The sequence below is a fragment of the Streptomyces johnsoniae genome, from assembly GCF_031845565.1.
GTDB lineage: Bacteria > Actinomycetota > Actinomycetes > Streptomycetales > Streptomycetaceae > Streptomyces > Streptomyces johnsoniae.
The window spans coordinates 113,753-170,980 of record NZ_JAVREV010000010.1 but is presented as its reverse complement, the minus strand read 5'-3'; the positions used below and the strand labels follow the sequence as shown (position 1 = coordinate 170,980).

The window sequence follows — 57,228 nt, the reverse complement described above, 5'->3', positions numbered from 1 at the left end:
AGAACACCCATTCGCCGCCGTTCTCCCGCTGGAGTCCCGCCAGCCGGCCGACGATCCCCTCGGCCCGCGCCCGCAGCTCCGCGTCCCCTGTGGTGGCCACGATCCTGGCCGCCGCGGACAGCCAGTGGCCGAGAAAGTGGCCCCGCAGCTGCGAGCCCAGCGCCTCCCAGCCGCCGAACCCGGCCCCTGGCTCGGGCGGGGCGCCGGGCGTGAAGACGCCCGCCTCGTGGACGAAGCCGCGCAGCAGCTGCCCGGCGCCGAGGCTCATCAGGTAGGTGCGTACCAGGCCGAGACGGCGCTGGAACGGGTTGGGCAGCTCGGTGTAGTCGATGCGGCCAAGGCTGGCCGGCAGGCGGACGCGGTCGGGGGGAAACGCCGTGAGCGCGGGAAACGGTCGCATCGCATCAGGAAGACGGCCGCGACCGTCAGCTGTCAATACCTTTTCAGCTGTTTTCAGCCGTTATCTGTATTTCATGGGGAGTTGTGATGCCGTCGTACTTCGAGGACCTCACCCCCGGTACGGGGCTGCGCCGGCCCCGCGCCGCGTTCACCTCCGACGCCGGGCGGCTGAGCCTCACCGGGACGTGGCTCTTCCGGCTCTCCGCGACCGCGGAGGGCGCGCCGCTGGACTTCCTCGGGCCCGAGCCGCCGCCCGGCGGCTTCACCGAACTGCCGGTCCCCTCCCACTGGGTGCTGCACGGCCACGGCGTCCCGCGGTACACCAACACGGCCTACCCCTTCCCGATCGACCCGCCGCACGTGCCGGACGACAACCCCACCGGCGACCACCGGCTCGCGTTCGACCTGCCCGCCGGCTGGCGGACGGCGGACAGCGTGCTGCGCTTCGAGGGCGTCGACTCCTGCTTCCGCGTCTGGCTCAACGGGCAGTGCCTCGGCACCGCCAAGGGCAGCCGGCTGCCGGCCGAGTTCGACGCGGGACCGGCGTTGCGCCCCGGCCCCAACGTGCTCGCCGTGCGCGTGCACCGCTGGTCGTCCGGCAGCTACCTGGAGGACCAGGACATGTGGTGGCTGCCGGGCATCTTCCGCGAAGTCGCCCTGCTGGAGCGCCCGGTGGGCGGCGTCGACGACTTCTTCGTGCACGCCGGCTACGACCACGTGACCGGCCGGGGCACGCTCACCGTGGACACCGGGGCGCCCGCCCTGATCTCGGTGCCCGAACTGGGCATCGAGGACCTGCCCGCCGGGCGGGAGGCGACCGGCCTGGCCGTGGAGCCGTGGACGGCGGAGACACCGCGGCTGTACGACGGCCACCTCACGACCCACGGGGAACGGGTCCCGCTGCGCCTCGGCTTCCGCACCGTCGCGATCACCGGCGGCCTGCTCACCGTCAACGGCACACCGCTGCTGCTGCGCGGCGTCAACCGGCACGAGCACGACCCCGACCACGGCAGGGCACTGTCCGTCGCGACCATGCGCGCGGACCTGCTGCTGATGAAGCGGCACAACGTGAACGCGGTCCGCACCGCCCACTATCCGCCGCACCCGGCCTTCCTCGACCTCTGCGACGAGCTGGGGATGTGGGTCGTCGACGAGTGCGATATCGAGACCCACGGCTTCATCCACGCGGACTGGCGCGGCAACCCCGCCGACGACCCCCGCTGGGAGCCGATGCTGCTCGACCGGATGCGGCGGATGGTCGAGCGGGACAAGAACCACCCGAGCGTCGTCGTCTGGTCGCTGGGCAACGAGAGCCACCACGGCCGCAATTTCGGTGTCCTGGCCGACTGGACCCGCTCGCGCGACCCCGGCCGGCCGCTGCACTACGAGCGCGACCGCAGCTACCGCCACTCCGACTTCTACAGCCTCATGTACACCCCCGTGGACGAGGTCGAGCGCATCGGGCGGCGCGAGGAGGCCGTCCCGCCCGAGACGGCGGACGACCCGGAGCTGGAGGCCCGGCGCCGCGCGCTGCCGTTCCTGCTGTGCGAGTACGCCCACGCCATGGGGAACGGCCCCGGCTCGCTGGCCGCGTACCAGCGGGTCTTCGAGCGGTACCCGCGCTGCCAGGGCGGCTTCGTCTGGGAGTGGATCGACCACGGCTTCCGCCGCCGCACCGCCGACGGCCGGGAGTACTTCGGCTACGGCGGCGACTTCGGCGACCACCCCCACGGCGGCACCTTCTGCATCGACGGACTGGTCTTCCCCGACCGCACCCCGTCCCCGGGACTGGCCGAGCTGAAGAAGGTGTTCCAGCCGGTCACCGTCGAACTCGCCGGTGCGCGACTGCGCGTGGCCAACCGCCACGCGTTCCGCGACCTGTCGCACCTGCGGTTCACCTGGACCCTGGAGGACGACGGGCGGCGGGTCGCCGCCGGCGAGCTGCCGGTCCCGCGCGTACCCGCCGGCCAGGCGGCCGAGCTGCCGGTCCCGCGGCTGCCGGCCGCCGCCGGGGAGGGATGGCTCACGGTGCGGGCCGAGCTGGCCGGTGACGAACCGTGGGCCGCGGCCGGGCACGAGGTCGCCTGGGCCCAGTTCGCCGTTTCCGCCCCGGCCGCGCGACCGGTCGGCCCCGGCCGGGCCGCCCGGCGCCGGGGTGACGTTATCGCCCTGGGCGCGGGGCTGTTCGACGCCCGCACCGGGGTGCTCGGCCGGCTCGGCCCGCTCGCCCTGGACGGACCGCGCCTCGACATCTGGCGCGCGCCGACCGACAACGACCGTGGCATGGGCGCGAACTCGGTCGCGCGGGAGTGGCACCGCGCCGGTCTCGACCGGATGGAGCACCGCACCGTCTCCGTCGCCCCGCGCGAGGACCGGCTGGTGGTGGAGGCCCGGGTCGCCGCCGCCGGCACCGAGCGGGCCCTGCGCGTCCGTTACACCTGGACCGCGGCCGGGCCGGACCTGCGGCTGGAGGTACACGTCGTCCCGGAGGGCCCCTGGGACGACCTGCCCCTTCCGCGCCTGGGCGTACGGCTGACGCTGCCGGCGGACTGCGACGCCGTCCGGTGGTTCGGCAGGGGACCGGGGGAGGCGTACCCGGACAGCCGCGAGGCCGCCCGCGTGGGGCTGTTCGCCACCACGGTCGCCGGCCTCCAGACGCCCTATGTCGTGCCGCAGGAGAACGGGCACCGCGCGGAGGTCAGGTGGGCGGAGCTGGGCGGCCCGCGCCACCGGCTGCGGATCGAGGGGGCGCCGCACTTCGGCCTCACCGCCCGGCGCTGGACCACCGGCGACCTGGCGGCGGCCCGGCACCCCACGGACCTGGTCGAACGGGACCGGGTGTACGTGAACCTGGACCTGGCCCACCACGGCCTGGGCAGCGCCTCCTGCGGCCCGGGGCCGCTGCCCGAACACCGGCTGATACCCACGGAGACCGCCTTCGCCCTCCTCTTCCGCGCCCTGCCCTAGGCATACTCTCCGGCCGGGCCGGTGACGCGGTGGGTGCCGGAGGACACCTCGACCGGCGGGGCGCCGGGCAGTTCGATCACCGCCGTCGCGCCCGCCGGCACCACCGCCTCCACCTCCAGCCGCCCCGCTTCGATGCGCCACCCGGCCTCCGCCGGCCCGTACGGGGTGAGGTGCCGGGCCCGCGCGTGTGTGAGCCCGCCGCCGGGCCGGGGCGCGACGCGCAGACGCCGGTAGCCGGGCGCGGCGGGGGCGAGCCCGGCGACGGTGCGGTGCAGCCAGTCGGCGACCGCGCCGAGCGCGTAGTGGTTGAACGACGTCATCTCGCCGGGATTGACCGTGCCGTCGGGCAGCATGCTGTCCCAGCGCTCCCAGACCGTGGTCGCGCCCCGGGTGACGGGGTAGAGCCAGGAGGGGCATTCGCGCTGGAGCAGCAGCCGGTACGCCGTGGTCAGTTCGCCGCCGTCGGCGAGGGCGTCGCACACCACGGGCGTGCCGGCGAAGCCGGTGCCGATGCGGTGATCCGCGTCGGCGACGAGCCGAGCCAGCCGCGCCGCCGCCCCCCGCCGCGCGGCCGCAGGCAGCAGGCCGAAGCGGAGCGCCAGCGCGTACGCGGTCTGCGTATCGGAGGTGAGGCGGCCCGCGGGGGTCAGGTAGGCGGCGGTGAACGCGGCGCGCAGCGCCGCCGCCATCGCCCCGTACCGGCGCACGTCGCGTTCCTCGCCCAGGACCCGGGCGGTGTCCGCCAGCCGCCCCGCCGACGCGGCGGCGTACGCGGAGGCCACCAGGTCCGGGTCGGTCAGGGCGCGGCCCGGGTCGTCCGGTGGTGCGGCCGGGTCAAGCCAGTCGCCGAGCTGCCGGTCGTGCCGCCACAGCCCGTCCCCGTCGAGCCGGGAGGCCACCAGGTCCACCCAGGCCCGGGCGCTGGGGTACTGCGCGCGCAGTACCCCGGCGTCGCCGAAGCGTTCGTACAGCGTCCAGGGGGTCAGCACGGCCACATCGCCCCAGACGGCCGCGGGCCAGGACGGCGACCAGTCCGGCCGCCACGCCTCGGCCTCCAGCGTGGGCACGAAGAACGGCACGGTGCCGTCGTCGTACTGCTCGGCGGCCAGGTCCGCCAGCCACGAGGTCAGCATGCCGGCACAGTCGTAGAGGAAGCAGGCCGTGGGCGCGAAGACCTGGAGGTCGCCGGTCCAGCCCAGCCGCTCGTCGCGCTGCGGGCAGTCGGTCGGCACGTCGAGGAAATTGCCACGCATGCTCCACACGACGTTCTCGTGCAGCTGGTTGAGCAGCGGCTCCGAGCACTCGAACCAGCCGGTGCGGCGCAGGTCGGTGTGGAGGACCTGCGCGGTGACGTCGCCGGGCCGTAGCTCGCCGGGCCAGCCGGTGACCTCGGCGTAGCGGAACCCGTGGAAGGTGAACCGCGGCTCCCACTCCTCGGCCCCGCCGCCGCGCAGCGTGTACCGGTCGGTGGCCTCGGCGTCCCGCAGCGGCCGGGTGCACAGCTCACCGTCCTGGAGGACCTCGGCGTGGCGCAGGGTCACGGTGGTGCCGGCGGGGCCGTCCGGCCTGATGCGCAGCCGGCCGACGAGGTTCTGGCCGAAGTCGAGGATCGTGCGGCCGGCGGGCGAGGCGAGGACCCGGGCGGGCGAACGCTCCTCGGTGCGGCGCACGGGCGGCCCGGTGGGGGCGACGAGCGTGGCCGCGTCGCGCGCGACCGCCAGGACCGGATGCCAGCCGGAGTCATCCAAGCCCGGCAGGGACCAGCCCGGCGAGAAGAAGCCCGACGGCGTCAGCCGGGCGTCGTAGGACTCGCCGTCGTACAGGCCGGCGGCAAGCAGCGGACCGTAAGTGCAGCGCCAGTCCCGCTCGCTGGTGCAGAAGCGCACCTCGGTGCCGTCCGCGCAGACGACCTCCAACTGGGCGAGCAGTGCCAGATCGTCGCCGTAGTAGGCGCGCACGCCGCCCTGGAACCCGATGCGCCCCCGGTACCAGCCGTCGGCGAGCCAGGCGCCGAGCGCGTTGGGGCCGGACCGCAGCAGACCGGTGACGTCGTACGTCGCGTAGCGCAGCCGGTGGTGGTAGCTGGTCCAGCCTGGGGCCAGTACCTGGTCGCCGACCCGGACGCCGTTGAGCTCCAGCTCGTGGACGCCGTGCGCGGTCGCGTACAGGCGGGCCCGCGAAGGCGCGGCCGGCAGCGCGAACTCGCCCCGCAGCAGCACCGGGCGTTCCGGCTCCCGCTCGGCAACGGGAACGGCGGGGGCGACCATGGCGGCCGTGACGTCCCCCGGGGTCAGCAGCCCGGCCTCGACGGTCAGCGCCGGGCTCCAGCCCGAGGCGGCGCCGTCCTCGCCCCACACCCGGACCCGCACCTCGCGCCGTTCCCTGGAGGCGAGCGCGGGCGCCCCGGCGGGCCAGGGCACCAGCACGGAGTCGGCTCCTGGGAGTCGGCCGGTGCGCCACGCCGTTCCGTCGGCGGCGGCGGGGGCGCGCAGTTCGATCTCGTGGGCCGCCTGCCGCCAGCCGGGCCGCCCGGCGTGGACCGTCCACGACAGCCGGGGCCTGGGCTCGCCGATACCGAAGGGCTCGCGGTGGTGCTCGGCGACCGGCGTGCCGACGCGGAGGTGGGCGGGGTCTGGCTGGGAGGTGGACAACACGGCGGATCTCCTCGCTCGTCGCGATACCGGGTCGGGCGCGCTGTTCCTCAGGGCCGGGTCAGGCGTTCCGCGGTGAACCGGTCGGTGATCAGGACGTTGACCAGGCCGCCGCGCAGTGCGCCGCGCACCGCCTCGGTCTTGCGCCGCCCGCCGGCCACGGCGACGCACCGGGGCACCGCGCGCAGCCCGTCGGGCGTGATGCCGATGACGCGCTCGGCGGTGCCGGCGTCCACCGGCGTGCCCGCGGCGTCGAAGAAGTTGAGGCACACGTCGCCCACCGCACCGGCGGCGCGCAGCTGTTCGATCTCGGCCGCGGAGAAGACGTTGCCGCTGCTGGCCAGCACCCGCGAGGGTTCGAGCGACCCGATGCCGACCAGCGCCACCGTGATGCCGTCGAACAGGGCGAGACCGGCGGCGACGAAGGGGTCCTCGCGCAGCGCCTTCGCGCTGGCGGCGGAGCCCGCGACCCCGGGGGAGGGCAGGTGGACGGCGTCACCGTGCAGCACCCGGGCCATCCGGTCGGTCAGCCGGGTGGCGTGCTCGGCGGCGGCCGGATCGCCCACGCCGCCCAGGACCTGCACCACCCGGACCCCGGCCAGTCCCGGCGCGGGGTGGAGGTGGTCCACCAGGGCCAGCAGGGAGGCGCTCCAGGAGGAGATACCGATGACGTCGCCGGAGCGCAGCGTGGCTTCCAGGTAGTACGCGGCGGCGGCGCCGAGCTCCGGCAGGATGCGCTGTTCTTCGTCCTCGCCGACCTCCACCACGAGCGCCAGCCGGAGCCCGTAACGTTCCTGCAGGGCGCCCTCCAGCTCCGGGTGGGTGCCGGCCGGCGGGGACACCGTGATCCGCACGATCCCGTGCTGCTCCGCCTTGCTCAGCAGCCGCGACACCCGGGCCTGGGACAGCCCCAGGCGCCGCGCTATCTGCGGCTGGCGCACGCCCTCGGTGTAGTACATGCGCGCCACCCGCGTCATGAGGCGCAGTTCCTCGGGCGATGCCATCGCTCGTTCCTCCTCGCGAAGTCCCGTGGCCGCCGGTGCGGTTGCCACCTTGACGGGTCTCCGACAGAAGGTTAGCTTATGGTGAATCAACATTCATAGCTGAATGGATATTCAGATGACCCTGTTGACGTGGTGTCGTCGATGACACTGAGGCCCGTTCCGGGCAGCGCGCGCCAACTGCGCGAGCTGCGCCGGTCGTTGATCGAGGCCCCCGTGGCGGAGCGCAGAACCCGGCTCGCCGGTATCGCCGCGGCGATCCGCAGGCGAGACCTGGAGATGATCCTCCGCGCGGGCATGGGCCACGTGGGCGGCGACTTCTCCGCCGTCGACATCCTGACCGTCCTCTACCTGCTGGTCCTCGACTGCGACCCGGAGCGCCCGCGGCTGCCGGAGCGCGACCGTTTCATCCAGAGCAAGGGCCACGGTTCGGGCGCCCTTTATGCCACGCTCTCGTACGCTGGCTTCTTCGCCGACGCCGATCTTGACACCTACATGGCGCCGCTCTCCCCGCTCAACGGCCATCCGGACTGCCGCAAGATCCCCGGCGTGGAGACCAACACCGGGCCGCTGGGCCACGGCCTGCCCTTCGCCGTCGGCTCGGCCATCGCCGCCCGGCTCGACGGCAGCCCGCGCCGCACGTTCGTCCTCACCGGCGACGGTGAGCTGCAGGAGGGCAGCAACTGGGAAGCGGCGCTGACCGCCGCCCAGCACGGCCTCGACAACCTGACGGTCGTCGTCGACCGGAACGGACTGCAGCAGGGTGCCCGCACCGAGGAGACCTCGGCTCTCGAGCCGCTGCCCGCCAAGTGGGAGGCGTTCGGCTTCACCGTCCGCACCGTGGACGGCCACGACCACGAGGCCCTGCGCCGCGAGTTGGGCGCACCCGCGCCGCCCGGACGGCCCCGCTGCCTCATCGCGGTGACGCAGAAGGGCCGCGGGGTGTCCTTCATGGCCGACCGGGTCGAGTGGCACCACCGGGTACCGAACGCCGACGAAGCCCGGCGCGCCATGGAGGAGTTGCAGGGATGACCGCCGCCCCCGCCTCGGAGCCCGCCGAGGCCACCGCGAGCCCGCCGGCGTACGACTGCCGGGTGGCGTTCGCCGACACGCTGCTCGAACTGGCCGCCGCCGACCCGCGGGTGGTGGCCGTGTGCAACGACTCCGTCGGCTCCAGCAACCTGAAGGAGTTCGCCGCCCGCCACCCGGACCGGCTCGTCAACGTCGGCATCGCCGAGCAGACCATGGTCGGGGTGGGCGCCGGTCTGGCGGGCGGCGGACGGATTCCCTTCGTCTGCGCCGCCTCCCCGTTCCTCACCGGCCGGGCGCTGGAGCAGATCAAGGCCGATGTGGCGTACTCGCGGGCCAACGTGAAGCTGTGCGGCATGAGCCCCGGCCTCGCCTACGGCCAGCTGGGCCCCACCCACCACAGCATCGAGGACCTGGCCTGGCTGCGCGCCCTCGCGGACCTCACCGTCGTGGTCCCGGCCGACCCGGCCGAGACCGCCGAGGCGGTGCGCTGGGCGCACGCCCACGACGGGCCCGTCTTCCTGCGCATCGGCCGCACCCCGGTGCCCGCGCTCACCCCCCATGTCCCGTTCGAGCCCGGCCGCGCAGCCGTGCTGCGCCGGGGCGACGACGTGACGCTGGTGGGCCTGGGCACCACGGTCTCCCTCCTGACCCAGGCGGCCGACCGGCTCGCCCTGCGGGGCGTCTCCGCCCGCGTGCTCAACATGTCCACCGTCAGCCCGCTGGACGAACGGGCCGTGCGCGACGCCGCCGAGCACACCGGCGGCATCGTCACCATGGAGGAGCACACCGTGCGCGGCGGGCTCGGCGGCGCGATCGCGGAAACCGTGGTCACCCACCTGCCCGTGCCCATGCGCATCCTCGGCGTGCCCGGCGTGTTCGCCCCCACCGGCGACGCGCGCTTCCTCCACGAGCACTTCCACATCACCGCCGCCGCGGCCGAACGGGCCGCACTCGACCTCCTCGGGCGCGGCCCGTGAAGTCGCCCGCCGTCCTCGCCCTCGACCAGGGGACGTCCAGCACCAAGGCGGTGCTGGTGGACGCGGACGGCGTCGTGCGCGCCACCGCCGCGCGCCCGCTGGCGCTGGCCCACCCGGGCCCGGGGCGGGTGGAGCAGGACCCGGCGGAGATCTGGGCGAGCGTGGTGGCGGCCGCGGGCGAGGCACTCACGGCACTCGCCGGGCGGCCGGGCACGGAGCTCGCGGCCGTCGCGCTCAGCACCCAGCGCGAATCGGTGCTCGCCTGGCGGGCGGACACCGGCGAGCCGCTCGGCCCGCTGGTCAGCTGGCAGGACCGCAGGGGCGCGGCGCGCTGCGCGCGGCTGGCGGCGGGGGCCGAGGGCCGGGAGATCACCGCGAGGACCGGCCTGCCCGTTGACCCGATGTTCTCCGCCACCAAGGCCGCCGCCCTGCTGGACGAGCTGGACCCCGGCCGCCGCGCGGCCCGTTCCGGCCGCATCCGGGTGGGCACGGTGGACGCCTGGCTGCTGCGCCGCATCACAGGCCGCGACGTGATGGAGATCGGCAACGCCTCCAGAACACAGCTGCTCGACCTGGCCACCGGCGCCTGGGACCCCCACCTGCTCGACGTGTTCGGCGTGGAACGGGCCGCGCTGCCGGAACCGGTCCCGTCCACCGGGCCGTTCGGGAGCGCCGACGGGTTGCCCGGCGTGCGTCCCGGCACGCCGCTCGCCGCCGTGCTCGCCGACTCGCACGCCGCCCTGTTCGCGCACGGCGCCGGCCGCCCCGGCCTGGTCAAGGCCACCTACGGCAGCGGCTCCTCGCTGATGGCCCTGGCCCCCGCCGGAACGGATTCCGGGCCCGTACCCGAGGGACTGGCCCGAACGGTCGCCTGGCAGCTGCCCGGCACCGGCCCCGCCCTCGCGTTCGAGGCCAACATCGCCGCCGCCGGCACCGCCGTGCGCTGGGCCGCGCGACTGCTGGGCACCGACGAACGCGGGCTCGCCGCGCTGGCCGAGGAGGCCGGGGAGACCACGGCCGTTCTGGTGCCGGCCTTCGAGGGCCTGGGCGCCCCCTACTGGGACCGCCGGGCCACGGCGGTGTTCACCGGCTTCACCCAGGCCACCACCCGGGCCGACTTCGCGCGGGCCGCGCTCGACTCGACGGCGTTCCAGGTCGCGGAGACCCTCCGCCTGTTCGAACGCGCCCTCGGCCCGCAGCGCGTCCTGCACGCCGACGGCGGAGCGAGCGCGAACGCCGCGCTCATGCGGCTCCAGGCCGACCTCTGCGGCTGCCAGGTACGGGTCAGCGCGCATCCCGAGAACTCGGCGCTCGGCGCCGCCCGCCTCGCCGGAGTCGCGCTCGGCCTGTGGACGGACGCGGACGTGCGGCGCCACGCGGAGCGGGACACGACCCTCGCCCGGCCCCGGCGGGACGCCGCCTGGCGCGCCGCACACCTCGCGCGCTGGCGCGACGCCGTCCGCCGCGCACGGCTGCCGAGCGACGTGCCCTAGACACCCCCACCCACCCACACAGTCAGGAGCACACCATGGCGAACCTCGTCTTCGGAGCGGGAATCTGGGCGTTCGGCCGGATCGTCGACCGGTACGCCACCGACGGCTACGGGCCGGAGCGCTCGACCAGGGCCATGCTCGAACTGGCCGCCCAGGTGGACGGCCTGGACCACCTCGACATCAACCACCCCTTCGACGAACCGGATCTCTCCGCCGCTTCGGTGGCCGCCCTGCTCGACGGGCTCGGCCTGCGGGCCCGCGCGGTGACCCCGCACCTCTACACCCGCGAGTTCACCCGCGGCGCCTTCACCAACCCCGACCCCGCCGTGCGCCGCGCCGCGCGCGACCGGGTGCACGCCGCCGTCGGGGTCGCCGCGGAACTGGGCGCCGGATACGTGAAGTTCTGGCCGGGCCAGGACGGCTTCGACATGCCGGGGCAGGCCGACTACGCCCGGCTGTGGGAGCTGACCGTGGACGCGATCCGCGAACTGGCCACCGCCCACCCGGAGACGCAGTTCGCCATCGAGTACAAGCCCAAGGAGCCCCGGGTCCGCATCACTCTCGGCAACGCGGCCACGACCCTGCTGGCCATCCAGGACGCCGGAGTCGACAACGTCGGTATCGTGCTGGACTTCGGCCACTCGCTGATGGCCGGGGAGACCCCCGCCGAGGCCCTGCAACTCGTCCACCGGCAGGGCCGCCTGGTCTCCGCCGAGCTCAACGACAACTGGCGGGGCTGGGACGACGACCTGCCCGTCGCGTCCGTGCACCTCTTCGAGACCCTGGAGTTCCTCCTCGCCCTGCGCCGCGTCGGCTGGGACCAGCCCGTGCTGCTCGACCAGTTCCCCTTCCGCGAGGACCCCGTCGCCGCCCTGTCCCACAGCATCGAGACCATCCGCCGGCTGGACGCGGCGTGCGAACGGATCGACGTCGACGCGCTGCGCGACGCGCAGGAACGGCAGGACGCGATCGCGGCCCAGAAGCTGCTGTGGGCGGCGGTCGGGTGAACCGTTCGCGGCACGCGCACAGCACGGGACAGGCGACGGAAGGGACACCATGAGCACCACCGCCCGCTCCGGCCCGTACGAGGCCAACTGGCCCTCGCTGCGCGGCCACCGCGTCCCCGAGTGGTTCGCGGACGCCAAGTTCGGCATCTGGTCGCACTGGGGCCCGCAGTCGGTCGCCATGGCCGGCGACTGGTACGCCCGCCACCTGTACGGGCCCTACGAGGGCACCGAAGGCTTCGAGCAGAAGCGCTCCCGCCGCCAGGCCGCGCACCACCGCGCCCACTTCGGCCACCCCGCCCGGTTCGGGCACAAGGACCTGTGCCGGCTGTGGCGCGCCGAGAGGTTCGACCCCGAGGCGCTGATGGACCGCTTCCGGCGCGCCGGGGCGCGCTACTTCGTCTCGCTGGCCGCGCACTGCGACAACTTCGACCTGTGGGACTCCACCCACCAGCCGTGGAACGCGGTCAACGTCGGCCCGCGCAGCGACATCGTGGGCCGGTGGGCGGCGGCGGCCCGCGGCGCCGGGCTGCGCTTCGGGCTGAGCATGCACGCCGGCTCGTGGACCTGGCGCTGGCTGGACGCCGCGTTCGCCGCCGACGCCGAGGGGCCGCGGGCGGGCGAACCGTACGACGGGCACCTCACCGCCGAGGACGGCCGGGGCACCTGGTGGGACGGCCTCGATCCGCGGGCGCTCTACGGCCCGCCGCGCCGCCCCGGCGACCCGCCGCGCGCGGACTTCGTCGACAACTACTACGCCCGGCTGCGCGAGGTCACCGAGCGGTACGCGCCCGAGCTGGTCTATCTCGACGACGCCCGGCTGCCGTTCGACGAGGGCAGCGTCTGCCCCGCGGTGCCGCCGAGCCCGCGCGGCCTGGAGTTCCTCGCCGCCTACTACAACGCCGTGCCCGAGGGCGCGGTGAGCGTCAAGACCGTCCCTGACGAGGACCGGGGCGCGGTGCTCCTGGACGTCGAGCGGCACCAGCTCGGCGAGACCGACCCGGCGCCCTGGCAGTACGACACCAGCATCGGCGACTGGTTCTACAGCGCCGGCGAACGCTACAAGACCGCAGGCGAGATCGTGCACCTGCTCGTCGACACGGTCAGCAAGAACGGCTGCCTGCTGCTCAACGTGCCGCAGCTGCCCGACGGGACCGTCGACGAGGAGACGGGGGCCGTGCTGGACGGCATCGGTGGCTGGACGGACGTCTGCGGCGAAGCCGTCTTCGGCACCCGGCCCTGGCACGTGCACGGTGAGGGCCCCACCCGCGTGGACGGTGCCAAGGCCCGCGAACGGTCGCTGCCCTACACCCCGCGGGACGTGCGCTTCACCCGCCGGGGCGAGACGCTGTACGCGTTCCTCATGGCCTGGCCCGCGGACGGTACGGCCCTGCTCACCAGCCTCGGCACGGACGCGGGGCACCTGCCGCGCCCGCCGCGGCGGATCGCGCTGCTCGGCGGCGGGCCGCTCCCGTTCGACCTGCGCGCCGACGGGCTGCGGGTCACGCTGCCGCCCGAGCCGCCGACCCCGTACGTCCAGGTCCTGCGGATCGAATGAGGGCCCGGGGCGCCACGCACGAGCGCGACGCCCCGCCGCGCTCAGCCCGCGGCGAAGACCGCGCCGTTCGCTATCAGCCCCTCCACCGCCTCCTCGCTCAGGCCGAGGTCGCGCAGGACCTCCCGGGAGTGCTGGCCGTTCACCGGCGCCGGGCGCGCCACCGACTGCGGGCTCGCGCTCAGGTCGAAGGGGAAGCCCGGCGTGGTCACCTGCCCCTCCGTGGGGTGCTCGTAGCTGACGAACGATCCGTTGTGCACCACCTGGGGATCGGTGAGCAGGTCCTCGTAGGAGTGGACCGGCCCGCACCACACCCCCGCCCCGCCGAGCACCTCAAGCCAGTGCCCGGTGGTCTCGCGCCCCAAGTGCTCCTCGACCAGGGCGGAGATCTCCTCGCGCCGGGTGAACCCGTCGCGCTCCGCCTCGAAAGGGGCGAGCCGCGGCTCGCCGAACAGCTCGGCCAGCACGGCCGGTTCGGCGAACGACAGCGCCAGGTAGCCGTCCGCGGTCGGGTAGATGCCGTAGGGGGCGCGGATGTAGCTGTGCGCGTGGATGCCCTCGCCCCGGGTCTGCGGCACGCCGCCGACCGTGCGGACCGTGATCTCCTGCATCTGCGCGCAGATGATCGCGTCCAGCATGTTGACCCGCACGAGCTGCCCCTCACCCGTGCGCTGCCGGTGGAACAGCGCGGCGAGCGCACCCTCGAACGCGGAGTAGGCGGCGAACGCGTCCACCAGGAAGTACGGCGCGGCGGTGGGCGCCCGGCCGGGCGCGCCGGCGCTGAAGAGGGCACCGCTCATCGCCTGGAGCAGCAGGTCCTGGCCGGGACGTGCGGCGTACGGCCCGCTCTCGCCGTACCCGGAGATCGACACGTACACCAGATCGGGCCGCAGCTCCCGCAGGGTCTCGTAGTCAACGCCGAGCCGCCGCGCCACCCCGGGCCGGTAGTTCTGCAGGAAGACGTCCGCGGTCTTCACCAGCTCGCGCAGGGCGGCGAGCCCGCCGGGCGATTTGAGGTCAACGGACAGGCTGCGCTTGTTGCGGTTCAGCGACAGGAACGAGGCGTTGACCTCCCGGCCGCGCGCGCCGCCCGCCGCGGCGCGTCGCTGCCACTCGCCGCCGACGGGCTCGACCTTGATCACGTCCGCTCCCAGATCGGCGAGCTTCATCGCCGCGAACGGGCCGGACATCGCGATGGACAGGTCCAGGACGCGGATGCCGTCGAGCACTCCCATGCCACACCTCACACCATTTGGGGCCTGTGGAGAGCGATGATAGCGCTAACGGCAGCGCTAACATAGAGGGCGGCCGTCCGCCCGACGGGCCGTCGGCTGCGTACAGTTGCCCCGGCCGCGCGGTGCGGCACGGCAGACGGGGAGGCAGGGCGGATGGGAAGCGGTCCAGCGGCGGGGCCCCGGCGGGCCTCGACGCGTTCGGTCACCCTGCGGGACGTGGCCGCGCGCGCCGGCGTCTCCTCGCAGACGGTCTCCCGCGTGCTGCGGATTCCCGACGAGGTCGCGCCGCACACCCGGGAGCGGGTGGAGGCCGCGATCCGGGAGAGCGGGTACGTACCCAACCTCGCCGCCCGCAACCTGGCCTCCAACCGCAGCAAGATCGTCGCCACGGTCATCCCCGCGCTGGGCAGCGAGCTGTTCTCCGAAACCCTGACCGGGCTCTCCGCGGTGCTCTCCCCGGAGGGCTACCAACTGCTGCTCGGCTACACCGACTACGACGACGAGCGGGAGGAAGACCTCATCCGCTCGCTGCTCGGCAGGCGCCCGGACGGCATCTGCCTGACGGGAACGGTGCATCGGCGCAGCACGGTGGCGATGCTCCGCACGGCCGGGGTGCCCGTGGTGGAGACCTGGGACTGGACGGACAGTCCGGTGGACACGCTCGTCGGCTTCTCCAACGAGCGGGCCATGCACGCGATGGTGTCCTCCCTGCACGAGTCCGGGTACCGCGAGCCGTGCTTCGTGGGCTCGCTGCTGGCGGGCGACCACCGCTCGCTGCGCCGGCTGGCGGGGTTCCGGCGGGCGGTGGACGCGTTCCGGCCGGGACGCGAGCCCCGCGTCGTGGACGCCTCCGAGTACCCGCTCACCCTGGAGTCGGGAGCGCGGCTGCTCGACGCCGCCCGCCGGGCGCACCCGGCGGCGGACGTGCTGGTCTTCTCCACGGACGTGCTCGCCTGCGGCGCCCTGCTCGCGGCCGGGAGCGCCGGCGTGCGGGTGCCGGAGGACGTGGCCGTCACCGGCTTCGGCGACTTCGAACTCTCCCGCGTGGTCCGCCCCGGGCTGACCACGGTGTCCCTGCCGAACGCCAGGATCGGCCGGGAGGCCGCGGCACTGCTGCTGCAACGGATGCGCGGCGAGTCCCCCGCCGTCCCCGCCCTGGACCTGGGCTTCGAGATCCGGCGTCGGCAGAGCACGTAGCCACGAGCTGAGGCGAGTCGACTAGGTCCTGTCCTGTCGATCTTGTCGGATCAGCCCGCGGCTCCCCCAGACTCCGTCCGGGAGGTGCCCCCAGATGCGGTGCATCGCAAGGCACCGGATCGCAGCTCATACTTGGCCGTATTCGCGCGATTCGGTAACGCAGCGAGGTGCCGTAGCTGGCGTCGTGGGCCCGGCAAGATCGGCAGGACAGGGCCTAGCGCCCCATCGGCCACTGCGGGCGGCTCGCCCAGCAACGCCGTCAGCTCGACGCCCAGACCGGCGGCAAGAGCATGGAGGGTCGGCAGGCGGGCTGATGTCTTCCGCCCTTGTTCCAGCTTCTTGACGACATCAACGGACACGCCGGCACGGTCGGCCAAGGTCTCCTGTGTGAGTCCCGCAAGGCGGCGCAGCCGACGGAGATCAGCACCGAGGCCCATGCTGCCAAGGGTAGGCGAGCAGAAGCCCAGGCAACGGCCGACGGACCGGCCGAGGCGGAGGCGTTATCTGCGGTGGAAGTGCGGGGGGCGCTTTGCCAGGAAGGCGGCGCGGCCTTCCGCGGCGTCCTCGGTGGCGAAGCAGACGGCCTGGAGGTCGCGTTCGCGCTCCAGCGCCTGGTCGAGGGGGACGCTGGCCGCCGCGTGCAGGTTGGCCTTGGCGGTCTCGGCGGCGATGGGGGCGCGGGCGGCGATGGTCGAGGCGATCTCCAGGGCGCGGTCGAGGAGTTCGGACGGTTCGGTCACCTCGCTGACCAGCAGCCGGCGCTCGGCCGTCGCGGCGTCGATCGGGTCGCCGGTCAGCAGCATGAGGGCGGCGTTGCTCGCCCCGATCGAGGCCCGCAGCTGCGCGGAGACGCCGCCGCCGCCGATCCAGCCCAGCTTGATCTCCGGGGCGCCGAACCGGGCGGTGGCGGAGGCGATCCTGATATCGCAGGCGAGGGCGGTCTCCAGACCGCCGCCGAGCGCGAGCCCGTTGACCGCGGCGATGACGGGCTTGCGCAGGCGGCGCAACGAGTCGCAGTAGTCGGAACGGTTGCGGAAGTCCCAGGGGGTGGCGTAGGCGTCGAGTTCGCCGATGTCGGAGCCGGCGCAGAAGGCGCGTTCGCCGGCCCCGGTGAGCACCACGGCCCGCACCTCGTCGGCGGCGTTGCACCGGTCGGCGAGCCGGGTCAGCTCGGCGGACATGGCGGCGGTGACCGCGTTCAGCTTCTCGGGCCTGTTGAGGGTGATGAGCGCGACGCGGTCGTGCAGCGTCAGGCGGATCTCCTCGACTGTGCTCTCCATGGCGGGGGGCTCCTCGGACGGGGATGCGGGGATGCGGGGGTGCGGGGATATGGGTCAGAGGGTCAGGGCGCGGTGCAGCCGGACGGTCTCGGCGAACGCGTCCGCCGGTGACGAGGCGCCGGTCGCCGCCGCCCGCAGTACGGCGGAGGCGGCGGTCTGGAAGGCCGGGTAGCCGGCGTGGCGGGGCCTGACCCAGGCGCCCTCGGTGGTGGCGAGGGTGCCGGAGTAGAAACCGGAGAACGCCGCGTCGAGCGCCGGGTCCCGCCACGCCTCCCGGCGCGAGGGCTGCGCCAACCGCTCGGGCAGGTAGGTGCGTTGCGCCCCGGCCGACAGCAGCCAGCTCAGGTGGCGGGCGAGCGCGGGGGAGACCTCGGTGCGGCGGGTCACGGCGAGCCCGGTACCGCCGAGCGTGGAGCCGAGCGGCCCGCCGGGTGCCAGCCGCGGCACGTCGCCGAAGCGTACCGGCGCGCCCGCCGCGCGTGCCGCGTAGCTGGCGTACCCGTAGACGAACGGGCAGTAGGCCGCGCGGCCCGCGGCGAGCAGGCCGAGCAGGCCGATGGGGTTGAGGCCGAACGTCGCGGGGTCGGCGCGGCGGGTCAGGTCCCGCATCAGCTCCAGCGCCGCGAGCGCGGTGTCGCGCGGGACCAGGCCGGAGGCGGGCGCGGGGTCGGGCGGCTCGCCGAGTGCGCAGCAGAGCGAGAAGAAGGTGAGCAGCGCGTGCGGACCGGCGAGCGAGAGCACGACGGGCCGCTCGGCGGCGAGCGCGGTCACCTGCTCCCAGGTGGTGGGCAGTTCCGGCACCGTCGCCCGGTGTGCCGCGGCCACCTGCGTGGCCGTGTCGAGCGGGAGCGCCCACAGTTCGCCGGCGGCGGTGTAGGAGTCAGCCGAGGCGCCGACCGTGGTCGCGCGCCACTCGGCGATGACCTCGGGGCCGAACAGCGCGGACAGTGGCGTGAGCGCCCCGCCCGCCAGGGCGTCGCCGAGGTGCGGATGGTCCAGGACGACGAGGTCGTAGCGGGCGCAGAGGTCGGTGATCGGGTGCGATTCGAAGCCTTCGAGGGGCTGCGCGTCCCAGGTGAGGGTGTCCCCGTGGCGTGCGGCGGGCGAGGGCGGCGCGGAGAAGCCGGCCGCGGCCCGCCGCAGCGCCTCGGTGCCCCGCGGGTGGTCCCAGGTCAGTCCGCGGTAGGCCGTCATCGCTCCGCCGCCCCGCCCGCCTGGCCGTTCACAGCTCGCCGATCCGGAAGACGGTGTGGTAGCGGCGCTCCTCGCCGGGGGCCAGGAAGGTCATGGACCCGTCGGCGCGGGCCGCCTCCTCGCCCGCGACGTGGTGCGTGGAGGGCTCCATCCCGACGGCGTAGGCGCCCTCGCGCAGGTGCAGCCACTGGAAGAACGCGGGGAACTCACGGGTGTCGTAGTCGAGTTCGAAGAACAGCCCCAGCCGCTCGTTGACCAGCCTCGGCTGTGCGCGACCCGCGCCGTCTGGGACGAGTTCGTGCTCGTAGACCTGCTCGACGAACCCCGGCAGCGGCGCGGGCATGACCAGGTGCGAGACGCCCTGCTCCGCGACGCTGTCGGAACGCCACAGGGTACGGGCCGCGGGCAGCTCCCAGCGCGCGCCCTCGTCCAGCAGGGGCCAGCCGACGTTGATGTGGTAGAGGTACATGTGCGGCGTCGGGTCGAATCCGGCGTTGCGCACGGTGTCGGTCAGCCGGATCTCGCTGCCGCCGAGGTCGGCCTCGATCCGCCGGGTCAGCCGCAGGTGTTCGGCGAAGACGGCCGCCTGCCGCACCTCGCCCTCCGCCCACAGCACGCACCGGCCGTCGTCGGTCCACCGTTCGCCGTAGCCGTGCAGCCGGGCGGGGGTGTGGGCGACGCGGCCGTGGAGCCCGTTCCACACGGTGGCGCGGTGCGGGTAGCGGTACTGCGAGGCGTCCACCTCGGCGGTGAACAGGGTGTGGTCGAGGCCCGCGGTGACCAGCAGCCCGGAGAAGCTGCGCATGAGCGAGAGGCCGTTCTCGTCGCCGTACTCGTGCAGGCCCGGGTGGCGGAAGCCGGTGGCCGAGCGCCAGCCGAAGCCGTGCCCCCGGTACTCGGCGGTGCCCAGATCCATGGCCCGGTCCACGAGAACGTCGAAGGCCAGTCCGCCGCCGGTTCTGAACTCCAGTGCGCGGATGCCGCGTTCGGCACCGTCGTCGAGCACGACGGCCCGGATGCCGCCCGCGGCGGAGAGGTCACCCGCGCGGCGTTCGAGCGCGGCGCGGTCCAGGTCGCGTCCGGCGATCCTCATGCCATCACCCACCCTCCGTTGACCTCAAGGCACTGACCGGTGACGAACGAGGCGTCGGGGCCGAGCAGGAAGGCGACGGCCGCGGCCAGTTCCTCGGGCCTGCCGCGTCGTTTGAGGGCCTGCCGGTCAAGCACGAAACGCCGGTAGCCCTCCGGGTCGGGGTGGATCTCCTCGGCCGCGGTGGGGAACGCGCCGGGTGACACGGCGTTGACCCGGACCCCGTGCGGGCCCAGTTCCCGGGCGAGCGCCCGGGTGAGCGCGGTGGCGGCACCCTTCGTGGAGACGTAGGCGGCCAGGTCCGACCAGCCGCCGTGCATGGTGATGGAGGCGACGTTGACGATGGCGCCGCCGCCCGCCTCCGCCATGAGGCGGGCGACCGACTGGGCCACGACCCAGTAGGCGCGCTGGTTGACGGCCACCACGCGGTCGTACTCGGCGAGTTCGACGTCGAGGAACGGGGTGGCCGGGTAGATCGCGGCGTTGTTGACCAGGGCCCCGGGGACGCCGAGCGCCGCGCGGGCGCGCTCCACGGCGGCCGCGGCGGCGGCCGGGTCGGCCAGGTCGGCGGCGAGCGGCAGGGCGCGCGCGCCGGCCCGTTCGACGGCCTCGGCGGTGGCGGCCAGGGCCGCGGGGTCGATGTCGACGGCGGCGACGTCGTAACCGTCGCCGGCGAGCCGCACGGCGACGGCACGGCCGAGGCCGCCGCCGGCCCCGGTGACGAGTGCGGCGGTCATCGGCGGCCTCCGGTGGCGGGGGAGCGGGTGGTCTCGTGGCTCACGGCGGAAGTACCTCCAGTAGCGGCTCGGGGCGTGGCGCCGGGGACGAACGGACGGACGAGGGGCGGGGCCCGCGGCGGTCAGCCCTTGACCGAACCGGCGGCCAGGCCGCGCATCAGGTGGCGCTGGGTCGCCACGAAGATGGCCAGGATCGGGATGACGGCGAGCAGCAGCGTCGGGAACACCTTCGTGTAGTCCGCCGAGTACTGGCCGACCGCGGCGTAGACCCCCGTGGTGACCGTGTAGATGCCGCTGCCGGGGCCGAGGATGACCTGCGGGCTGGCGAAGTCGTTCCAGACGCTGAGGGAGTTGAGGATGAACGCGGTGGCGACGATCGGCCGCATCAGCGGGAAGATGATCCGCCACACCGTGTAGTGGCGGCCCGCGCCGTCGATGGCCGCCGCCTCGTCCAGCGCGCGCGGCAGCACCCGCACGAAGCCGGTGAAGACGAACAGGGTGAACGGCACGGTGGTCGCCGTCATGAAGAGCACGAGCCCGGGAAAGGTGCTCATCAGGCCGAGGCCGCGCAGCACGAAGATGACCGGGATGAGGATCACCTGCGTAGGGATGAACATGCCGGCCACGAAGAACATCAGGATGGCGCGGAACAGCGGCCTCGGGGTCCTGGCCAGCACGTGCGCGGCGGGCACGCAGAGCCCGATGGAGAGCACGTTGACGCAGACCAGGAGCCCCAGCGTGATGGCGTAGCCCTTGGGGATGCTGAACTCGGGACTGTTCCAGGCGGCGCCGAGGTATTCGGTGGTGGCCCGGGAGAGGTCGATGGTGAACGGGTTGGTGAGGATGTCCTGCTGGCTCTTGAACGCGTTGATCACCAGCAGGTAGAGCGGGATCAGCATGAAGAGGCACAGGACGCCGAGGAATCCGACGCGCAGCGCGGTCGCCGGACGTGACGAGCGAGTCATCCGATGGATTCCGCCCCTTCTTCCGCACGCCGCCTGAGCGCGAGCACCGTGAAGGCGAGGATCGCGGCGGCGATGATGAGCACGACGGCCTCCGCCGAGGCGAGGCCGATCTGCCGCCCGGGGAAGGACACGGCGAGGATCGAGTAGGCCAGGGTCTGCGTCGATCCCGCCGGCCCGCCGCCGGTGAGGGAGACGACGACGTCGTAGGTCTTCAGCAGCGAGATGCCCGAGGTGATGAGGGCGACGCTGAACGTGGGCGCGAGGGCGGGCCAGGTGACGGCCCGGAAGGTCTGCCAGCGTCCGGCGCCGTCGATCCTGGCCGCCTCGACGAGGTCGGCGGGGACGGTCTGGAGCCCGGCCAGGTAGAGCACGAGCTGCACGCCGAACAGGGACCAGGAGATCACGAAGATCAGGGTCCACAGCGCCCACGTCGGGTCGGAGAGGAAGGGCATCGAGGAGCGCCCGGCCTTCTCCAGCATGGTGTTGACCACGCCCTGCGGGCCCAGTATCGCCTGCCAGAGGAAGCCGACGACCAGGGCGCTGAGGACGTGCGGGTAGAACATCACCACCCGGCCGAAGGTGGTGAACCCGCCGGTCCGCTGGAGCAGCAGCGCCAGGCCCAGCGCGGCGGCGTTGACGAGGATGGCGCCGACGAGCGCGATCGTGCCGGTGACGACCATCGAGTCGGTGATGTCGGCCGACTGGAAGACCCGCTGGTAGTTCTCCCAGCCGATGAACTCGGGGATCTGGTTGGGAAAGCCGTTGTAGTCCGTGAAGCTGTAGTAGACGGCGTAGCCGACGGGGACGACGAGCAGGCCCACGTAGAGCACGAGCGCGGGGGCGACCATGGTGAGGCGCGCACCGGCGTCGCGCCACCCCCGCCATCCCCGGCGACCCCGGCGTGCCGCGGGGCCTGCCGCCTCGGCCGGAGCCGCCGCGGCGCGCTCCGGGACGGTCTTGGTCAGCGTCCTGGCCATGATCAGCGGTTCTCGCTGACCCAGTCGTCGAGGGCGTCGGCGGCCTCCTGCGGGCTCTGCCCGGTGTAGAGGCCCTGGACGATCTCGGTGAACTTGGGGTTGAAGCCGGTGACCGGGAGCCGGGTGTCGCCGAAACCCTCGCCGACGGCGACCAGCCCTGGCGCCTCGTCGAGGATGGCCTGCACCTGGGCGAGCACCGGGTCGTCGGCCGTCTCGGCGCCCTGCCGGAAGACGCCGTCGGCGGTCAGCTGGGACTGGATCGCGGCCTCGTCGGTGACGAGGTACTCGACCAGGGCCTGCGCCGAGGAGATGTTGCCGGAGGCCGCGTTGATCATGTAGGGGTACGCCATCGTGGCACCCTGCGGGCCGGGGTGCTCCTGGCCCTCGTCCACCGGCGGCGAGAAGACCCCGACCTCGAACGGCGGCTCGCCGCCGGCCTTGAGGGTGGTGGCGAACCAACTGCCCTGCGGGTAAAGGCCCACGGTGCCTTCGAGGAAGGCGCCGTCGGCCGCGGCGGGGTCGAGCCCGACGTCGTCCTGGGCGATGTAGCCGGCCTCCAGCCAGTCGGCGTAGTGCTGGAACATCGGCAGGTACGCCTCGCCCGCGGACAACTCCTCGTCGGCGACGGAGGTCTGCCAGCGCGGGTGGACGGTGTTGAGGGTGGGATGGTAAAGCTGCTGGAGCTGGAGCCCGGTCTGGAACTGGCCGGCGGTCTGCAGCGGCGTGTACCCGGCCTCGTCGAGCAGGCCGAGCGCCTCCGTGAACTCCGCCCAGGTGGCGGGGGGCTCGGCGATCCCGGCCTCCTCGAAGGCGGTCTTGTTGTAGAAGACGAGGGACTGGGTCTGCGAGCCGACGCCGACGACGTAGCGACTGCCGTCGATGGCGTAGTCGTCGACCATCGGCGTGCCCTCGGTCCAGGGCAGGTCGCTGAGGTCGACCAGCTGGGGCAGCGTGTCGTCGTCGGGGAATATGGACTGGATGACGTCGGGGGCGGTGCCCGCGGCGAGCTGCTGGGGGAACGATTCGGCGACGCTGCTCCCGGTGGGTGCCTCGATCTCGACCGACACGCCGGTCGCCTCCTCGAAGGGCGCGACCAACTCCTCCCAGTAGGACTGGTCGAGGTTGGGCGTGAGGTTCACCAGCATCCGGACCTCGCCGCCGACCTCCCCGTCGGCGTTGCCGCCGGAGGAACCGCCGTTGCCGCAGCCCGCCAGGGTGAGCAGCGAGACGGCGCCCGCCGCCAGGGCGGCGCGGCCGCGCCCCCATCTCAGTGCTGACATCGTTGTCTCCTAGTACACAGAGGGAAGTAGAGGGTCAGATGGTGCCCCGGTAGAGCAGGGGGCCGAGGACCGAGACATCGGTCGGGCGCTCGCCGCGGTCCACGCGGTAGACGCCGTCGTTGGCGACGAAGAACGTCGGCGCCGCCGGGTACCTGAGGTCCTCGGGCAGCTCCTCGCGGTCGGTCCAGGCGAAGAACTCGCGGGCGAAGGTGGCCCGGTCCTTGCGCCCGTAGAGGTGCAGATCCCCCGCGGTCAGCGGGCTGCGCACGCACCAGTGGACCCCGTCCTCGGCCCACACGGCCCGGTCGCTCAGCAGCACGGACTGCCGGTCGTAGGCGGTGAACACGCCGTCCCAGAAGCCGGGTTCCGTGCCGAGCCGGTCCACGAGGAACAGCAGGTCGTGCGCGTGCCAGGCGGTGCTCGGCGCGACGTCGGCCTCGTTGTGCCAGCCGGTCGCGGAGGCGAAGTAACCGGCGGGTGTCTGGTACCTGGCGTAGGTGCTCAGGCAGCGGGCGGCGAAGTCGGCCAGCTCCGGGTCGTCGCCCTCCCGCAGCACCTCCTGAACACCGTGGAGCGTCAGTCCCATGCCGGCGATCAGCATGGGGGTGTCGGTGCGGTGGGCCCGGCCGCCCGTCACGTACCAGTACCTGTGGTAGCGGGTGTGGTCCTCGGCGTCCCGCCAGGCCGACCTGGCGACGTGGCGGCAGAGCCGGCGCGCCTCCGTGAGGTAGCGCTCCTCGCCGTAGACGCGGTATGCGAGCACCAGGGGCGCCGTCATCAGGCCGTAGTACTCGGCCGGTTCCAGGATGCCGCCGGAGCGGCGGTCCGCGGTGGTGCGGAAGGCACCGGTGCAGTCCGCGTCGGGGACACCGCGGTGGTGGAAGAGGTCGATGAGGCTGTCGAGGTCCTCGGGAATCTGCTTGGCGAACGCGGCGTCGCCGGACAGCTCGGTGTAGAGCAGCTTGACCCAGACCCGGGCGTACTCCTGGTTGCAGGTGCCCGACTCCCCGGGGCGCCCGCCGCCGTAGATCTCGCAGGCGTCGAGGTTGCGGCGGACCGTGGCGAGGATGTCCGCGCGTTCCCCGGCGCCCAGCAGGTGCCCGGCGTGCCGCAGGCCGAGCAGCAGGCCGAGGCTGCCGACGGCGTTGTGGATGAGGCCCGAGGTGGCGGACTCGCCGACCTGGAAGCCGATGTGCCGGTACTGGCCGTCGGGCTGGAGGGCCTGCGACTGGTAGCGCATCATCGTGCGCCACAGCTTCAAGCCCCGTTCGTCCTCGTGGCGGGCCAGCGCCTGGGCGAGGGCACCGAGCGCGGGGGCGGAGAACGCGGCGTGGCCGCTGGTGAAGTCCAGGAAGCTGGCCGGGTTGGTCCCCCACACGCTGTGGTTGTGGAAGCCGTTGATCGCGCCGTCGCCGGTGACCCAGGTGGCCAGCCACCTGGCGAGCGAGGCGGTGTCGGGCACGGCCCGGTCCTCGGGGGACTTCGGGCGGTCGGAGTACGTGGGTGCGGTCATGCGGCAGGTCCTTGGTGATTCCGGGTACGGCTGGCGGAGCCATTCTCGGTGGCCCTCTCCGCGGGGGCGCCGGTGATGTCGGGCACGAGCCCATCCTGGGCGAGATCCGCCCACAGCTCCTCGGGCGGCCAGGACCGGTAGCGTTCCGCGTTGGCCGCGCTCTGCCGCGCGTCGCGGGCGCCGAGCACGACCGAGACGACGGCCCGGTGCCGCAGCGGGTAGGCGACGGCGGCGGCGGGCAGGGTGGTGCCGTGCCGTTCGCACCGGTCGGCCAGCGTGTGGGCCCTGGCGACGAGCGCGGCGGGGGCGGGCAGGTAGTCGTAGGTGGCGCCGGGCGCGGGCCGGTCGCGGCTGAGCAGGCCGGAGTTGTAGACCCCGGCGGCGACGACGCCGACCCCCCGCTCCTCGGCCAGCGGCAGCAGGTCGTCCAGGGCCCGCTGGTCGAGCAGGGTGTAGCGGCCGGCGAGCATGACGAGGTCCAGGTCGCAGCGCCGGACGAGCTCGGCGAGCATGGCGGACTGGTTCATGCCGGCGCCGATCGCCCCGACCACGCCCTGGTCGCGCAGCTCGACCAGGGTGTCCACGCCGCTGGTCGCGGCCTGCTCGCCGTGGTCGTCCGGGTCGTGCAGGTAGACGATGTCCACCCGGTCGAGGCCGAGCCGTTCGAGGCTGCCCTCCAGGGAACGCAGCACACCGTCGCGGCTGAAGTCCCAGACCCGGCGGAGGTCCGCGGGCACGGCGAAGCCGCCGTCGTCCGCCCGGCGCGCGGCCCCGGGGTTCGGCACCAGCAGGCGGCCGACCTTGGTGGAGACCATGAACTCCGCCCGCGGGCGGCCGGCGAGCGCCGCGCCGAGGCGCCGCTCGGACAGGCCGAGGCCGTAGTGCGGGGCCGTGTCGAAGTACCTGATGCCGGCGTCCCACGCGGCGGCGACCGCCCCTTCCGCGTCCGCGTCGCTCGTCTCCCGGTGCAGGTTGCCCAACTGGGCCGCACCGAAGCCGAGTTCGGTCAGGCGCAGGCCGCCGCGCAGCCGCCGCGAGGGCAGGGGCCCTGTGACGTTCATGCCAGCTCCTCCGGGTTCGCGAAGGGGCGGCCCGCCGCGAAACGGCCGACCTCGGCGGCCACGGCCGCGCCGAGCCGGTGCAGCTCGCCGCCCATCGAACCGGCGATATGCGGGGTCAGCCGGACGTTGGGCAGGTCCCACAGCTCGCTGTCGGCGGGCAGCGGCTCGGGGTCGGTGACGTCGAGCACCGCGCTGACGCGGCCCGTTCGCAGCTCGGCGAGGAGCGCGGCGTGGTCCACCACGCCGCCGCGGGCGGTGTTGACGAGCGTCGCGCCGTCCCGGAGCAGGGCGAGGCGCCGCGCGTCGATCTGCCCGGCCGTCTGGGCGGTGAGCGGCTGGTGCAGCGAGACCACGTCGCCCCGGCGCATCACCTCGTCGAGCGTGGCGCGTTCGACACCGAGGCCGGCCGCCATCGGCTCGGTGAGCTCGGGGCTGTAGCACATCAGGCGCAGGTCGAACGGGCGCAGCAGCCGGATCACGGCCCGCCCGGTGCACGAGGCCCCGACGATGCCCACCGTGCGCCGGTAGTTGCCCGCGTCGGTCAGCTCGCGCTCCCGGTCGAGCGGGCCGCGCCGTTCGCGGTGCAGGCGCTCGGCCTCGAAGGCGCGCTTGTTGGCGAGCAGGATCATGGCGAGCGTGTACTCCGCCACGGGTACCGCGTTGGCCGCGCGGACGTTGGCGGCGACGACACCGCGGGCGGCCAGGGCGGCCGGGTCCGCCACGCAGCCGGCGGCGACGCCGCCGGCGTAGACGATCGCGCGCAGCCGGGGGGCGAACCGCGCGTGCCCGGGGCTGAGCACGGGGGCGTCCCAGCCGGCGATGAGCACGTCGGTGGCGGCCAGCGCCTCGCGGGCGGCGGGGGAGTCGTACTCGGTGAGGACATGTGCGGGATCGAGGTCGACGGCGGCGCGCAGCTCCGCGAGGGCCCCGGCGTCGAAGAGCCGGCCGGGCAGGGTGACCGGCCGCATGGCGAAGGTGGCGCGGAGCGCCCGCGCGCTCATGTCGCGAGCCCCGTCGTGCTGGGGTCGAGAGCGGTGGGAACGAGCCGGAGACCGGCGTCGGCGGGCCGCACGTGCGGCCCGGCCGGGTGCGACCAGTCGGCGTCCTGAAGCCCGGCCGTCTCGGCGATGGCCGCCTCGTCCACGGTGATCCCGAGGCCGGGCCCGTCCCCGAGGACGATACCGCCGTCCTCGATGGTCTGGTCGACGGTGAGGCCCACGGGGAAGCCGAGGTCCTGCACCTCGGTCACCAGGTGGTTGGGCACGGCGGCGGCGGCGTGCGCGAGGGGGTTGGCGTTGTAGCCGACGGGGCTGACCGGCAGGTCGCGGCCGAGGGCGAGGGCGGCCACGCGCAGGAAGTGGGTGACACCCCACGTGCTCGCGGTCTGCACGACACCGACCGCGTCGGCGGTGAGCAGCGGCCAGAACTGCTCAAGACCGGTCAGGTTCTCGCCCGAGGCGACGGCCGCCCGCGCCGCGCGGGCCACGGCGCGGTGCCCTGGGACGTCCCAGCGGCGCACCGGCTCCTCGATCCACGTCAGGTCGACGCGCTCCTCGATGCGGGCGAGCAGCCGCACCGCCTGGTGCCTGCCCCAGCTCTCGTTGACGTCGAGCATCACGGCCGGGCGCCGGGTGTTGCGGCTCAGCAGCCCGGTGACGGACGTCAGGCGTTCGATGTCCCGGTCCGCGTCCAGGCCGCCCTTGATCTTGGCGCCGGTGAAACCGCGGGCGGCCCACTGCTCGTAGAAGGCGAGCAGCGCCTCGTCGCCGAGCGCGATCTCCAGTCCCGAGGCGTACCCGGGCACGAAACGGTCCTGGGCGCCCAGCGTGCGCCACAGGGCCTCGTCCGCCATCTTGGCCTTGAGGTCCCACAGCGCCATGTCGAGGGCACCGATGGTGCCGAACGTCGTGCCGCCGTGGCCGCTCTTGAAGACGTAGGCCAGCATGCGGTCGTAGAGGGTGGTGACGGCCCTGGGGTCCGCGCCCTCGACGGCGGGGAAGACCCGCGCCACGTCGCCGTGGGCGCCGAGGCCGACCCCGGTGAGCCCGCCGTCGGTCTCCAGCAGGACGACGGGGACCTCGGTGACCCCGCCGGAGAGGAAGCCGTTCGCGTCGCCGACCGGCCGGCCCCAGCGGTGGATGGTCCTGAGGCTGCGGTAGCCCGTGATCTTCATCGACTCTGCTCCTTGTGTGCCGTGCGGACCGCGGGCGGCAGGGAGGCGGTGACGGCCGACGGCGGCACGCGGTGCGGCCGGTACGTGCGGCGAACGTGCGCGGTCCCACGGGGCATCCCTGCGGAAGCGACACGTAACTTATCATACGACTGACCTGTTGGTGGTGCGGTAGTCTGGCAACTTCTGTACGAGGTTCCGCAACTCCCTTGCGTGACGGCCGCCGCGCCCCGCACGGCGGGGCACGGCGGGGCCCCGGAAACAACGGAGAACCTCGATGAGCTCACGGCACCCGGCCCCGAAGTCGTCGCCCCCGCCGCCTCGGCACCGGCCGCCGCTGGCCGCCGGTGTGGTGCAGAGCCTCACCACGGCCATCGTGACGGAGGAGTACCCGAGCGGAACGGCGCTGCCGCCCACCGGGATGTTGTGTGAGATGTACCAGGTCAGCCGCACGGTGGTGCGTGAGGCGATCACGGCACTCGCCGAGAAGGGTCTGGTCACCGCCCGGCAGGGCTGGGGGACGATCGTGCTCGACCAGAGTCACTGGAGCCTGCTCGACCCTCAGATCCTGGACGCGCTGTTCCAGCGTGCCGACCGCCTGCGCTATCTGGACAATCTGATCCAGATCCGCATCACGCTGGAGTGCCCGATGGCGGCCGAGGCGGCGCGTCGCATCACCAAGGAGGAGGCGGCGCAACTCGGCGCGCACCTGCGCGCGCTCGCCGCGCTCCTGGACGACGCGGGGGCGTACGCGAGCGCCGACATCGCCTTCCACGACTACATCCACCGCGTCTCCGGGGACACCTTCGGCCGCGCCATCGTCTCCAGCCTCCAGGGCCGGGCCCTGCACACCTCGCAGTACAGCGGCAACCCCACCCGCGCGGAGCTGGAGTTGACGCACCTCGCGCACACCCGCGTGCACGACCGCATCCTCGCCGGCGACGCCGAGGGTGCGGCCCAGGCCATGCGCGAGCACATCACCCACTCCTGGGCGCGCCGCCGCCCCGAGGAGCCCTGACGGGCCGCGCCCGGCCCGCCCCGCCGCCCAACTACCCCGTGCACGACGGTTGAAATCGGTCATGCGCGCGGATACGGTCCCTCACCACAAGAGCACATGTATGACGTGTGACGAGAGGGGTCGGATCATGCCAAGACACGTGGGGAGCCGCGGCCGGCGCACGGCCGGGGTGCTCGTGACCGCCCTGCTGTTCGCCGCCGCGGCGGCACCACCGGGCGCCGCCGCGGCGCCGGGCGAGCCCGGACCGTCCGGGCCGACCGTGTACGTCGCCCCCGACGGCCGGGACGGTGCCGCGGGGACGCTGGACGACCCGTTCGGCACGGTGGAGGAGGCCAGGGACGCGCTGGCCGGCCGTACCGACGCGCGCCACCGCGGCACGGTCTACCTCCGCGGCGGCGTCTACGAGACCTCCGAGACCGTCGAGCTGACCGGACGGGAGAACTCCCATGTCACCTACGCCGCCTACCGCGGCGAGGAGGTGGAGTTCACGGGCGCCAGGACGCTGCCGGTCGACAACTTCCGGCCGCTGACCGAGGTCACCGGCGACGACCCGCGCCTGTCCTCGCGCTCCCGTGTCCAGGACGCGGTGTACGACCAGGTGTACGTGTACGACCTGGGCGCCGAGGGCATACCGACCGGCTCCATCAACAAGAACGGGTTCAACTGGCAGGCCCGGCCGTTCGCGCCGGAACTGGTGGCCGACGACGCCGCCCAGACCCTCGCCCAGTACCCCAACGGCGACGCGGTGCTCGACAGTTCGGCCCTCGGCGTGGCCGCCGCGTTCGAGGGTGCCCGCGACCACTTCTCGGACAAGACGCCAGACGGCACCACCCTGCCCTACGAGGAGATGCTGAAGCTCCCCGGCCCGGTCTACCGGGTGGACAGCCCCGAGATCGCCGACCGTTACGCCTCCTGGGCGCCGCCGGCCGATCTGCCCGAGGAGTCGGTGACGAACCAGCCGGAGCGCCCCATCGACACCGGCGTCCACGAGACCGACGGCTGGCTGGCGGGCTACTTCGGCAACAACTACGGCAACGACCGGGTCCGCATCTACTCGGTCGGTGCCGAGGGCATCGACGACGGGGGAGAGGCGGCCGGCTGGAACATCCGCACCACCTACCCGACCATGTACGCCGCCACCGACAAGTGGACGTCGTTCGTCGCGCAGAACCTGCTGAGCGAGCTGGACACCGAGGGCGAGTACTACATCGACCGGTACAACGGCGCCGACGTGCTCTACTACTACCCGCCGGGCGGCACGGTCGCGGACAAGGACATCACGCTCACCGCGTTCGACCAGCCCTTCTTCGTGCTGGAGGGCGTCACCGGCGTGACGCTGGACGGCATTACGCTCAACGGCTCGACGAGCAGCGGCGTTCGACTGCTGGACGCGGAATCCTGCACGCTCAAGGGGATGGTGATCCGCAACGTCAGCCTGGACGCGGTGCAGATCGGCGAGGCCAGCGACGCCATCACGGCGGTCGCCGAGTACACCACGAGCCGCGGCGGGCACAACAACCGGGTCGTGGACAGCACCCTGCACGACCTGGGCGGCGGCGGGGTGTTCGTCGCCGGCGGCGACCGGGACACCCTGGAGCGCGGAAACAACGTGGTCGAGCACAACGAGATCTACAACTTCTCGAAACTGGCCACCTACACCCCGGCCGGCTACCTGTACGGGGTGGGCAACACCTTCCGCCGCAACCATGTCCACGACGCGCCACACATGGCGGTCCAGATCATGGGCAACGACATGGTGGTCAGCCACAACCGGTTCGAGCGCCTGGTCACCAACGCCTCGGACCAGGGGGTCATCTACTCGGGCCGGGACTACACGTATCTGAACAACGAGATCTCGCACAACTACTTCGGCGAGGTCGCCGGAAACAACCAGGCCATCTACATGGACGACGGCATGTCCGGAATGGTCATCCACCACAACTACTTCGCCGAGGTCGAACACGGCCTTTTCTACAACGCGGGCCACAGCAACGTCGCCTCGGACAACGTCTTCCTCGGCGTCCGCTTCAGCGGCCACGACAAGCTCTACCACGAGGGCGGCGAGCGGCTGCCGGTCCCCAACGCCAAGGTCGTCATCGAGCGCTTCAACGACATGCTGCGGGTCGGCGACGGCAGCGGATTCACCAACACCGCCGAGAACGTGGAGCGGTGGTACCGCCACTACGAGCGCCAGTACCCCAACATCAGGGACTGGTACGTGCCCGCGGACTCCGCGGGCGAGCCATGTACCGAGATCGGCACCGAGGAGTGCACCCGTGCGGAGGTGTGGGAGGACCCGGACTCGGTGTACGTGCCCGCGCACAACGAACTGACCCGTTCGGTCCTCATCGACACCGGCGACTTCGCCTACACCGACGACGCCGATGGGTTGACGATCGCCACGTTCAACCCGGGCTTCGACGAGGTCCGCGTCTCGGTCGGCGAGCCTGGCGAGGTCTCGTTCGACCCGGAGACCGGCCGGTTCGACCCCAGGACCAGCAGGCTGAACGACGAGGACGGCTTCGGCCACCGGTGGGTGCGCGAGTGGAACCGCTCGTTCCCCCTGGAGGGCGTCGGGCCGCGCGCCTGAACGGGCCGCTGCCGCCCGTGGATTCACCGCGGGCGGCAGCGGCGCCTGGACGGCGAGCCGACCCCGGTCAGCGGTGGTAGGCGGGCATCGGGCCGCGCAGGTCGGCGCCCACCGCGTCGCAGGCGGCGGTCACCTCGTCCGGCAGCGGCCCGGCGTGGGCGGCCGCCAGATTGGCGCGCAGGTGCTCCACCCGGGAGGCGCCGAGCAGCACCGCGTCCACCCCCTCGCGGCCGAGCAGCCACCGCAGCGACAGCTCGGCCGGCGGCAGGCCCGCCTCCTCGGCGATCCGCGCCAGCCGCGTCACGGCCTCGAACAGGCCCGGGTGCCAATACCGTTCGCGGTACATCGGTGCCAGCCGCGAGTCCGCGAACCGCCCCGCGGCGGGCTCCCGGCCGAGACGGTGGCGGCCGGTCAGCAGGCCGCCGCCGAGCGGGTTGTAGACCACGGTGCGCAAGCCGCGGGTGACCGCGTACTCGCGGTACTCCTCCTCGACGCGGCGGGCCAGCAGGTTGTAGAGCTGCTGGGCTACGCCGGGGCGCGGGGCGCCGATCCGCTCGGCGGCGTGCGTGAGTTCGGCGATCCGCCAGGCGGAGTAGTTGGAGACGCCCAGCGCGCGGATCTTCCCCTCGGCGGCGAACTCGGCCACCGTGCCGAGGGTTTCCTCGATCGGCACGGAACGGTCCGGCTGGTGCAGGTAGAACAGGTCCACGTGCTCGGCGCGGAGCCGCCGCAGACTGCCCTCGAGCGCGCCGCGGAGTCCGGCGGGCGACAGCGGTGCGTGGCCGCCCGCGTCCGGGTGCGGCATCCCCGCCTTGGTGGCCACGGTCACCCGGGCGCGGCGGGCCGGGGTCAGCAGCTCGCCGAGCATCGTCTCGGTGACGCCGCCGGCGTAGGCGTTGGCGGTGTCGACTTCCGTCACCCCGGCGTCGAGCGCGATGTCCAGCATGGTCGCGGCCCCGGCTCGGTCGACGGTGTCGCCGAAGGTCATCGTGCCGAGGACGAGCGGGGGAGCGGGGGAGTTCACTGAGAGGCTCCTTCGGGCGTGGAAGGCCGCCGCCGATGCGGGTGAGCGCCGCGTCGAACCCGTTGAGCGCAGGAGGGAACGGCGACTTGGGGGCCTGAAGGGTCACGGTGACACGGGTGCACGATCCGCGCAAGGTCTCCCGCGCGGACCGCGCAAACCGCGCGCCCCGCGTCCGTGCGCGAGCAAATCGAGAACACTGTTCTTTACTTCGCGTCGAGGGTGCGCCGCAGTCCTCCATGGCGAGAACGGTGTTCTCGCTTTGTGTTCGCCTCCTCGGAAGGACGTTCATCGTGACCACGGCAACCACTTCGGTCCGCAGTACCCCGTCCCGGCGTTGGGACCGCATCGGCCGCGGCCTGATGGCCCTCAACTCCGCGATCACCTTCGCGGTGTTCGTCAACGGGTTCTTCCTGATGGCGGACGCGAGCGACGACCGCTTGATGGTGGAGGGGTGGCGGACCTTCGGATACTTCGTGTTCAGCGCGATGTGGGCGATGCTCGCGTTCCGGCCGCGCCAGGTTCCGGCGATCTGGGAACTGGTGATCTTCCACAAGGTCGCGGCAACGGTGCTCGCCCTCACCATCCTGCACACCGACGAGGGCATGCAGGCCTCGATCAGCGACTCCTGGGTCGCCTCGTCCACGATCTTGGCCTACGGCGTCTGCCGCGGGTGGGAATCGTGGCGAGTCCTCCGGCTTGGGAACGCCTCGGCGAACGCGCTCCGAGTCATGAACGAGCCGTCCGACCGCGAACGCCACGCCGGTCAGCCCGCGGCCACGACAGTACGGTTGGGTACATGGTCACTCCACGGCAAGCGGCGCGCGAACAGATGATGCGCGACATCGTGCGCGTGGGCCGCGAGCACCTGACCACGGTACTTCCGGCCGACCTTTCGCTACGCGCCGTGGCCCGGGACCTCGGAGTCGTTCCCTCGGCGCTCTATCGCTACGTCCGCGACCGCGAAGCCCTCATCACCTTGCTGATCGTCGACGCCTACGACGATCTGGCCGACGAGGTCGATGCGGCCCTCGCGGCAGCGTCCCGCCGGTCCCACCGGAAGCGGCTCGAAGCGGCGGTGCTCGCGGCGCGCGCCTGGGCCGTCCGTGAGTCGTCCAGGTTCGCCCTGCTCTACGGCACACCAGTGCCCGGCTACGCGGCTCCGGGCCACCAGACCGCGGAGCCGGGCACACGACTTGCTCTCGCTCTCGGCGGACTGGCCGAAGACGCTTGGCGTGCGGGCAAGCTGAAGACGATCGACGCGCAGCTCAGCCGAACCGTCCGTGCCGATATGGAGCGATTGCGGCAGACGTATGGTTTCGACATGCCGGTGGGCAATATCTCCCGGGTCTACGGATTGTGGTCGGCAGTCATCGGCGCCATCCTGTTCGACGCCTTCGGCCAGTACGCGGCGAATACGCTGAGCGATCACGAAGCATTCCTCCGCGCGCACGTCGACGGCCTCGCGGACACGATCGGTCTCTGAGCGTCGCGCACGTGACCGTGCCGACTCGCAATCCAGCAGATGGTCGGCCGGTGGAAAACCAGTGCCCGTGCCGATCTTTCCTTGCGATGCTTGTCGCCGGCCGGGTTCGGGCGCCGAATGGGGTGCGCGCAGACGTCGGAGATGTCGCTGATGTCTCCCTGCCGTGTATGCGTACGTGACAGGAGGGAGGACGGTATGGAGCCACTGGAGCTACGTCGTGCAGTCGAGGCAGGCCGGGTGACCGCTTCGGAGCTGGGCCTTCAGGTCGACGATGTGGTCGTCATCCACAACTCGGATCGCGTCGCGCTGCGCCTGGTCCCTTGCGATGTTCTGGCTCGGGTCGCACCTCCGGGGCATCTGGCTGATTCCGAGTTCGAAGCAGAGGTCGCCCGCCGTCTCGTCGACGTCGACGCTCCGGTGGCCGAGCTCGATCCTCGGGTCGACCCCCGAGTCCATGTACGTGATGCCTTCGCCATCTCGCTCTGGACCTATTACGAGCCCGCGGAATCGGAGATCGCACCGGCCGACTACGCGAACGTGCTCCTGAGGCAGCATGCGGCCCTGCGCCAGATCGATCTGGACGCACCGCATTTCACCGATCGAGTCGCCGTGGCGCTGAGAGAGGTGAACGACCGGGAGCGGTCCCCCGAACTGTCCGACTCCGACCGGGAGTTCCTCAGCGACACACTCAGTGGACTGAGCGCCGCGATCAGCACCGAGAAGGCCGGCGACCAGCTGTTGCACGGCGAGCCGCATCCCGGCAACCTCCTCAATACGAGGAGGGGGCCGCTTTTCGTGGACCTCGCCACATGCTGCCGCGGGCCGGTCGAGTTCGACCTCGCCCATGCGCCCGAGGAAGTGGGGAGGCACTACCCGGGTGCTGACCAGTTCCTGATTCACCGGTGCCGCGCGCTGACCTGGAGTATTTTCTCGGCCTGGCGCTGGCGCCGGGACGACCAGATGCCCGACCGGGACCACTGGAGAACGGAGGGGCTCGACCAGGTCCGTGCCGCACTCGAACGCTGCGGACTGGGCTGAACATCAACGACTCGCAAGCAGACACGGCGCATGAGCGGCCGGACGAGTCCTTGACCTTTTTACCTGGATCAACGGGCCGCTGTCAGGCCGGTGGCGCCCGGTCCGCTCGGCCAGGCGCCACCAACCGCGTTCAGTCGTACGGGTAGCAATCCTGGCCGAAGGAAATCATCACCGGGACGGTCTGGGTTTCCGTGCCGTCCGATGCCCAGAGTGTGGCGACGTGGTCGCCGACCGGGGCCGGCGCGATCGACACGTGGACGAAACCGATGTGTTGCCAGTCGTCTTCGTCCACGTCCGAGGGATAGATCTTGCCGCCATCGCTGTACGAGCCGGGAGGCAGGTCCGAGATCCCTGCCGTGATCGTGGTCGACCAGGTTCCGCTCAGCGGGACGAGGAAGTAGGTGTTGGGCCACCCCTCCCCCGGGTCGAGGCATATGCGCTGCGGGTGGCCCGGGGTGTGCTCCAATGTCCAGGTCGCCGCTGAGGCCGGTGACGCGCCGGCCAGGGTCAGCGTGAATGCGGCGATCAGGCCGGAGAATAATCCGGCCACACGACGAGTCAATTTCATTCACAACCTCCTGATAGGACGCATGAAGGGGCATCATGCGTCCCTCGGGCAACGCCTCTGGGGCCGGGAGGCCGTTAATGAGTGTGACCTGAGCAACACCCGTCGGACAAGAGGTAGTTGAAGATTAATCGGCCCGTCGCCCGTCGCCCGCTGCCCTGGAGCCACTGATCCGCTCGGCGCGGTCCAGTCGTCGGTGGCGGCGGCATGTCGGCTGGGCAGGTCCGCGAAGAGGCCGAACCGCAGCTACCCGCCGCCCCGTGAACGCCTCGGCCCGCGCCCCCTCATGGGCGGGCGCGGGCCGAGGCGGCGCGGTTGTCAGCTGGCGGGCGTGCCGACCACGTCGGCGTGCTCTTCCATCCACTCGGCGACACCGGCGGCCGGGTCGTCCGGGTGCTGGTTCACCACGAGGTCTTCCAGGGCGCCGTACTCCTCGTCGGAGAGCTTGATGCCCTCGATCCACTCGGCGACCTCGGGGAACTCCTCGCCGAAGCCCTCCCGGCCCAGGAAGTGCAGGGCCTCGACCTCGCCGAGCGCGCCCTCCGGGTCCTCCAGGTCACGCACGTTGTACTCGGCGTTTGCCCAGAACGGGCGCCAGAGCGTGACGACGATCTCTTCCTGCTGGTCGATCGCGTTGCCCAGCTCGGTGATCATCGTCGAGGTGGAGGACGTCGCCAGGGTGTAGCCGGCCTCCTCCAGACCGTAGGCCGGGAACACGCTCTCCTGCGTGGCCTCGGTCAGACCCGCGCCGGGCTCGATGCCGACGATCCGGCCGTCGAGTTCATCCACGTAGTCGGGCAGGTCGGCGATCGAGGTGATCTCGCTGTACTCGGGCACGGCGAAGGTGAGGACGGCGTTGTCGTAGTAGGCGCCGATGTCCTCGATCCGGTCCCCGTACTGCTCCATGTAGGAGGCGTGGGTGACCTCCGGCCACGCCGAGGGGAACATGTCGATGTCACCCTCGGCGAGCGCGGTGTAGAGCACACCGGCCTCGCTGATCTCCTCGTGCTCGACCGTGTAGCCGGCCTCTTCGAGGACGTGCTCCAGCAGGTAGGCGGTACTCAGGCCATCCGTCCAGGACGGGATGTAACCGAGGGTAATGGTGTCACCCCCGCCGGAGCCGCCGTCACCACCGCCGTCGCTGTCACTGTCGCCGCAGGCGGCCAGCGTCAGGCCGAGCGCGGCGGCAGTGGTCACGGCGGCCACCTGACGAAGCCGAGGGGTGGGGGTTCTCATGTGATCTCTTTCTCTTGTCGAACAGTAAGAGTTCAGGCCGCCGGCACGGCCTGCGAGGACTTCTGCTCGGAGACCGCCTTCCGGTCTTGGAGGGCGACCTGACGGCGACGGCGCAGGAAGGCGCCGAGCGAGCGGCCCGTGGGCTGCCCGATGGCCGCGGTGCTCCGGTCCAGGAAGATGGCCAGGATGACGATCGCCAGACCGGCTTCGAAACCGACGGCGACATCGACGCGGGAGAGCGACTCCACCACGATCTTGCCGAGCCCGTCGGCGCCCACGAAGCCGGCCATGACGGCCATGGACAGGGCGAGCATGATGACCTGGTTGACGCCGGCCATGATGGTCGGCAGCCCGAGCGGCAGCTGGATGCCGCGCAGAATCTGCCACGCCGTGCCGCCGAACGCCTGTCCCGCCTCCACGGTCTCCTTGTCCACCTGCCGGATGCCCAGCTCAGTGAGCCGGACGCCGGGGGCCATCGAGAACACGATGGTGGCCACCACACCGGGGGCGTACCCGATGCTGAAGAAGATCACCACGGGCACCAGGTACACCAGCGCCGGCATGGTCTGCATGAGGTCGAGCACCGGCCGGACGATGGCGCTGACCGTGTCGTTGCGGGCGGCGAGGATACCCACCGGGATCGCGACGACCACCGCGATGACGGTCGCGATGATCACCATCGCGAGGGTCTGCATGGCCGGTTCCCACAGCTCCATGCTCACGATGAGGCCCATGCCGAGGAGCGCGAAGACCGCGAACCGGAACGACCGGATGGCCATGCCGAGGAGCGCGAAGAGGATGACGACGATCAGCGAAGGAAGCGCGAGCAGCCACTCGCTGAGGCCCTCGACGAGGAACTCGAGCGAGTCCTTGATGCCGTCGAGCAGCGGGGACATGTTGTCCTTGATCCACCGGATGCCGGTGTCCACGCGGTCCCCGAGGGGCAGGTGCGGCAGCGAGTTCACCGGATGCCTCCAGCCATGGTCTTGAGGAGGGCGCCGGGCTCGTCGGGGCTCGGCGGAGCCAGCGCGCTGAGCAGGGTCACGCGGGGGATGATGCCGACCAGCGCACCGGCCTCGTTCACCACTGCCAGCGGGGCGCGGCTCGCGGCGGAACGCTGGAACAGGTCGGCCAGGGAGTCCTCGGGGCTGACCTGTGCGACTCCCTCGCTCCGCAGCGGCAGCGTTTCGGTGCCCTCCCGCACGGCGTCGGCGATGTCCTCCTCCCAGACCATGCCGCGCACCCGGCGGTCCTTGCCGACCACGAGCAGGGCGTGAGTCTGGTGCTCGCGCATCAGCCGGTGCGCGGCCTTCGGGCCGGTGTTGGGGCCGATCACGGCGACCGGGCGCTCCATCACCGTTCCTGCGGTGAGCACGCGGGTCCGGTCCACGTCGGCGACGAACTGGGAGACGTAGTCGTTGGCGGGCTCGTTGAGTATCTCCTCGGCGCTGCCGACCTGGACGATCCGTCCATCGCGCATCATCGCGATCCGCTCGCCCAGGCGCATGGCCTCGTTGAGGTCGTGAGTGATGAACAGGATCGTCTTGCCCAGTTCGGATTGCAATTCGAGCAGTTGGTCCTGCATCTCCTTGCGGATCAGCGGGTCGAGGGCGCTGAACGCCTCGTCCATGAGCATGATGTCGGTGCCGGCGGCCAGGGCACGGGCCAGACCGACCCGCTGGCGCATGCCGCCGGACAGCTCGGAGGGCATATGGCCGCCCCAGCCCTTGAGCCCCACCAGAGCGAGGGCCTCCTCGCCGGCCTTCTGCCGGTCGGCCTTGTTCATGCCGCGCAGCTGGAGGGCGTAGGCCGCGTTCTCGCCCACGGTGCGGTGCGGCAGCAACGCGAAGTGCTGGAACACCATGCTCACCTTGTTGCGCCGCATCTCCCGCAGTCGGGCCGGGGACAGGTGCGTGACGTCCTCGCCGTCCATCCGCAAGGTGCCGTCCGTCGGTTCGAGCAGACCGTTGACCATGCGGATCAGGGTCGACTTGCCGGAGCCGGACAGGCCCATGACGACGAAGATCTCGCCGGCCTGGACGTTGAACGTGGCGTCGATGACCGCCGCCGTCAGTCCCTCACGACGAAGGTCGTCGCGGTCGCTTCCCTCGGCCAGCATGCGCACGCCGCGTTGTGGCCGTCGGCCGAAAATTTTGGTCAGGCCTGTCGCTTCTATGACCGGCACGATGCTCCTGGGTCGGGGTCACGGACAACCGCATCTCGCGCATCCTGCGTCGGGCGGCGATGTCGCCGGCACACAAGCCGGTGAACGGCGGCCCCGACGACGCCGTCCACCATTGCACGGGTCCTGCACGAGATGCACACATAAGGGTGTATCGAGGCGATAACGATCAGCCGCCTGCACGACGGTGAGGGCGCGACCGCATTGGCGCTGATCCGCCGGCGGCGGGCCGACCGGCGTGCTCGACGGGCTGGAAACTTGAGTTTACGCGCCTGAGCCGCGGTGGCACCGGCCGGGGGCCCGGACCCGCGCTGCCGAGGTCGCGCCCTCGGTGGATGTGAGTCTGGTCACCGCCGCGATCCGGCGCCCCTCCGCGACCGCCGCGCGCGGTTCCGGGACCTGCGGCGGGGCGCGGGAGAGCCCGCTGACCGGCGTGGGGGCATGCGCCAGATCACAGATCACCGGTTCGGCGAACGAACGCGTCCCGGGGCCAGGGCCGGTCGGCCACGGCGGCGGTGAAACGCGCCGCGAGTGCCACGACCGCCGCACGCAGCTCTGTCCCGCCCTCGACGCGGAAGTCGAACGGCAGCCTCGCCAGCCATTCCTGCGCGTACATGGCTGGGTTGCGAGTGCTGCCGACCAGCACGCAGCCGTCCCCCGAGGGTTCGAGCCGTCCCATGGGCGGCCTGACCCAGGGGGCCACCTCGGCCAGGGGCAGGTCGAACACCACGCGAGTGGAGAACTCCCATCCCAGACCCAGGTTTTCCTCCAGCACCGCCACCGGGTCGAGACCATCGGGTGGTTCGAACCCGTCCCCGGTCCGCCGGACGGCGCGGACCCGGTCGACCCGGTACGTGCGGATTGCGTTCGCGCGGTGGGAGCGGCACAGCAGGTACCAGCGCCCGTAGCGGACGACGAGGGACCAGGGGTCCACCTCTGCCTCCCACTCGTTGCCGACCTCGCTGCGGTACGTGACCAACACGCGGTGCCGGTCCGCGACGGCACCGACGAGCTCGCTGGTGATGGCCGGGTCCGGGCGGGCCGAGTACGGGTCCGGTGCGGCCGACGCGTACTCCCGGAGCATTGCCGCATGGTGGCCGACGCTCTCCGGCAGCGCCTTGACGATCTTGTCCAGGGCGGTGCCGACCAGGTCGTCGGCACCGGCCGCGTTCGGCTGGCCGCTGAGTACGGCCATCACCAGGCCGAGGGCCTCGGCCTGCGTGAAACGCACCGGGGGCAGCCGCGTCCCGCGCCCGAGCCGGTATCCGCCATGCGGCCCCCGGGCCGACTCCACGGGGATACCGGCCTCTCGGAGTATCCCGACGTAGCGGCGCGCGGCTCGCTCCGTGACGCCCAGCCGTATGGCAAGTTCACCGGCCGACGTACCGGGGCGGGCCTGGATCATCTCCAGGGCGCGCAGCGCTCGCGCGGTGGGGCTGAGATCGTTCGGCACGGGAGCAGGCTAGGCCCTGTCCTGCCGATCTTGCCGGAGCCGCGGGCTGCTCCGACAAGATCGACAGGACAGGACCTAAGCGGCACCGCTGAGCTGCGGGGGCAGAAGAGCCTGCGGGATTCCCCTCCCCGACTTGGCCGCCGCCGGACTTCGCCGGGCGTTCGGACGGCCGCCGGACAAACCGGCAGTGGATCGTCCGGATCTCCTCCTACGGTGTTCCTCCGCGAAACGGAAGAAGGGAACTGGTCATGAACATCCTGCTCATCGGCGGCCTGTGGCTGAACGGCTCCGTGTGGGGCCGTGTCGCCTCCGCACTGGAGGCGCTCGGCCATCGCCCGGTGCCGCTCACCCTCCCGGGCCAGGGGGACGGCTCCGCGTCCGCCACGCTCGACGACCAGGTGGAGGCGGTGCTCGCCGCCGTGGACGCGGCACCCGGCGAGCACCTGGTGGTGGGACATTCCGCCGCCTGCTCGCTGGCCTGGCTGGCCGCCGACCGCCGGCCGGAGCGGCTGGCCAAGGTCGCCCTCATCGGCGGCTTCCCGTCCTCCCACGGTCAGCTGTACGCCGACTTCTTCGAGGTGAGGGACGGCGTCATGCCCTTCCCGGGCTGGGGCCCGTTCGAAGGGCCGGACGCCGCCGACCTCGACGACGAGGCCAGGCGAGAGCTGGCGGCCGGTGCGATCCCCGTGCCCCAAGGCGTGGCCAAGGGCGTGGTACGGCTGGCAGACGACCGGCGGTTCGACGTCCCGGTCGTGGTCGTATGCCCGGAGTTCACGCCCGCGCAGGCTCGGGACTGGATCAACGCCGGCGACGTCCCGGAGCTCGCCCGGGCCAAGCGCGTCGACTTCGCCGATATCGACTCCGGCCACTGGCCCATGGTCACCAAGCCTGCCGAGCTGGCCCGGGTCCTGGCCGCGGCGGCCGACGCGGCCTGACGGGGCGGCTGCTGCGACAACGGACCATGCGGGAGCCGCTGTTGCCGAGGGGCCAAAAGCCCATGTCCACCGCGATCACGGCCGGGCAGCGGGGCGAATCCCCGGTCGGGGTCGGAAAGGGCGCGGAAGTCACCGTCCCGGCCTTCGACCCGGCTGAGGGTGATCAGCGGGGCGTGGCGCAGGCAATGCCGGCCTGTGTTCGTGCCCGCGTCACGTGGGGCGTTCGCCGGGCATCGGCCGGGGGCGGGACGGCTTCGGTCCTTCGCTTGAGGGAAGGGGCCCGCCTCCCTCACGGCCGTGCCCTGCCACCGCCCGTGGTCCCGGCCGCCTGCTCGCACGCGCGAGCGTACTCGCGTACCAGCGGGCGGCGGTCGTCCGCGCGCCAGGCAAGGGCAAAACGGCTGGGCGAGATGCCCCGCACCACACGGGTGACGACTCCGCCGAGGGTGATCAGCGGGGCGTTCCCGGCCGCCAGCAGGACCACGCCGAGACCGGCGACGAGTGCCTCGTACGTCTCCTCGGTGCTCGCCACCTCCGCACCGATGAGCGCGGGCGTCCCGCCGCGGGCGTCGGTGGCAAGCCAGTAGTCCCGCAGGGGCCCGGCGCTGTCGGGCAGAGCGAGGAACGGCTCGTCCAGCAGGTCGGCGAAGTCGACGTTCTCCTGGTCGGCGAGCGGATGAGTATTCGCCATCGCGACCAAGCGGGGCTCCTCGGTGACCACCACCCACCGGTAGCGGTCGGGCTCGGGCAGAGGCAGCCAGACGAACGCCGCGTCGCACGTGCCATCGGCGAGCCCGGCGGTCGAGTCGTGCCAGGGGACATGTCGAAGTCTGAGGCGGGCATCGGGGCAGGCGGCGGTGAAGCGGGAGCGGATCGCCGGCAGCACGCCCCCGCGCCCCGGGCTGGTGCTCATTCCCACGACGAGAACGGCCGCCCGGTCGGCCATGACCCGGGCGACTGTCTCCTGGGCTGCCTCCCACTCGGCGAGAATGCGCTGGGCGTGCGGCAGCAGCGCTGCGCCGACCTCGCTCAGGCGCACTTCGCGCCGGTCACGCTCGAACAACGCGGCCCCCACCTGCTTCTCCAGCATTCTGACCTGCTTGCTCAGTGCGGGCTGCGAGACGTAGAGCCGCTCCGCTGCGCGCGTGAAGTGCAACTCCTCGGCCACTGCGGCGAAGTACCTCAGATCCCGTCCGTGAACGTCCATAACCATCGGCTATCACGGCAGGTCTTGGACGGGCAACTGGTCCGCCTCGCAGAGTGGTTCGCACGGACCCGCCGAGCACGGCGGATCACCCGGCACAGGGAGAAGAACATGAACAAGGTCTGGCTGGTCACCGGAGCGAGTAAGGGGCTCGGCCGCGCGATCGCCGAAGCGGCGGTGGCCGCGGGCGACATCGTGGTCGCCGCCGCCCGCCGCACCGAACTGCTCGACGACCTGGTCGCCGCACATCCGGATCAGGTCGAGACGCTATCGCTGGACGTCACCGACATCGCGGCCGTCCAGGCTGCGGTTGACGGCGTGGTAGCCCGGCACGGCCGGATCGACATCCTGGTCAACAACGCCGGGCGGGGCACGGTGGGGGCGGTGGAGGAGACCACCGACGAGGATCTGCGGAACCTGATGGACCTGCACTTCTTCGGCCCGGCCGCGCTCACCCGGGCCGCACTGCCGCACATGCGCCGCCGGCGCTCAGGCGCCATCGTTCAGATGTCCAGCATGGGTGGGCGGTTCTCCTTCGCCGGAGTCGGCGCCTACTCCGCCACCAAGTTCGCCCTGGAGGGGCTTTCCGAGGCCCTGGCCGCCGAGGTCGCCCCGCACGGCATCCGGGTGCTGATCGTCGAGCCCGGCGCATTCCGTACCAGCTTCGCCGGCGCCGGGTCCCTGCAACAGTACGCGGCGCTGGACGCCTACCAGGACACCGTGGGCCCGGTCCGCTCGGGGCTGCCGGGCGGCAACGGCCAGGAAGCCGGCGACCCGGCCAAGGCCGCGGCCGCCATCCTCACCGTCCTCGACGCCGACGAGCCGCCGCTGCGCCTGCCGCTCGGCAACGACGCCGCCGACGCCATCATCGACCACCTCGACCGCGTCGGCACCGAACTCCGCTCCTGGGAGAAGCTCACTCGTTCCACCGACTTCGACGACTGACACCACCCCCGGCCGACTCCACCCCGGCCAGCGTTTCCACCGAAGGCACGGGGCCACCCTGCGCGCGGCGTACATCGATGGACGGCGCGCCGCTCCGTCTCCTCCATCTCGTCCGTCTCGCGCGACGGCGGGCTCACCATCCAGTTGTTCATTCCCGGTGACGTCACGGGGTTCCCCGGCGTGGTCCCGGGCCACCGCTGGACATGTTCGGCTGCCGCGGAAGTGCCCCCGGCGCGTTAGGTGCCGAACTCGACATCCACGGACGACGCGCCTCGCAACGGCGCGATCTGCTCGGCTTCGTTTCGGAGCGCCTTCTTGTCCCGAACCGGCAGCGAGCCGAACGTCGTGATGGCGATGGTCAGCTTCCGGCCGCGCTTGCGTGGCCGCCAGATGCCGGTGATCCTGCCGCCCGCGAGGACCGTGCCGGGCTCGCCGACCGTCTTCCACACCTCCTGGTGGCAGGGCTTGTCGACGATCGTGTCGCGGTCGCGCAGCTGGGTATACGGGTCACGTGGCGGCAGCAGGCGTACACCCTCGGGTTTCGGCGCTGACCGCAGCGCGTCGAGGTCCTCGGTGAGGACCCACGACGTGCCGCCGAACTCGACCCGCGTCAGCTCGTCGGCGACCGGATTCCACCAGGGGGCGGTGTCACCGGCACGGATGCCCAGCCACGCGGCGAAGTCCCGCCGCGTCGACGGTCCATAGCAGTGCAGGTAGCGGCGAAGCAGTTCGGCGCGCGCGACCTCCGGGTCGATGTCCGGGATCGGGTCGCCGAGCCACTCCTCGACCAGGATGAACGGTGCCTTGTTCCCGGCGCGTGGCGCGAAGCAGATCACCCGCTGCAACGTGAGAACGCGGATGCAGAAATGCACCACCGCCTCGCCGAGCGGCTGGCCCGCGGCGTGGGGGCCTTCTTCTTCCCAGACGTCGCGCTGTTTCTTCGGCAGCCTCTGGGAAATCCGCGTGGCGAGCTCGGCGCCCAGCTCGTTGATGGCGAGTTGGCGCCCGGACAGTACGCCACCGATCTCTGCCCCGGTCAGCTCCACCGTCTCGGTCAGGCTCATATTGAGCCTGACCAACGACTGTTCCGCGCCGAGGACGAAGTGGCGCATGGCCTCTTCCGTCGGCGGTAGCACGCCGGTGGTGAAGACCGGTGCGTCCGCGGTGGGGAAGAAGAACGGCGAGCCGCGCATGCACCAGCTCTGCAGCAGGCTTCTCTCCTCCGCCACCGCATCGGCCACCCGTTCCGGGGTGAGGTTCCGCACTCTGGCGTGCAGGGCCAGCTGCGCCGATCCGGGCGGGCTGTTCTGAATCCCGCACCGGCCGGCTGCGTCGAGCAGCCCGTTCTCGCTCAACCGTTCGGTGAGGTGATGGGCGCCCAGGCGGAACGCGATGGCATCGCCCTTCGACACCTTGAAAGCCACCTGCGCACCCTATCGCCGCCCTGCCCCGCCACAGCATGAGCCGAACGACGTGCCTCGGCGGGGGCGACGACGCATCATGGACATCGACGGGGTTTTCGTGCCGGGCCCACTCCGAGAAGTAGAACGCCTCCGCGACCTGGAAGAAGACCTCTGGGCACCACCCGCGGTTTTCGTCGACCACGGCCGAGACGGCAGCGGGAGCCGGTCGCGAGTCCGCCGCGCCCCGGGAGTGCGGGCGGCAGACACTGATCCGGACCGAGTCCGGCGGCGGCGCCCACGCGTTCGCGGCCTGGCTGGCCAAGCGGGGCCGGCGGCTGTCGTAGTCGGTAGGCATGACCATCACCGAGCAGATCCACCACACCGACCTGAAGGTTCCCAGCTCGGCCTGGACGGCGGCCACCGAACCCAAAAGCTGGCCGAAGGGCCCGCGCCTGCCGCAGCCGGACCGGCCGAAGGCCCCAGTCCGTTGCCGTTGCGCGGTGTTGGACGAAGCAGCCCACTGTTCTCTCCGGAGCCCGTACTGCGTGCGTGGGACCTTCGAACGGCGCCGGTCGTGCCGCCCGCATCTGTTACTTGGTGTATCGGGTAGCGAGCTGGGGGGACTGGCCGCCGAAGGCGGCGAGGTCGGCGGTGAACACGTCCTGGAGGAGCTGGTGGTTCTCCACGCCGGGGGCGCTGACAGTCTCGCCGAGTTCCAGGCCGCGCAGGGCGCCGGTGACGAGGTCGTCGGCGCTCATCCGCGGCACGGCGCTCAGGTCCAGACCCTGGGAGGAGTGGAACTCGGTGGCTACTACGCCGGGGCAGACCACGCCGACCTTGACGCCGGAGTCCTCGACCTCGGCGGCCAAGGTCTGGGTCATGGCGACGAGGTAGGCCAGGGCGCCGGCGTAAACGGCGCGCCGCGGCATGACGGCCTTGCCGGCGGGGCCCGAGAAGGCGATCATCCCGGCGACGTTCAGGATGGTGCCGGCGCCGCGCTGCTGCATGGGGCGGACGGCGGCGCGCATGAGCTGGGTGGGGGCGAGCACTTTGACATTGACCAGTTCGCGGGCCTTGTCGGCCGGCAGGTCGGCCAGTGGCATGTAGTGGGCGACGCCGGCGTTGTTGACCAGCATGTCCAGCGGCTCGCTGGCGCAGATCTCGGCGAGGGTGTCGATGCCGTCCAGGGCGGCCAGGTCGGCGGCGACGGTGCGGACGTGCACCTCAGGGTGGGCGGAGGCGAACTCCACGAGACGGTCCTGTCGGCGGCCGACGATGATCAGGTCGTAGCCTTCGGCGGCGAAGCGTTCGGCGAACGCCTTGCCGATGCCGGAGGTCGCGCCGGTGACAAGGGCGAGCTTGCTCATGAGGGGCGTTCCTTTCGACAAGGGTGTTCCGGCCCAGGCGGCAGGGCGGGTGGCGGGGATGTGGCGCAGCCGGGCGAACTCGCTGCGGTACGGGGCGGCGCCATACTCGGGTCGGTCATCGCCCAGATCGTCGGTGCCGACGATGTAGCCCCGGCGGCCCAGGGACCAGGACAGGAACCGGTAGGAGGCCAGATCGGCCTCGGCCGCCGGCCGCTCACCGCTGACCGGAGCGTCCAGAACCGCGACGTTCCGGCCGCGTACTGTCCGGCAAGCCGGACGGCGGCTGACGGCGGCCGCCGGGACGCCGGTGCCATGGTTGGTGTCCTGCTCATGCACTCAGCATGCGTACCAAGCACATCATGAGGTAGTAGACCCGCCTTCCTGGGGCTGTCAGTACCAGGAAAGGCAAAAGGCCCCTTTGCCACAATGGCGCCATGCCCCAGACAGAACTCGGGGAAGCCCTGCGCACCTGGCGCGACCGCGTCACCCCCGATCAGGCCGGCTTGCCCCCAGGCGGCCGCAGACGCGCCCCCGGCCTGCGTCGTGAAGAGCTTTCTCAGCTCGCCGGCATCTCCGCCGACTACATCGTCCGCCTCGAACAGGGCCGCGCCACCAACCCCTCGCCCCAGATCGTCGAAGCCCTCGCCCGCGCCCTGCGGCTGAAACAAGGTGAACGCGCACACCTCTTCCACCTCGCGGGACTGGCCGAACCCGGCCCCGGCGTCGTCCCCCGCCACATCACCCCCGGCGTCCACCGCATCCTCGACCGCCTGAACGGCACCCCTGTCGCCGTCTACGACGCCACCTGGACCCAGCTTCTCGCCAACCCCCTCTACACCGCCCTCATAGGAGACTGGCACGGCCCCGACCTCAACGCCGCCTGGCGCGCCTTCATCACCTCCACAACCCGCGTACGCCACACCCCGGAATCCAACGGCGCCCTCCAGCAACTCCTCGCCGCCGACCTCCGACGCACCGCGGCCCTCTACCCCAACGACCCAGCCCTCACCGACCTGATCACACAGCTCCAACGGCGCAGCGCCCACTTCGCCGGACTCTGGCACACCGGCGCCACCGCCGAACATCAATCCACCCGCAAGACCATCGACCATCCCGCCGTCGGCGCCCTCACCCTGGACTGCGATGTCCTCCACGTCGCCGGTAATCGTCTGCGCATCATGGCCTACACCGCCGAACCCGGAACCGAAGATGCCGAACGCCTCGCCCTGCTCTCCGTCATAGGCACACAGACACTCATCGGCTGAGGACTGGAAACAGAATGAGGGCTCCGGACACCGGGAATGTCGCTGCTCCAGCCCGCGTTGGTGCGGCCGAGGTGCATCATGCGGGAAAGCCGTGGGAGCATATCGAGCCGCTGTTGGCTCGATGACCGGCGGGCCCTGTGCGGCATCCTGTTCGTGCTCCACACCGGCTCCCCTGGCGTCACCTTCCGCGGAAACTCGGCTTCGGCTTGGGGGAGGCCCGTTGGCGGCGGCGGAGTCCGGCAGCGCCTGCACAAGGAGGCAGAATGCTCGACAATCCGTCGGCGCTGGCGGCCGGAAGGCGTCATTCGGTCGGACGGCGCTGGGACGGAACCGTTCTCGCCGTGGGCAATACCGCAGCCGATGAATGTGGTGTCGAGCGATGGCAGGATGTCGTTGTGGTGGCGGCCGGCAACGTTCATACCGCGACGAACACGGGCAAGTCCCATACGGTGGGACTCCGGTCGGACGGCACCGTGCTGGCAACGGGGTGGAACGGCGATGGGCAATGCGATGTCGCCGGATGGCGCGGGGTCACGGCCGTGGCCGCGGGCTGGCGCCGCACGCTCGGGCTGCTCCAGAACGGCCGCGTGCTAGCGATTGGCCGGAGTTCAGAAGGGCAGTGCGACGTACAGTCCTGGCGCGAGATGGTCGCCCTCTCGTGCGGTGACTGGCATTCGGTCGGCGTCCGGTCGGACGGTTCCGCACTGGCCACGGGTAACAACCGACGACGTCAGTGCGCCGTTGACGGGTGGCGTGACCTCGCCGCCATTGCGGCCGGGTATGTCCACACCGTCGGCCTCAGGGCCGACGGGCGGGCAGTGGCGACCGGAGACCGGACTGCCGGGGCGTGCGAGGTCGACGAGTGGGAAGAAGTGGTGGCGCTCGACGCGGGCAGCTATCACACCGTCGGGGTCACTGAGTCCGGGCGGGCCCTCGCGACTGGAGACGACAGCCACGGACAGTGCGAAGTCGGCGATTGGCGCGACATCATCGCCGTGGCGGCCGGTTCAATGCACACCCTCGGCCTGTGTGCCAACGGCACAGTCGTGTCCGCAGGGAGCAACGCCGACGGGCAGTGCGCGGTCGATGCCTGGTCCGGAGTCCAGCGTCCATAAGCCTCCGTGCCGCGCATCCCCGCGGCTCCCCAGGGCGGCCGCCCCGGCAACGTTGCGCTGACCGGCCCCGCTCGGGGCCGGCCGCCGGCGTTCCTCACCGCGCCCGCGTCCGCGCCCGCGGCTGCGGGCGGAGGGCTTCCGGCGCTGTGGGTTCAGTCGCGGGCGGGCCGGAGGGTCACGCGGGAGCTCGCGTGCTCCGCCACGGCGCTGCGGCTGTAGAGGAGCGGGAACGTTCCGTCATCGGCCCAGAGTTCGTGCAGGTCGTCGTAGTGCGGGCTGCTGGGGTCACCGGATTGTCCGGGGGCGTTGATGGCCCGCGAGGCGTCCCAGTCGCCCACGTCCACGGCCATCCGGAATACGGGGCCGACGAGCTGCTCGTAGGTGAGCGGGTGGAAGAAGGACGCCTGTACCGTGTGGTAGGTGCCGCCGCGCGGTATCGGGCCGAAGGTGTCCCCCAGCGGGTGCCGGAAGACGTGCGTCTGAAGGTCGCCCCAGCGCCAGGCGGCGGGGTCGGGGCCGAGGCCGAAGTCCTCGCTGACCAGCCGGAACGCCGGGGCCAAAGTCTCCAGCAGCAGCGTGTCCCGGACCTGGGCGCCGTCCGGGCCGAACCACTCGTCCGGGTTGGCGAACGACTCCAGCATGACGGTGACTTCGGGGTTGATGAAGAAGTTCGGGTTGTCGGCGCCCTCGGGGACGAGCATGCCCAGCCAGCTCGGCCGCAGGCTCAGCATGGCCCAGGTCTCGAACAGCGCGGCGGCGGCCGAGTCCTCGTTCGCGACGCCGTCGTAGCCGCGCAGGAGTTCCAGGGCCTGGTTGGTGGTCGGGTCCTGCGAGGTCAACCCGTCGAGGTAAGGCAGCAGTTGGGTGGCGAAAAGTGACTTCTGGTCGGCCTGTAGTTCCAGCGAGTCCTGGAGGGTGGCGTCCTCGGCGGCCGAGAGGACCTCGTCCAGCCGCTGCTTGCGGAACGGCAGGTGCCATTCGTAGGTCGGCGTCACCGGGTGGCCCTCGGGGAAGTTGTACTCGTTCGCCGAGGCGAAGTAACCCTCAGCGGGGTTGAGTTCGCGCGGCAGCTCCTCCTGGCTGTGGAAGCCGTCCCACTCGTAGCGGCCGTCGCCCGGCACGGGCAGCAGGCCGTCGTAGCCGTCACCGGTGCGGCGTGGGATCAGTCCTGCGGGCACCCAGCCGATGTTGCCCTCCGTGTCGGCGTAGGCCATATGGGAACCTGGGGTTTTCCAGCCGTCCAGAGCCTGGCTGAACTCCTCGAAGTTCCTGGCCTCCTGGAAGGCGAGGGCGCCGAGGTAGGGGGAGGTGCCGGGCTCGGTCCAGGCACTGCGGACGGCGTAGGCGCGGTTGTTCTCCTCGTCCACCCGGACGACGGGACCGTGACGGGTGAACCGCAGGTCGGTCGCGGCTGGTTCCGCACCGGCGACGGGGATGTCCTCCTGGACTGTTTCGAACGACTCCCAGCCGTCGCCGTAGCGGTAGCGCGTGGGGTCGTCGGGGTGCAGCTCGTAGACATACAGGTCGTTCTGGTCGATCGGCATGTTGGTGAGGCCGAACGCGATGTGCCCGTTGTGGCCCAAGCTGACCCCGGGGTTCCAGGGCTCGCCGGCGCCGATGACGTCGATGCCGGGCGCGGTGAGGTGGACGAGGTAGCGGTTCGCCGGGGCGGTGTTGCTGGTCCGGTGCGGGTCGGCGGCCAGGATCGGCCGGCCGGACTCGGTGCGTTCCGGGGCAAGCGCCCAGGCGTTGCTGCCGGCCCCGGCGTCCGCGATCGCGTCGGCGGTGGGGTCGGTGGGGTCGGTGGGCCGCATCTCACCGTTGTCGAACGTGACGCCGGCGGTGGCCAGATCGTAAGTCGCCAGCACGTCGTCGGGAATGCTGCACGGATCGAGACCGTCCGGGATCTCGGGGGTATGCGCCGGCTCCAGCGTTCTCAGGAACCGGCTGGCCTCGATGCCGCCGGCGCAGGTGAGTTGGGTGCGCGCCAGCTCCCAGCGCAGGTTTTCCCCGATGGCGTGGGCGCGGATGCGGACGACGTCCTCGGGTTTCCAGTGGGAAGGCTGGTAGCCGAGCTGGTCGAACTCCTCGGGCAGCGCCTCGGGGTTGTCCGCCAGCCAGTCGATGTAGGCGTTGATACCGGCGGCGTACTGCGTGGCGGCGGCGCGCGCCTCGGGGCCGTAGCTCTCCCACTCCTCCTCGATGTCGCCCCGGTAGAGGAACAGCCGGGAGGCGGTGTCCTGTCCGACGTATTCGGGGCCGAGCACCTCACTGAGGAGGCCCAGGCCGTCGCGCCGCCAGGTGTCGATCTGGAAGAGACGGTCCCGGGCGACGGTGAAGCCCTGCCCGAAGAAGAGGTCGTCGGTGTTCCTGGCCCTGATGTGGGAGACGCCCCACTCGTCGACGGTGATGTCGACCGGGCGGTCCAGGCCCGGTATTTCGAGGCGTTCGGGGCGCGTCTCGCCGCCGGTGGCCGAGGCAGGCGCCAGCAGGGCGGCGCCGAGACCGGCCACCGCCAGTGCGGGCGCGAGGAATCTTCGGGTGACGGTGGTCATGAGATGTCTCCGTGGCTGTCGCGGGTGTGGGTGCCCGCTGCAGTGCGTGCCCCCGGTGCCCGGGGACGAACTCGTCGCCCGGGCACGTCACGCGGTTTTCGTCGCCGGAGCACCCGCGGGCGACGAGCACCGTGCCGACGTGGCGGGGAAGCCGCGCGACGGCCGAATCAGCGCTTCCGCCCGGGATGTACCGGACAATCGTCTCCGCATTCCCGGATCTTCGCGCCGGGGAGGCCATGGGTGAACCCCTATGAGTGCCTATCCCGGGGAACGGCTGCTTCGTTCGGCGCTCATCGACGCCGAGGACATCGCCCTCCGGAACACTGTTCCCGGTGGTGATGGGGGGTGACGGTGGTGGTGGCGGGGGTGCGGCCCCGCCGACGACGTGGGAGAACGTCAGTCGCTCGGCGGGGCCGCGGTGGAGCGGGTGGTCGGCGGACCAGCGGATCAGAAGGTCACGTCGCTGCACATGAAGTAGATCTGGTCGGCGTGGGATGCCTTCCAGATCGTGTAGACGACGTGGTGGCCGGTGCGGCCGGGCGCGCTCACGTCAACCGTGTAGTGCTCGGCGGGTGCGTAACGGTCGGTCTCGGCGACCATCTCCAGGTCGCCCCAGTCCAGGGCGTCGGTCTCGGCGTCGTAGCCCTGCTCGGTGACGTAGACCTGCAGGTAGTCGGCGCCGTGCCTGGCCAGATCGTAGACGTCGACGGTGAAGTCGGTGCCGACCTCGGTGGTCCACCAGGGGCCCGGGGTGTCCATGGCCGCGAACTCGGCGTCGTAGGTGTGGCCGGCGCTGCAGAGCTGGTTGTCGGGGATGAACGCCTGGAAGTCGCCGCCGGTGCCCTCGCGGTACAGGCCGGTCCAGCCCCACATGGCGCTGGGGTTCTCCTGCCACGCCCGATAGCACATGGGGTCTTGCTCCTCCACGATCGGGTCGTTCCAGTTGTACTCCCAGCGCAGCATGCAGCCGTAGACGCGGGAGACGGGGTCCTGGACCGACCCGTGGGCGGAGGCGGTCGGGGTCGACCAGGGGCCGGCGACCACCATGGCCACGGCCAGGACGGCCGTTACCGTGGCGGCCAAAAGGGCGCGGGGGGCCCGCGCCTCGCTTCGCTTGTGTCGAAGGGGTGACATCACGGCTCTCCTATCTGCATGCCCATGACACGCAGTTGGGTGTCCCAGCCCTTCCGCTCCGGCGAGGCTAGTGCGGAGCGGCGCCGCCTGTCGATAGCTTTCGTGAGAAACTTTCCGTCAGAAATCAGAGAAACTATCTGGCTCACTGGCTGCCCGAGTGCCAGAATGGCGCCCCTGCCAGACGAAGGAAGGCGATCGTGACGGACGAGCAGTCGCTGGCATCGAACGCATCGAACGCACCGGCGGCACCGGCGGCGGACGGGTCGAGCGCGGGAGGCGACTCGCGACGGCCGGTCACGATCGCGTACATCGCGGAGTCGGCGGGCGTGTCGATTCCCACCGTGTCGAAGGTGATCAACGGCAGGTCGGGGGTGTCCGACGACACCCGGGCCCGCGTGGAGGAGCTGATCAACCGGCACGGGTACCGCAAGCCGCCGGGTTCGCGCAACAACGTCGTGGAGCTCGTCTTCCGTGAGCTGCAGAGCATGGGGGCGGTGGAGATCATCCGCGGTGTCGAGCGGGTGGCGCGCGAGCGCCGGGTCGGCGTCATGGTCTCCGAGTTCGGCCTCCACGACTCGACTCCCATGACCATGGATGACACGGTCGGACGCCGCCCGAACTGCGTGCTGTCGGTGGCACAGCTCTCGGCCGCCGAGCGTGAGCAGCTGAGCGCGAAGGGCATCCCGTTCGTCGTCTTCGACCCGACCACCGAACTCCCCGATGACGTTCCGTTCGTGGGCGCCACCAACTGGCGCGGCGGCCAGGCGGCCACGCGGCACCTGGTCGAGTTGGGCCACCGGCGCATCGCCGTGATCAGCGGCCCCGAGCAGGTTCTGTGCTGCCGCGCACGGCTGGCCGGCCACGGCTCGGCCCTGGCGGAGGCCGACCTCGCGGCGGACCCCGGCCTGGTGACCCGCGCCCCGCTGACCCGCGAGGACGGCTATGCCGCCGCCCGCACCCTGCTGACCCGCCCCGACCGGCCCACCGCCATCGTCACCGCGAACGACCTTCAGGCCCTGGGCGTCTACCAGGCCGCGCGGGAGATCGGGCTGAGCGTGCCGGAGGACGTGAGCGTGGTCGGCTTCGACGACCTGCCGGTCGTGGCCTGGGTCGATCCGCCGTTGACGACGGTCCACCAACCGCTGACCGAGATGGCCGTGGCGGCCACCGAGTTGGCGCTCGCCCTCGGCCGTGGCGAGAGGGCGTCGCAGCTCGGACTGGAGATCGCGACCACCCTCATCGTCCGGAACAGCACGGCTCCGCCCAAGGACTGAACGGAGCCCGCGCATTCCGTGGACAAGCGCTGAGTTGCTTCACGTTGTGGTGCGGCTGTGGGGCGGTGACGGGGGCACCCGGCCGACCGGCCCCGGGGGACCTGGCGGAGCGCGAACGCGCTCTCAGCGGATGGGCGGGTTGATCCGCGGCTGCGCACGTGCTTCCGGCGGCCGAGGTTCCCGGCGAAGGCTCGGGGCGCCGAGGGGGCTGTATCGGTGTTGTCGCAGCAAATCCGGCATTTACTGCGACATCCCTCACCGCGGCCCTGCGCATGACGCAGTGCTATACGCCACCTGGCCGAAGCAATACGAGAACAGGGCCAGAACGGAAGGTGCCTGCCGGTACCCGGCAACGGCGGGACGGGGCCGCAACCTGCGCCCGCAGCCGGCGCTTTTGTCCCGCGCCTCGGACGAGCAGCACACGGCGTCCTGCCGATCGGCACCGAGCCGCTGCCCGAAGCCATGCCACCTCCGCGCGGTAGATGGCATCCGACTGGCCGGGCACCGGAACCAGCTACGCGCTCCGGGTCAGCAGACCGGCGTCGATGACCTCAGCGATAAGGGCGGCGCCGCGGCTGTTCTGGTGGATGTGGTCGGTCGTGAGCACGAGACCTCGCCGCCGCGAGATCGTGTCGAGGCTGCGGCGCAGCACTGCGTGCTGGACGAGGACGCCGACGGCCGCTGCGGGCGTCACCTCCCGGTATGAAATCGGCGGCGGGTCCGCTTGGCGCAGTTCCTCGATCTGGCGTTCGTGGAGCGGAAGGTAGGCCACCTCGTTGGCGGCGGCGACCTCGGCGATCACCCGGCTGTACGCCTGCGATGCCTGGGCCGCTGCTCCGTCGAGTTGTTGGCCGAGTACCGGTAGCGACAGCAGACCGATCGTCGCGTCGGTCTCCGCTCGCAGCCGTGTGACGACGGCTCCCAGGCACTGTTGGAACCAGCCGGCCGACGGGCGATCGGGGAGCTGCTTGCGCTTCATGGCCTGCTCGACGGGGTAGCCGGCAAGGCTCGCTCGGGCGTCGTTGGTCCCGATCAACACGGTGATCACATCGGGTGGGTTCGTGACGACAGCATCGAGGCCCTGCAAGAGGTTATAGGCGAAGTCGCCGTTGGCGCCGAAACGGGCAAGCTGCACGTCGCCGGGAGGGTGGCGTCGTCCGAGAAGATCCAGGTAGTCGACGCTGAACAACGCGCGGGTGAGGCTGTCGCCGAGGCACGCGATGCGTGTCGTCACGGCGCTTCCTCCGGGCCGGGCGTGCCGACGCGTTCGGTCGGGCGGGTGTCGGTCCGGGGACGGTGGTCGGTGCCGAGGGTCGCGGTGATGGCCAGGATGGACGTCGGCCCCTCCATGTCGACCACGTGCCATACCCCGGCCGGGTTGATGGTGGCCTCGCCCGGCCCGAGCAGAACGTGGTCGGGCACCCCGTCCACGTCGCGGGTGACCGTCACGGACCCGCTGAGACAAACGACCAGTTCGTCGCCGGCGGGGTGGCGCTCCCAATGGTCGCCGAGCCCGTCGCCGTCGAAGATCATCACCATCCGGCCCTCGGCGCCGTCTGCCGCGACCGCGGCGCTGTAGGCCTGGAGCACCTCCGGGTCCCAGGCGAAACCCTCGACCCGTTTCGCTCTCGATCCCAGTCCGAGGTGCACGGGGGTGGTCCGCAGATCCATGGCATTGCGTTCGTGGTTGACGAGTCTCATGCCGACGATCGTCCACGACAGCGATCGGGCGGTCTTGAAGAAAAGGGAAGAGAAGAAGAGAAGCCGACGCGAGGGGCAGACGGTTGGCGGCTACCCGGTTCCGAGGAGGACTTCGCCGCGACGCCAGGCCGTCGGCGATCGGCCCGTGAACTCGCGCCAGTCCCGGACGAGATGGGCCTGGTCGGCATAGCCGGAGACGGTTGCCACATCGCCCCACGGGAGCGGGTCCTGCACCGCCGCCAGTTCGTGCGCGTGCTCGAAGCGCAAGACTCGGGCGAAGGTCTTCGGCGACAGGCCCACCTCACCGCGAAACCGCTCGGTGAGGTACCGACGGCTCCAGCCGAGTTCCGCGGCGACCGCACCAACCTGGACACAACCCCGCGCGGCGACGAGGCGGCGCCATGCCTCGGCTACCTCGGGGCGCGCCCAACGCACATGGTCGCCGCAGGCGCCACGGCCGACAGCTCGGAGGAGCAATTCGTCCAGCGCGGTGAACCGCGCCGCCCATGTTGTCGCCGATCGGAGCCGGTCGACCAGCTCGACGGCAAGCGCTCCGAGAAGCTCGTCAAGCGGGACAAGGCGGTGGGCGAGCTCGGCGGACGGCATGCCGTAGATGGCCCGGGCCCCGAGCGGTGTCAGCGATACCTGAACACCTTGCTGGCGTCCGTCGTGGTGAATCGCGACGGACCGGCACATCAGACCGCCGGCCACGCTGCCGAATCGGGTGACCGGTGACCCGTCGTCAACGCCCGCCGCCACCTCCAAAGGATCTGACAGGCTGATCACCGCAGTGAGCGCGCGGCTCGGCGGACCGCAGTGCACCCCCGTCGGGAGCCCGCGGAGGTCGAAGCCGACATACGAGTCGACGTACTCCCGCAAGACGGGCGCCGGACGTGCACCGATCTCGGTGGCCGTGTGGTCCTCCATTTTCGTCAGTGTACGAGGGGAGTGTCCCATCGGCCACAAATCTACCCTCTCGTTAGGGTAGATTTGTGGGCCGCAGGTGCGAAGGCGGTTCCCCCGGCCGTAGTCGCCATCCGGTGGCGCCCGTCTCTTCCGGCACGGCCTCACCGTCCTGCGCCCGGTCGCCCGCTCTCCGGCTTTGCCCGGGGAAGCGGCGACCGGAGCCGCGCCGCGACACCACCGCGCCCGGCCGGAGGCATCGTTCGGCCCCCGGGGCGCCGCCCCGTGCGCGTCGCCCCCTGCGCAGGACCCCGGACATGGCGAGCGCGGTCGGCCGTTCCCGGGGCCCGCGGAAGGCTCAGTCGAGCGACGTACGGCCGAGGTAGACCGTGTTGGCCGAAGTGCCGCCCTGAAGGGGATTGGTGAACGTGATGACGAGCGCGGCCGAGTCCGCGAAAATGTCGGCGAGTACGCGGCGGAAGCCCTCGCTCGGCGGGTCGTTGGACCACAGGGCGAAGACGCCGCCCGGATGCAGGTGAGCGGCCAGGGCGCGCAGCCCGGCGGGTTCGTAGAACGGCGCGTGAGCGGGATGCAGCACGTGGTCCGGCGCATGGTCGATGTCGAGGAGCACCGCATGGAAGCGCCGTTCCGCCTCCCCGGGATCGAACCCGGCGGCACCCGCCATTGAGAAAAAGTTTCCCTGCACCAGCCGGCACCGGGGATCGGACGTCAGCTCCGCGCCCAGGGGCACCAGACCTCGCCTGTGCCACTCGATCACTTCGCTCAGCGCCTCCACCACCAGAAGCGACCGCACCCGCTGATGGGCCAACACGGTGCGGGCGGTGTATCCCAGCCCCAGTCCGCCGACGACCACGTCGACCTCGCCACCCGGCGTCGCCGCGAGCCCGAGCCGTGCCAGCGCCTCTTCTCCTGCCGTGAACAGGCTCGACATCAAGAACTCGTCGCCGAGCTTCACCTCGTAGACCTCGGCGCCCGACACCGGCTCCCGCCTGCGCCGCAGACTGATCTCCCCCATGGGAGTGGTTCGCCAGTCGATTTC

The 57,228-nt window shown here is 71.9% G+C and carries 47 protein-coding genes and 3 pseudogenes (2 of these 50 only partly in view); 18 read left to right on the top strand and 32 right to left on the bottom strand.

What is annotated here, in order from left to right; translation table 11 throughout:
* Window positions 1-400, bottom strand: partial view of a beta-L-arabinofuranosidase domain-containing protein gene (locus RM779_RS19260; RefSeq protein ID WP_311618970.1) — the start only. The gene continues 1,448 nt to the left of window position 1, outside the view; 400 of the gene's 1,848 nt are visible here — the first part of the coding sequence; the start codon lies at window positions 398-400; its stop codon lies beyond the left edge, outside the window.
* Between the two features lie 86 nt (window positions 401-486).
* Between RM779_RS19260 and RM779_RS19255 the strand changes: the two genes are divergently transcribed.
* Window positions 487-3,366, top strand: coding sequence for a glycoside hydrolase family 2 TIM barrel-domain containing protein (locus RM779_RS19255; RefSeq protein ID WP_311618969.1), 2,880 nt, complete (start codon window positions 487-489; stop codon window positions 3,364-3,366).
* Here the strand turns inward: RM779_RS19255 and RM779_RS19250 are convergent.
* A complete protein-coding gene (locus tag RM779_RS19250; RefSeq protein ID WP_449657301.1) occupies window positions 3,363-6,020 on the bottom strand; it encodes a family 78 glycoside hydrolase catalytic domain in 2,658 nt (885 codons plus the stop codon). The two genes, RM779_RS19255 and RM779_RS19250, sit on opposite strands and share 4 nt — an antisense overlap.
* 47 nt (window positions 6,021-6,067) lie before the next feature.
* A complete protein-coding gene (locus RM779_RS19245; RefSeq protein WP_311618968.1) occupies window positions 6,068-7,021 on the bottom strand; it encodes a sugar-binding transcriptional regulator in 954 nt (317 codons plus the stop codon).
* A 141-nt stretch (window positions 7,022-7,162) separates the two neighbouring features.
* On the opposite strand from RM779_RS19245, the gene RM779_RS19240 reads away from it, so the two are divergent.
* From RM779_RS19240 to RM779_RS19220, 5 genes are read left to right on the top strand one after another with little or no spacing between them, the layout of a single operon-like run.
* Window positions 7,163-8,050, top strand: a complete 888-nt coding sequence (locus RM779_RS19240; protein WP_311618967.1) for a transketolase — start codon at window positions 7,163-7,165, stop codon at window positions 8,048-8,050.
* A complete protein-coding gene (locus RM779_RS19235; RefSeq protein WP_311618966.1) occupies window positions 8,047-9,027 on the top strand; it encodes a transketolase family protein in 981 nt (326 codons plus the stop codon). The genes RM779_RS19240 and RM779_RS19235 overlap by 4 nt, the downstream gene beginning before the upstream one ends.
* Window positions 9,024-10,520: an FGGY family carbohydrate kinase gene (locus tag RM779_RS19230; RefSeq protein WP_311618965.1), complete on the top strand. Its 1,497-nt coding sequence runs from the start codon at window positions 9,024-9,026 to the stop codon at window positions 10,518-10,520. The genes RM779_RS19235 and RM779_RS19230 overlap by 4 nt, the downstream gene beginning before the upstream one ends.
* Window positions 10,521-10,555: 35 nt before the next feature.
* The gene (locus RM779_RS19225) at window positions 10,556-11,527 is read left to right on the top strand and encodes a sugar phosphate isomerase/epimerase family protein (RefSeq protein ID WP_311618964.1); all 972 of its coding nucleotides are present in this window, start codon (window positions 10,556-10,558) and stop codon (window positions 11,525-11,527) included.
* Window positions 11,528-11,576: 49 nt separating this feature from the next.
* Window positions 11,577-13,082: an alpha-L-fucosidase gene (locus RM779_RS19220; RefSeq protein WP_311618963.1), complete on the top strand. Its 1,506-nt coding sequence runs from the start codon at window positions 11,577-11,579 to the stop codon at window positions 13,080-13,082.
* A 41-nt stretch (window positions 13,083-13,123) separates the two neighbouring features.
* Here RM779_RS19220 and RM779_RS19215 read toward each other — a convergent pair whose 3' ends face one another.
* Window positions 13,124-14,314 (bottom strand): CaiB/BaiF CoA transferase family protein, encoded by a 1,191-nt coding sequence (locus RM779_RS19215; protein WP_311618962.1) that lies wholly within the window; start codon window positions 14,312-14,314, stop codon window positions 13,124-13,126.
* 153 nt (window positions 14,315-14,467) lie between these two features.
* Between RM779_RS19215 and RM779_RS19210 the strand changes: the two genes are divergently transcribed.
* Window positions 14,468-15,511: a LacI family DNA-binding transcriptional regulator gene (locus RM779_RS19210; protein WP_311618961.1), complete on the top strand. Its 1,044-nt coding sequence runs from the start codon at window positions 14,468-14,470 to the stop codon at window positions 15,509-15,511.
* Window positions 15,512-15,696: 185 nt separating this feature from the next.
* Here the strand turns inward: RM779_RS19210 and RM779_RS19205 are convergent.
* The 12 genes and pseudogenes from RM779_RS19205 to RM779_RS19150 form a co-directional block, all read right to left on the bottom strand.
* A pseudogene (locus RM779_RS19205) lies at window positions 15,697-15,948 on the bottom strand (helix-turn-helix domain-containing protein); the annotation flags it as partial.
* 63 nt (window positions 15,949-16,011) lie between these two features.
* Complete coding sequence (locus RM779_RS19200; protein WP_311618960.1) at window positions 16,012-16,791, bottom strand: enoyl-CoA hydratase/isomerase family protein; 780 nt, start codon at window positions 16,789-16,791, stop codon at window positions 16,012-16,014.
* A 54-nt stretch (window positions 16,792-16,845) separates the two neighbouring features.
* Window positions 16,846-17,985, bottom strand: a complete 1,140-nt coding sequence (locus RM779_RS19195) for a carbohydrate ABC transporter substrate-binding protein (RefSeq protein WP_311618959.1) — start codon at window positions 17,983-17,985, stop codon at window positions 16,846-16,848.
* 28 nt (window positions 17,986-18,013) lie between these two features.
* Window positions 18,014-19,078 (bottom strand): aldose 1-epimerase family protein, encoded by a 1,065-nt coding sequence (locus tag RM779_RS19190; RefSeq protein ID WP_311618958.1) that lies wholly within the window; start codon window positions 19,076-19,078, stop codon window positions 18,014-18,016.
* Window positions 19,075-19,812: an SDR family NAD(P)-dependent oxidoreductase gene (locus RM779_RS19185; RefSeq protein WP_311618957.1), complete on the bottom strand. Its 738-nt coding sequence runs from the start codon at window positions 19,810-19,812 to the stop codon at window positions 19,075-19,077. Before RM779_RS19185 ends, RM779_RS19190 begins: the two co-directional genes overlap by 4 nt.
* Window positions 19,813-19,934: 122 nt before the next feature.
* Window positions 19,935-20,777: a carbohydrate ABC transporter permease gene (locus RM779_RS19180; protein WP_311618956.1), complete on the bottom strand. Its 843-nt coding sequence runs from the start codon at window positions 20,775-20,777 to the stop codon at window positions 19,935-19,937.
* A complete protein-coding gene (locus RM779_RS19175; protein ID WP_311618955.1) occupies window positions 20,774-21,754 on the bottom strand; it encodes a carbohydrate ABC transporter permease in 981 nt (326 codons plus the stop codon). The genes RM779_RS19180 and RM779_RS19175 overlap by 4 nt, the downstream gene beginning before the upstream one ends.
* Window positions 21,755-21,756: 2 nt before the next feature.
* Window positions 21,757-23,034, bottom strand: coding sequence for an ABC transporter substrate-binding protein (locus RM779_RS19170; RefSeq protein ID WP_311618954.1), 1,278 nt, complete (start codon window positions 23,032-23,034; stop codon window positions 21,757-21,759).
* Between the two features lie 34 nt (window positions 23,035-23,068).
* The gene (locus RM779_RS19165; RefSeq protein ID WP_311618953.1) at window positions 23,069-24,547 is read right to left on the bottom strand and encodes a hypothetical protein; all 1,479 of its coding nucleotides are present in this window, start codon (window positions 24,545-24,547) and stop codon (window positions 23,069-23,071) included.
* Window positions 24,544-25,608: an aldo/keto reductase gene (locus RM779_RS19160; protein WP_311618952.1), complete on the bottom strand. Its 1,065-nt coding sequence runs from the start codon at window positions 25,606-25,608 to the stop codon at window positions 24,544-24,546. Before RM779_RS19160 ends, RM779_RS19165 begins: the two co-directional genes overlap by 4 nt.
* Complete coding sequence (locus tag RM779_RS19155; protein ID WP_311618951.1) at window positions 25,605-26,609, bottom strand: hydroxyacid dehydrogenase; 1,005 nt, start codon at window positions 26,607-26,609, stop codon at window positions 25,605-25,607. The genes RM779_RS19160 and RM779_RS19155 overlap by 4 nt, the downstream gene beginning before the upstream one ends.
* Window positions 26,606-27,781, bottom strand: coding sequence for a mandelate racemase/muconate lactonizing enzyme family protein (locus RM779_RS19150; protein WP_311618950.1), 1,176 nt, complete (start codon window positions 27,779-27,781; stop codon window positions 26,606-26,608). The genes RM779_RS19155 and RM779_RS19150 overlap by 4 nt, the downstream gene beginning before the upstream one ends.
* Window positions 27,782-28,055: 274 nt before the next feature.
* Here RM779_RS19150 and RM779_RS19145 point away from each other — a divergent pair, with 274 nt between their 5' ends.
* Window positions 28,056-28,796, top strand: a complete 741-nt coding sequence (locus tag RM779_RS19145) for a FadR/GntR family transcriptional regulator (protein ID WP_311618949.1) — start codon at window positions 28,056-28,058, stop codon at window positions 28,794-28,796.
* A gap of 127 nt (window positions 28,797-28,923) precedes the next feature.
* Window positions 28,924-31,386, top strand: a complete 2,463-nt coding sequence (locus RM779_RS19140) for a right-handed parallel beta-helix repeat-containing protein (protein WP_311618948.1) — start codon at window positions 28,924-28,926, stop codon at window positions 31,384-31,386.
* 67 nt (window positions 31,387-31,453) lie between these two features.
* Here the strand turns inward: RM779_RS19140 and RM779_RS19135 are convergent, their stop codons facing one another.
* Window positions 31,454-32,410 (bottom strand): aldo/keto reductase, encoded by a 957-nt coding sequence (locus RM779_RS19135; RefSeq protein WP_311618947.1) that lies wholly within the window; start codon window positions 32,408-32,410, stop codon window positions 31,454-31,456.
* A gap of 290 nt (window positions 32,411-32,700) precedes the next feature.
* On the opposite strand from RM779_RS19135, the gene RM779_RS19130 reads away from it, so the two are divergent.
* From RM779_RS19130 to RM779_RS19120, 3 genes are all read left to right on the top strand, one after another.
* Window positions 32,701-33,243 carry a hypothetical protein gene (locus RM779_RS19130; protein WP_311618946.1) on the top strand — a complete coding sequence of 181 codons (543 nt, stop codon included), beginning with the start codon at window positions 32,701-32,703 and terminating at the stop codon, window positions 33,241-33,243.
* Window positions 33,207-33,893, top strand: coding sequence for a TetR/AcrR family transcriptional regulator (locus RM779_RS19125; RefSeq protein WP_311618945.1), 687 nt, complete (start codon window positions 33,207-33,209; stop codon window positions 33,891-33,893). The genes RM779_RS19130 and RM779_RS19125 overlap by 37 nt, the downstream gene beginning before the upstream one ends.
* Before the next feature lie 195 nt (window positions 33,894-34,088).
* The gene (locus tag RM779_RS19120; protein WP_311618944.1) at window positions 34,089-34,931 is read left to right on the top strand and encodes a phosphotransferase; all 843 of its coding nucleotides are present in this window, start codon (window positions 34,089-34,091) and stop codon (window positions 34,929-34,931) included.
* Between the two features lie 130 nt (window positions 34,932-35,061).
* Here RM779_RS19120 and RM779_RS19115 read toward each other — a convergent pair whose 3' ends face one another.
* From RM779_RS19115 to RM779_RS19095, 5 genes and pseudogenes are all read right to left on the bottom strand, one after another.
* Window positions 35,062-35,499, bottom strand: a complete 438-nt coding sequence (locus tag RM779_RS19115; protein ID WP_311618943.1) for a DUF5980 family protein — start codon at window positions 35,497-35,499, stop codon at window positions 35,062-35,064.
* A 315-nt stretch (window positions 35,500-35,814) separates the two neighbouring features.
* Window positions 35,815-36,693 carry a glycine betaine ABC transporter substrate-binding protein gene (locus tag RM779_RS19110; RefSeq protein WP_311618942.1) on the bottom strand — a complete coding sequence of 293 codons (879 nt, stop codon included), beginning with the start codon at window positions 36,691-36,693 and terminating at the stop codon, window positions 35,815-35,817.
* 149 nt (window positions 36,694-36,842) lie between these two features.
* Window positions 36,843-37,472 (bottom strand): annotated as a pseudogene (locus RM779_RS19105) (ABC transporter permease); the annotation flags it as partial.
* 221 nt (window positions 37,473-37,693) lie between these two features.
* On the bottom strand, window positions 37,694-38,851 hold the full coding sequence (locus RM779_RS19100) for a quaternary amine ABC transporter ATP-binding protein (RefSeq protein ID WP_394813336.1): 1,158 nt from the start codon (window positions 38,849-38,851) through the stop codon (window positions 37,694-37,696).
* Between the two features lie 514 nt (window positions 38,852-39,365).
* Window positions 39,366-40,367: a helix-turn-helix transcriptional regulator gene (locus tag RM779_RS19095; RefSeq protein WP_311618939.1), complete on the bottom strand. Its 1,002-nt coding sequence runs from the start codon at window positions 40,365-40,367 to the stop codon at window positions 39,366-39,368.
* Window positions 40,368-40,615: 248 nt separating this feature from the next.
* Between RM779_RS19095 and RM779_RS19090 the strand changes: the two genes are divergently transcribed.
* The gene (locus tag RM779_RS19090) at window positions 40,616-41,302 is read left to right on the top strand and encodes an alpha/beta fold hydrolase (protein ID WP_311618938.1); all 687 of its coding nucleotides are present in this window, start codon (window positions 40,616-40,618) and stop codon (window positions 41,300-41,302) included.
* 289 nt (window positions 41,303-41,591) lie between these two features.
* Here the strand turns inward: RM779_RS19090 and RM779_RS19085 are convergent, their stop codons facing one another.
* On the bottom strand, window positions 41,592-42,515 hold the full coding sequence (locus RM779_RS19085) for a LysR family transcriptional regulator (RefSeq protein WP_311618937.1): 924 nt from the start codon (window positions 42,513-42,515) through the stop codon (window positions 41,592-41,594).
* A 102-nt stretch (window positions 42,516-42,617) separates the two neighbouring features.
* Here RM779_RS19085 and RM779_RS19080 point away from each other — a divergent pair, with 102 nt between their 5' ends.
* The gene (locus RM779_RS19080) at window positions 42,618-43,451 is read left to right on the top strand and encodes an oxidoreductase (protein ID WP_311618936.1); all 834 of its coding nucleotides are present in this window, start codon (window positions 42,618-42,620) and stop codon (window positions 43,449-43,451) included.
* Between the two features lie 236 nt (window positions 43,452-43,687).
* Here the strand turns inward: RM779_RS19080 and RM779_RS19075 are convergent, their stop codons facing one another.
* Window positions 43,688-44,875, bottom strand: a complete 1,188-nt coding sequence (locus tag RM779_RS19075) for a winged helix DNA-binding domain-containing protein (protein WP_311618935.1) — start codon at window positions 44,873-44,875, stop codon at window positions 43,688-43,690.
* Between the two features lie 230 nt (window positions 44,876-45,105).
* Between RM779_RS19075 and RM779_RS33875 the strand changes: the two are divergent.
* A pseudogene (locus RM779_RS33875) lies at window positions 45,106-45,279 on the top strand (IS1380 family transposase); the annotation flags it as partial.
* Window positions 45,280-45,444: 165 nt separating this feature from the next.
* On the opposite strand, the gene RM779_RS19070 reads toward RM779_RS33875, so the two are convergent.
* Window positions 45,445-46,557, bottom strand: a complete 1,113-nt coding sequence (locus RM779_RS19070) for an SDR family NAD(P)-dependent oxidoreductase (RefSeq protein ID WP_311618934.1) — start codon at window positions 46,555-46,557, stop codon at window positions 45,445-45,447.
* A gap of 98 nt (window positions 46,558-46,655) precedes the next feature.
* Here RM779_RS19070 and RM779_RS19065 point away from each other — a divergent pair, with 98 nt between their 5' ends.
* Entirely contained in the window at window positions 46,656-47,486 is an 831-nt protein-coding gene (locus tag RM779_RS19065; RefSeq protein ID WP_311618933.1) for a helix-turn-helix transcriptional regulator, read from the top strand.
* A gap of 263 nt (window positions 47,487-47,749) precedes the next feature.
* The gene (locus RM779_RS19055; protein WP_311619037.1) at window positions 47,750-48,601 is read left to right on the top strand and encodes an RCC1 domain-containing protein; all 852 of its coding nucleotides are present in this window, start codon (window positions 47,750-47,752) and stop codon (window positions 48,599-48,601) included.
* Window positions 48,602-48,753: 152 nt separating this feature from the next.
* On the opposite strand, the gene RM779_RS19050 is transcribed toward RM779_RS19055, so the two are convergent.
* The 3 genes from RM779_RS19050 to RM779_RS19040 all read right to left on the bottom strand — a co-directional run bounded on the left by RM779_RS19050 (window position 48,754) and on the right by RM779_RS19040 (window position 52,630).
* Window positions 48,754-51,156 carry a penicillin acylase family protein gene (locus RM779_RS19050; RefSeq protein WP_311618932.1) on the bottom strand — a complete coding sequence of 801 codons (2,403 nt, stop codon included), beginning with the start codon at window positions 51,154-51,156 and terminating at the stop codon, window positions 48,754-48,756.
* A 447-nt stretch (window positions 51,157-51,603) separates the two neighbouring features.
* Window positions 51,604-52,290: a lytic polysaccharide monooxygenase gene (locus RM779_RS19045; RefSeq protein ID WP_311618931.1), complete on the bottom strand. Its 687-nt coding sequence runs from the start codon at window positions 52,288-52,290 to the stop codon at window positions 51,604-51,606.
* Between the two features lie 142 nt (window positions 52,291-52,432).
* A complete protein-coding gene (locus tag RM779_RS19040; protein ID WP_311618930.1) occupies window positions 52,433-52,630 on the bottom strand; it encodes a hypothetical protein in 198 nt (65 codons plus the stop codon).
* Between RM779_RS19040 and RM779_RS19035 the strand changes: the two genes are divergently transcribed.
* Window positions 52,617-53,564: a LacI family DNA-binding transcriptional regulator gene (locus tag RM779_RS19035; RefSeq protein WP_311618929.1), complete on the top strand. Its 948-nt coding sequence runs from the start codon at window positions 52,617-52,619 to the stop codon at window positions 53,562-53,564. The genes RM779_RS19040 and RM779_RS19035 overlap by 14 nt on opposite strands.
* Before the next feature lie 514 nt (window positions 53,565-54,078).
* Here the strand turns inward: RM779_RS19035 and RM779_RS19030 are convergent.
* From RM779_RS19030 to RM779_RS19015, 4 genes are all read right to left on the bottom strand, one after another.
* Complete coding sequence (locus RM779_RS19030; protein ID WP_311618928.1) at window positions 54,079-54,798, bottom strand: SGNH/GDSL hydrolase family protein; 720 nt, start codon at window positions 54,796-54,798, stop codon at window positions 54,079-54,081.
* The gene (locus RM779_RS19025; protein WP_311618927.1) at window positions 54,795-55,265 is read right to left on the bottom strand and encodes a cupin domain-containing protein; all 471 of its coding nucleotides are present in this window, start codon (window positions 55,263-55,265) and stop codon (window positions 54,795-54,797) included. The genes RM779_RS19030 and RM779_RS19025 overlap by 4 nt, the downstream gene beginning before the upstream one ends.
* A 90-nt stretch (window positions 55,266-55,355) precedes the next feature.
* Window positions 55,356-56,192 carry an AraC family transcriptional regulator gene (locus tag RM779_RS19020; protein ID WP_311618926.1) on the bottom strand — a complete coding sequence of 279 codons (837 nt, stop codon included), beginning with the start codon at window positions 56,190-56,192 and terminating at the stop codon, window positions 55,356-55,358.
* A 334-nt stretch (window positions 56,193-56,526) separates the two neighbouring features.
* A protein-coding gene (locus RM779_RS19015) for a spermine/spermidine synthase domain-containing protein (protein WP_311619036.1) crosses the window boundary here: on the bottom strand, window positions 56,527-57,228 show its 3' portion. 18 nt of this gene lie beyond the right edge of the window; only the last 702 of its 720 coding nucleotides appear in the window; the start codon falls outside the window, past its right edge — the gene reads right to left on this strand; its stop codon occupies window positions 56,527-56,529.

Bases quoted from the DNA above. Each gene is read 5' to 3' on its own strand.
- RM779_RS19195 (WP_311618959.1), bottom strand. From the start codon at position 17,985: ATGACGGCCTACCGCGGACTGACCTGGGACCACCCGCGGGGCACCGAG.
- RM779_RS19185 (WP_311618957.1), bottom strand. From the start codon at position 19,812: ATGACCGCCGCACTCGTCACCGGGGCCGGCGGCGGCCTCGGCCGTGCC.
- RM779_RS19165 (WP_311618953.1), bottom strand. From the start codon at position 24,547: ATGACCGCACCCACGTACTCCGACCGCCCGAAGTCCCCCGAGGACCGG.
- RM779_RS19020 (WP_311618926.1), bottom strand. From the start codon at position 56,192: ATGGAGGACCACACGGCCACCGAGATCGGTGCACGTCCGGCGCCCGTC.
- RM779_RS19155 (WP_311618951.1), bottom strand. From the start codon at position 26,609: ATGAGCGCGCGGGCGCTCCGCGCCACCTTCGCCATGCGGCCGGTCACC.
- RM779_RS19245 (WP_311618968.1), bottom strand. From the start codon at position 7,021: ATGGCATCGCCCGAGGAACTGCGCCTCATGACGCGGGTGGCGCGCATG.
- RM779_RS19180 (WP_311618956.1), bottom strand. From the start codon at position 20,777: ATGACTCGCTCGTCACGTCCGGCGACCGCGCTGCGCGTCGGATTCCTC.
- RM779_RS19055 (WP_311619037.1), top strand. From the start codon at position 47,750: ATGCTCGACAATCCGTCGGCGCTGGCGGCCGGAAGGCGTCATTCGGTC.
- RM779_RS19225 (WP_311618964.1), top strand. From the start codon at position 10,556: ATGGCGAACCTCGTCTTCGGAGCGGGAATCTGGGCGTTCGGCCGGATC.
- RM779_RS19125 (WP_311618945.1), top strand. From the start codon at position 33,207: ATGGTCACTCCACGGCAAGCGGCGCGCGAACAGATGATGCGCGACATC.
- RM779_RS19065 (WP_311618933.1), top strand. From the start codon at position 46,656: ATGCCCCAGACAGAACTCGGGGAAGCCCTGCGCACCTGGCGCGACCGC.
- RM779_RS19200 (WP_311618960.1), bottom strand. From the start codon at position 16,791: ATGGAGAGCACAGTCGAGGAGATCCGCCTGACGCTGCACGACCGCGTC.
- RM779_RS19220 (WP_311618963.1), top strand. From the start codon at position 11,577: ATGAGCACCACCGCCCGCTCCGGCCCGTACGAGGCCAACTGGCCCTCG.
- RM779_RS19145 (WP_311618949.1), top strand. From the start codon at position 28,056: ATGAGCTCACGGCACCCGGCCCCGAAGTCGTCGCCCCCGCCGCCTCGG.
- RM779_RS19120 (WP_311618944.1), top strand. From the start codon at position 34,089: ATGGAGCCACTGGAGCTACGTCGTGCAGTCGAGGCAGGCCGGGTGACC.
- RM779_RS19255 (WP_311618969.1), top strand. From the start codon at position 487: ATGCCGTCGTACTTCGAGGACCTCACCCCCGGTACGGGGCTGCGCCGG.
- RM779_RS19140 (WP_311618948.1), top strand. From the start codon at position 28,924: ATGCCAAGACACGTGGGGAGCCGCGGCCGGCGCACGGCCGGGGTGCTC.
- RM779_RS19045 (WP_311618931.1), bottom strand. From the start codon at position 52,290: ATGTCACCCCTTCGACACAAGCGAAGCGAGGCGCGGGCCCCCCGCGCC.
- RM779_RS19240 (WP_311618967.1), top strand. From the start codon at position 7,163: ATGACACTGAGGCCCGTTCCGGGCAGCGCGCGCCAACTGCGCGAGCTG.
- RM779_RS19090 (WP_311618938.1), top strand. From the start codon at position 40,616: ATGAACATCCTGCTCATCGGCGGCCTGTGGCTGAACGGCTCCGTGTGG.
- RM779_RS19160 (WP_311618952.1), bottom strand. From the start codon at position 25,608: ATGAACGTCACAGGGCCCCTGCCCTCGCGGCGGCTGCGCGGCGGCCTG.
- RM779_RS19235 (WP_311618966.1), top strand. From the start codon at position 8,047: ATGACCGCCGCCCCCGCCTCGGAGCCCGCCGAGGCCACCGCGAGCCCG.
- RM779_RS19175 (WP_311618955.1), bottom strand. From the start codon at position 21,754: ATGGCCAGGACGCTGACCAAGACCGTCCCGGAGCGCGCCGCGGCGGCT.
- RM779_RS19080 (WP_311618936.1), top strand. From the start codon at position 42,618: ATGAACAAGGTCTGGCTGGTCACCGGAGCGAGTAAGGGGCTCGGCCGC.
- RM779_RS19150 (WP_311618950.1), bottom strand. From the start codon at position 27,781: ATGAAGATCACGGGCTACCGCAGCCTCAGGACCATCCACCGCTGGGGC.
- RM779_RS19170 (WP_311618954.1), bottom strand. From the start codon at position 23,034: ATGTCAGCACTGAGATGGGGGCGCGGCCGCGCCGCCCTGGCGGCGGGC.
- RM779_RS19115 (WP_311618943.1), bottom strand. From the start codon at position 35,499: ATGAAATTGACTCGTCGTGTGGCCGGATTATTCTCCGGCCTGATCGCC.
- RM779_RS19215 (WP_311618962.1), bottom strand. From the start codon at position 14,314: ATGGGAGTGCTCGACGGCATCCGCGTCCTGGACCTGTCCATCGCGATG.
- RM779_RS19085 (WP_311618937.1), bottom strand. From the start codon at position 42,515: ATGGTTATGGACGTTCACGGACGGGATCTGAGGTACTTCGCCGCAGTG.
- RM779_RS19190 (WP_311618958.1), bottom strand. From the start codon at position 19,078: ATGAGGATCGCCGGACGCGACCTGGACCGCGCCGCGCTCGAACGCCGC.
- RM779_RS19050 (WP_311618932.1), bottom strand. From the start codon at position 51,156: ATGACCACCGTCACCCGAAGATTCCTCGCGCCCGCACTGGCGGTGGCC.
- RM779_RS19100 (WP_394813336.1), bottom strand. From the start codon at position 38,851: ATGCTGGCCGAGGGAAGCGACCGCGACGACCTTCGTCGTGAGGGACTG.
- RM779_RS19025 (WP_311618927.1), bottom strand. From the start codon at position 55,265: ATGAGACTCGTCAACCACGAACGCAATGCCATGGATCTGCGGACCACC.
- RM779_RS19210 (WP_311618961.1), top strand. From the start codon at position 14,468: ATGGGAAGCGGTCCAGCGGCGGGGCCCCGGCGGGCCTCGACGCGTTCG.